47 protein-coding genes (2 of these 47 cut by a window edge) are annotated in these 57671 nt (G+C 70.8%); 18 read left to right on the plus strand and 29 right to left on the minus strand.

What is annotated here, in order from left to right; translation table 11 throughout:
* On the plus strand, positions 1 to 402 hold the end of the coding sequence (locus ACIBJH_RS39615; RefSeq protein ID WP_399121782.1) for an MFS transporter. It extends 903 nt beyond the left edge of the window; only the last 402 of its 1305 coding nucleotides appear in the window; its start codon lies beyond the left edge, outside the window; the stop codon is at positions 400 to 402.
* Entirely contained in the window at positions 399 to 986 is a 588-nt protein-coding gene (locus ACIBJH_RS39620; protein WP_399121783.1) for an AAA family ATPase, read from the plus strand. Before ACIBJH_RS39615 ends, ACIBJH_RS39620 begins: the two co-directional genes overlap by 4 nt.
* Before the next feature lie 8 nt (positions 987 to 994).
* Here the strand turns inward: ACIBJH_RS39620 and ACIBJH_RS39625 are convergent, their stop codons facing one another.
* Genes ACIBJH_RS39625 through ACIBJH_RS39650 form a run of 6 tightly spaced genes read right to left on the minus strand, consistent with a single transcriptional unit; the run spans position 995 to position 15710 of the window.
* Positions 995 to 2077 carry a class I SAM-dependent methyltransferase gene (locus ACIBJH_RS39625; protein WP_399121784.1) on the minus strand — a complete coding sequence of 361 codons (1083 nt, stop codon included), beginning with the start codon at positions 2075 to 2077 and terminating at the stop codon, positions 995 to 997.
* On the minus strand, positions 2074 to 3273 hold the full coding sequence (locus ACIBJH_RS39630; RefSeq protein WP_399121785.1) for a glycosyltransferase: 1200 nt from the start codon (positions 3271 to 3273) through the stop codon (positions 2074 to 2076). Before ACIBJH_RS39630 ends, ACIBJH_RS39625 begins: the two co-directional genes overlap by 4 nt.
* Complete coding sequence (locus tag ACIBJH_RS39635; protein WP_399121786.1) at positions 3270 to 4082, minus strand: alpha/beta fold hydrolase; 813 nt, start codon at positions 4080 to 4082, stop codon at positions 3270 to 3272. The genes ACIBJH_RS39630 and ACIBJH_RS39635 overlap by 4 nt, the downstream gene beginning before the upstream one ends.
* Positions 4083 to 4085: 3 nt before the next feature.
* Positions 4086 to 4388: an acyl carrier protein gene (locus tag ACIBJH_RS39640; protein ID WP_019071397.1), complete on the minus strand. Its 303-nt coding sequence runs from the start codon at positions 4386 to 4388 to the stop codon at positions 4086 to 4088.
* Positions 4385 to 8854 (minus strand): beta-ketoacyl synthase N-terminal-like domain-containing protein, encoded by a 4470-nt coding sequence (locus tag ACIBJH_RS39645; RefSeq protein ID WP_399121787.1) that lies wholly within the window; start codon positions 8852 to 8854, stop codon positions 4385 to 4387. Before ACIBJH_RS39645 ends, ACIBJH_RS39640 begins: the two co-directional genes overlap by 4 nt.
* 1 nt (position 8855) lies before the next feature.
* On the minus strand, positions 8856 to 15710 hold the full coding sequence (locus tag ACIBJH_RS39650; protein WP_399121788.1) for an SDR family oxidoreductase: 6855 nt from the start codon (positions 15708 to 15710) through the stop codon (positions 8856 to 8858).
* A gap of 369 nt (positions 15711 to 16079) precedes the next feature.
* Here ACIBJH_RS39650 and ACIBJH_RS39655 point away from each other — a divergent pair, with 369 nt between their 5' ends.
* Positions 16080 to 16685 carry a GPP34 family phosphoprotein gene (locus tag ACIBJH_RS39655; protein WP_399121789.1) on the plus strand — a complete coding sequence of 202 codons (606 nt, stop codon included), beginning with the start codon at positions 16080 to 16082 and terminating at the stop codon, positions 16683 to 16685.
* A gap of 115 nt (positions 16686 to 16800) precedes the next feature.
* On the opposite strand, the gene ACIBJH_RS39660 is transcribed toward ACIBJH_RS39655, so the two are convergent.
* Both ACIBJH_RS39660 and ACIBJH_RS39665 read right to left on the minus strand, forming a co-directional pair.
* Complete coding sequence (locus ACIBJH_RS39660; RefSeq protein ID WP_399121790.1) at positions 16801 to 18249, minus strand: sensor histidine kinase; 1449 nt, start codon at positions 18247 to 18249, stop codon at positions 16801 to 16803.
* Positions 18246 to 18935, minus strand: coding sequence for a response regulator transcription factor (locus ACIBJH_RS39665; protein WP_262062724.1), 690 nt, complete (start codon positions 18933 to 18935; stop codon positions 18246 to 18248). The genes ACIBJH_RS39660 and ACIBJH_RS39665 overlap by 4 nt, the downstream gene beginning before the upstream one ends.
* Before the next feature lie 150 nt (positions 18936 to 19085).
* Between ACIBJH_RS39665 and ACIBJH_RS39670 the strand changes: the two genes are divergently transcribed.
* From ACIBJH_RS39670 to ACIBJH_RS39680, 3 genes are read left to right on the plus strand one after another with little or no spacing between them, the layout of a single operon-like run.
* The gene (locus ACIBJH_RS39670; RefSeq protein WP_399121791.1) at positions 19086 to 20423 is read left to right on the plus strand and encodes a ferric reductase-like transmembrane domain-containing protein; all 1338 of its coding nucleotides are present in this window, start codon (positions 19086 to 19088) and stop codon (positions 20421 to 20423) included.
* Between the two features lie 10 nt (positions 20424 to 20433).
* Positions 20434 to 20874, plus strand: a complete 441-nt coding sequence (locus ACIBJH_RS39675; protein ID WP_399121792.1) for an FMN-binding protein — start codon at positions 20434 to 20436, stop codon at positions 20872 to 20874.
* A gap of 1 nt (position 20875) precedes the next feature.
* On the plus strand, positions 20876 to 21616 hold the full coding sequence (locus ACIBJH_RS39680) for an FAD:protein FMN transferase (protein WP_399121793.1): 741 nt from the start codon (positions 20876 to 20878) through the stop codon (positions 21614 to 21616).
* 90 nt (positions 21617 to 21706) lie between these two features.
* Here the strand turns inward: ACIBJH_RS39680 and ACIBJH_RS39685 are convergent, their stop codons facing one another.
* Positions 21707 to 23791, minus strand: coding sequence for an ArnT family glycosyltransferase (locus ACIBJH_RS39685; RefSeq protein WP_399121794.1), 2085 nt, complete (start codon positions 23789 to 23791; stop codon positions 21707 to 21709).
* Positions 23788 to 24630 carry a dolichyl-phosphate beta-glucosyltransferase gene (locus tag ACIBJH_RS39690; RefSeq protein ID WP_399121795.1) on the minus strand — a complete coding sequence of 281 codons (843 nt, stop codon included), beginning with the start codon at positions 24628 to 24630 and terminating at the stop codon, positions 23788 to 23790. The genes ACIBJH_RS39685 and ACIBJH_RS39690 overlap by 4 nt, the downstream gene beginning before the upstream one ends.
* A gap of 244 nt (positions 24631 to 24874) precedes the next feature.
* Here ACIBJH_RS39690 and ACIBJH_RS39695 point away from each other — a divergent pair, with 244 nt between their 5' ends.
* Genes ACIBJH_RS39695 through ACIBJH_RS39705 form a run of 3 tightly spaced genes read left to right on the plus strand, consistent with a single transcriptional unit; the run spans position 24875 to position 27362 of the window.
* Complete coding sequence (locus tag ACIBJH_RS39695) at positions 24875 to 26005, plus strand: ABC transporter ATP-binding protein (protein WP_399121796.1); 1131 nt, start codon at positions 24875 to 24877, stop codon at positions 26003 to 26005.
* Positions 26002 to 26697 carry an ABC transporter permease gene (locus ACIBJH_RS39700; protein WP_399121797.1) on the plus strand — a complete coding sequence of 232 codons (696 nt, stop codon included), beginning with the start codon at positions 26002 to 26004 and terminating at the stop codon, positions 26695 to 26697. Before ACIBJH_RS39695 ends, ACIBJH_RS39700 begins: the two co-directional genes overlap by 4 nt.
* Positions 26694 to 27362: an ABC transporter permease gene (locus ACIBJH_RS39705; RefSeq protein ID WP_399121798.1), complete on the plus strand. Its 669-nt coding sequence runs from the start codon at positions 26694 to 26696 to the stop codon at positions 27360 to 27362. The genes ACIBJH_RS39700 and ACIBJH_RS39705 overlap by 4 nt, the downstream gene beginning before the upstream one ends.
* Before the next feature lie 52 nt (positions 27363 to 27414).
* Here the strand turns inward: ACIBJH_RS39705 and ACIBJH_RS39710 are convergent, their stop codons facing one another.
* The 4 genes from ACIBJH_RS39710 to ACIBJH_RS39725 are packed head-to-tail and all read right to left on the minus strand — an operon-like array spanning position 27415 to position 31452.
* Positions 27415 to 28014 (minus strand): ATP/GTP-binding protein, encoded by a 600-nt coding sequence (locus ACIBJH_RS39710; protein WP_362974339.1) that lies wholly within the window; start codon positions 28012 to 28014, stop codon positions 27415 to 27417.
* Positions 28001 to 28456, minus strand: a complete 456-nt coding sequence (locus tag ACIBJH_RS39715; protein ID WP_399121799.1) for a DUF742 domain-containing protein — start codon at positions 28454 to 28456, stop codon at positions 28001 to 28003. The genes ACIBJH_RS39710 and ACIBJH_RS39715 overlap by 14 nt, the downstream gene beginning before the upstream one ends.
* 36 nt (positions 28457 to 28492) lie before the next feature.
* Positions 28493 to 28969: a roadblock/LC7 domain-containing protein gene (locus ACIBJH_RS39720; RefSeq protein ID WP_019071413.1), complete on the minus strand. Its 477-nt coding sequence runs from the start codon at positions 28967 to 28969 to the stop codon at positions 28493 to 28495.
* Positions 28966 to 31452 (minus strand): ATP-binding protein, encoded by a 2487-nt coding sequence (locus ACIBJH_RS39725; protein ID WP_399121800.1) that lies wholly within the window; start codon positions 31450 to 31452, stop codon positions 28966 to 28968. The genes ACIBJH_RS39720 and ACIBJH_RS39725 overlap by 4 nt, the downstream gene beginning before the upstream one ends.
* 364 nt (positions 31453 to 31816) lie before the next feature.
* On the opposite strand from ACIBJH_RS39725, the gene ACIBJH_RS39730 reads away from it, so the two are divergent.
* Complete coding sequence (locus ACIBJH_RS39730) at positions 31817 to 32779, plus strand: ABC transporter substrate-binding protein (RefSeq protein WP_399121801.1); 963 nt, start codon at positions 31817 to 31819, stop codon at positions 32777 to 32779.
* 67 nt (positions 32780 to 32846) lie between these two features.
* Here ACIBJH_RS39730 and ACIBJH_RS39735 read toward each other — a convergent pair whose 3' ends face one another.
* From ACIBJH_RS39735 to ACIBJH_RS39760, 6 genes are all read right to left on the minus strand, one after another.
* Positions 32847 to 34244, minus strand: a complete 1398-nt coding sequence (locus tag ACIBJH_RS39735; protein WP_399121802.1) for a glycoside hydrolase family 43 protein — start codon at positions 34242 to 34244, stop codon at positions 32847 to 32849.
* Between the two features lie 164 nt (positions 34245 to 34408).
* Positions 34409 to 35344, minus strand: coding sequence for an ROK family protein (locus ACIBJH_RS39740; RefSeq protein ID WP_399121803.1), 936 nt, complete (start codon positions 35342 to 35344; stop codon positions 34409 to 34411).
* Positions 35341 to 36993 carry a dipeptide ABC transporter ATP-binding protein gene (locus ACIBJH_RS39745; RefSeq protein WP_399121804.1) on the minus strand — a complete coding sequence of 551 codons (1653 nt, stop codon included), beginning with the start codon at positions 36991 to 36993 and terminating at the stop codon, positions 35341 to 35343. The genes ACIBJH_RS39740 and ACIBJH_RS39745 overlap by 4 nt, the downstream gene beginning before the upstream one ends.
* Positions 36990 to 37838 (minus strand): ABC transporter permease, encoded by an 849-nt coding sequence (locus tag ACIBJH_RS39750; RefSeq protein ID WP_399121864.1) that lies wholly within the window; start codon positions 37836 to 37838, stop codon positions 36990 to 36992. The genes ACIBJH_RS39745 and ACIBJH_RS39750 overlap by 4 nt, the downstream gene beginning before the upstream one ends.
* Positions 37839 to 37864: 26 nt before the next feature.
* Positions 37865 to 38824, minus strand: coding sequence for an ABC transporter permease (locus ACIBJH_RS39755; RefSeq protein ID WP_399121805.1), 960 nt, complete (start codon positions 38822 to 38824; stop codon positions 37865 to 37867).
* A 3-nt stretch (positions 38825 to 38827) separates the two neighbouring features.
* On the minus strand, positions 38828 to 40585 hold the full coding sequence (locus ACIBJH_RS39760; protein ID WP_399121806.1) for a peptide ABC transporter substrate-binding protein: 1758 nt from the start codon (positions 40583 to 40585) through the stop codon (positions 38828 to 38830).
* A 180-nt stretch (positions 40586 to 40765) separates the two neighbouring features.
* Between ACIBJH_RS39760 and ACIBJH_RS39765 the strand changes: the two genes are divergently transcribed.
* Positions 40766 to 41959 (plus strand): ROK family protein, encoded by a 1194-nt coding sequence (locus ACIBJH_RS39765; protein WP_399121807.1) that lies wholly within the window; start codon positions 40766 to 40768, stop codon positions 41957 to 41959.
* Positions 41960 to 42037: 78 nt separating this feature from the next.
* On the plus strand, positions 42038 to 43546 hold the full coding sequence (locus ACIBJH_RS39770) for a M81 family metallopeptidase (RefSeq protein ID WP_399121808.1): 1509 nt from the start codon (positions 42038 to 42040) through the stop codon (positions 43544 to 43546).
* Here the strand turns inward: ACIBJH_RS39770 and ACIBJH_RS39775 are convergent.
* The 5 genes from ACIBJH_RS39775 to ACIBJH_RS39795 are packed head-to-tail and all read right to left on the minus strand — an operon-like array spanning position 43527 to position 48342.
* A complete protein-coding gene (locus ACIBJH_RS39775) occupies positions 43527 to 44144 on the minus strand; it encodes a GTP-binding protein (RefSeq protein ID WP_399121809.1) in 618 nt (205 codons plus the stop codon). The two genes, ACIBJH_RS39770 and ACIBJH_RS39775, sit on opposite strands and share 20 nt — an antisense overlap.
* Complete coding sequence (locus ACIBJH_RS39780) at positions 44131 to 44490, minus strand: DUF742 domain-containing protein (RefSeq protein ID WP_200715061.1); 360 nt, start codon at positions 44488 to 44490, stop codon at positions 44131 to 44133. The genes ACIBJH_RS39775 and ACIBJH_RS39780 overlap by 14 nt, the downstream gene beginning before the upstream one ends.
* Position 44491: 1 nt before the next feature.
* Positions 44492 to 44923 carry a roadblock/LC7 domain-containing protein gene (locus ACIBJH_RS39785; protein ID WP_019071426.1) on the minus strand — a complete coding sequence of 144 codons (432 nt, stop codon included), beginning with the start codon at positions 44921 to 44923 and terminating at the stop codon, positions 44492 to 44494.
* An 11-nt stretch (positions 44924 to 44934) separates the two neighbouring features.
* The gene (locus ACIBJH_RS39790; RefSeq protein ID WP_399121810.1) at positions 44935 to 47283 is read right to left on the minus strand and encodes a nitrate- and nitrite sensing domain-containing protein; all 2349 of its coding nucleotides are present in this window, start codon (positions 47281 to 47283) and stop codon (positions 44935 to 44937) included.
* A 39-nt stretch (positions 47284 to 47322) separates the two neighbouring features.
* Positions 47323 to 48342, minus strand: coding sequence for a substrate-binding domain-containing protein (locus ACIBJH_RS39795; RefSeq protein WP_399121811.1), 1020 nt, complete (start codon positions 48340 to 48342; stop codon positions 47323 to 47325).
* Between the two features lie 348 nt (positions 48343 to 48690).
* On the opposite strand from ACIBJH_RS39795, the gene ACIBJH_RS39800 reads away from it, so the two are divergent.
* Positions 48691 to 49620, plus strand: coding sequence for an MFS transporter (locus tag ACIBJH_RS39800; protein ID WP_399121812.1), 930 nt, complete (start codon positions 48691 to 48693; stop codon positions 49618 to 49620).
* Here the strand turns inward: ACIBJH_RS39800 and ACIBJH_RS39805 are convergent.
* On the minus strand, positions 49583 to 50038 hold the full coding sequence (locus tag ACIBJH_RS39805) for a tellurite resistance TerB family protein (protein ID WP_399121813.1): 456 nt from the start codon (positions 50036 to 50038) through the stop codon (positions 49583 to 49585). The two genes, ACIBJH_RS39800 and ACIBJH_RS39805, sit on opposite strands and share 38 nt — an antisense overlap.
* Before the next feature lie 151 nt (positions 50039 to 50189).
* On the opposite strand from ACIBJH_RS39805, the gene ACIBJH_RS39810 reads away from it, so the two are divergent.
* From ACIBJH_RS39810 to tatA, 3 genes are read left to right on the plus strand one after another with little or no spacing between them, the layout of a single operon-like run.
* A complete protein-coding gene (locus ACIBJH_RS39810) occupies positions 50190 to 50543 on the plus strand; it encodes a metalloregulator ArsR/SmtB family transcription factor (protein ID WP_201054316.1) in 354 nt (117 codons plus the stop codon).
* Entirely contained in the window at positions 50512 to 53025 is a 2514-nt protein-coding gene (gene mgtA, locus ACIBJH_RS39815) for a magnesium-translocating P-type ATPase (RefSeq protein ID WP_399121814.1), read from the plus strand. The genes ACIBJH_RS39810 and mgtA overlap by 32 nt, the downstream gene beginning before the upstream one ends.
* A gap of 31 nt (positions 53026 to 53056) precedes the next feature.
* Positions 53057 to 53323, plus strand: a complete 267-nt coding sequence (tatA, locus tag ACIBJH_RS39820) for a Sec-independent protein translocase subunit TatA (RefSeq protein WP_399121815.1) — start codon at positions 53057 to 53059, stop codon at positions 53321 to 53323.
* Between the two features lie 65 nt (positions 53324 to 53388).
* Here the strand turns inward: tatA and ACIBJH_RS39825 are convergent, their stop codons facing one another.
* Together ACIBJH_RS39825 and ACIBJH_RS39830 are read right to left on the minus strand one after the other, a co-directional pair.
* Complete coding sequence (locus tag ACIBJH_RS39825) at positions 53389 to 53832, minus strand: DUF6114 domain-containing protein (RefSeq protein WP_399121816.1); 444 nt, start codon at positions 53830 to 53832, stop codon at positions 53389 to 53391.
* Positions 53832 to 54515, minus strand: a complete 684-nt coding sequence (locus tag ACIBJH_RS39830; RefSeq protein ID WP_399121817.1) for a DUF6230 family protein — start codon at positions 54513 to 54515, stop codon at positions 53832 to 53834. The genes ACIBJH_RS39825 and ACIBJH_RS39830 overlap by 1 nt, the downstream gene beginning before the upstream one ends.
* A 699-nt stretch (positions 54516 to 55214) precedes the next feature.
* On the opposite strand from ACIBJH_RS39830, the gene ACIBJH_RS39835 reads away from it, so the two are divergent.
* Positions 55215 to 55865, plus strand: coding sequence for a Tat pathway signal sequence domain protein (locus tag ACIBJH_RS39835; protein WP_399121818.1), 651 nt, complete (start codon positions 55215 to 55217; stop codon positions 55863 to 55865).
* Between the two features lie 34 nt (positions 55866 to 55899).
* On the opposite strand, the gene ACIBJH_RS39840 is transcribed toward ACIBJH_RS39835, so the two are convergent.
* Positions 55900 to 56844, minus strand: coding sequence for a lytic polysaccharide monooxygenase (locus tag ACIBJH_RS39840; RefSeq protein ID WP_399121819.1), 945 nt, complete (start codon positions 56842 to 56844; stop codon positions 55900 to 55902).
* A gap of 367 nt (positions 56845 to 57211) precedes the next feature.
* Between ACIBJH_RS39840 and ACIBJH_RS39845 the strand changes: the two genes are divergently transcribed.
* Positions 57212 to 57671 carry the beginning of a S8 family peptidase gene (locus ACIBJH_RS39845; RefSeq protein WP_399121820.1) on the plus strand. It continues 1355 nt past the right edge of the window, so 460 of the gene's 1815 nt are visible here — the first part of the coding sequence; its start codon is at positions 57212 to 57214; its stop codon lies beyond the right edge, outside the window.

Consider the following 57671-nt stretch of genomic DNA (forward strand, 5'->3'; position numbering starts at 1 on the left):
TCCGGCCGGCTGATCCGCCGGGGCGTCCCCGCCGTCGTCTCCCGCAAGGTCCCCATCGTCGGCGGCTCCGTGCTCGCCGCGGCCGCGGTCCTGCCCGTGGCGTACGTCCACAGCACCCCGCTCGCCCTCACCCTGCTGTCCCTCGGCTACTTCGCCGCCCAGGTCCCGATGGGCTGCCTGTGGACGCTCGCCTCCGACATCGCCGAGTCCCACCAGGTCGCCTCGCTGGGCGCGATCCAGAACTTCGGCGGCTTCCTCGGCGCGGCCATGGCGCCCATCGTCACCGGTGCGATCCTGGACGCGACCGGCAACAACTACACGGACGTCTTCCTCGTCGGCGGAGCACTGCTGCTGCTCGGCGGGATGTCGTACCTGTTCTTCGTGAAGGACCGCCGCGCATGACCCTCGTTCCACGGGTGTACTTCGTGATCGGCCCGGCCGGGTCGGGCAAGACCGGCGTGGCCCGGCTGATCGCCGAGCTGAGCGGTGCCGCGTACATCGACAAGGACACCGCCTGCACCCGCCTCACCGAAGCGCTCCTCGAACTGGCCGGCACGGACCCGTCGGAGCGTGACCTCAACCCGTACTACCAGTCGGTGGTGATGGACCTCGAATACGCGACGATCCTCGACCTGGCCGCCGACAACCTGCGGGTCGGCCGCCCCGTCGTACTGGACGCCCCGTTCGGCCGCTACTTCTCCCGGCCGGACCACCTCGCGGACGTGACATACCGTCACGACTGGCCGGCGGACGTCGAGTTGGTCGTCGTCCAGGTGCAGGTCGACTCGGACACGGCCCGCGAACGCGTGCACGCCCGCGGCTGTGCCCGGGACCGGTCCAAACTCGCCGACTGGGACACGTTCTGGAAGGCGGCCGAGGCCAACGAGTGCCGCTGGAACGACGGCCGCCGACTGGTCTTCGACAACCGGGCCGCCGGCATCACGGCGGACGAGGTCGCCCGCGCGCTGGCGGGCCTGACCACATAGGAGACGGCTCAGTCCCGCCGAGCCACCAGCCGGTAAGCGTTCGACACCCCCAGCCGGTGCGAAAGCCGCTTCACCACGAACCGGTCCAGCAGCGTGCCCAGGATCAGCGCCGGGATCCCCGCGATCAGCACGGCCGCGCGGCCCGTACGGGCCAGGCCGGACGGGGGTTCCGGCAGCCACGGGAGGTTGTCGCGGGGCGCGGCCGTGTCCAGGGCCAGCCAGGTGCCGGCGAGGAGGTCGACCGGGTCGTGCGGCTCCGCGTGCTGCTCCGCCACGACCGTGAAGCCGAGGTCCGTGAGCCGGGCGCGCAGGTTTTGGACCGGGACAAAGTGCAGGTGCTGCGGCTGGAGCCACGGCAGCCACCAGCGGCCCAGCAGCCGGGAGTAGCGGCTGTCGGGGTCCGGGACCTCGATCAGCAGATGCCCGCCGGGACGAACGGCCGTGTGCGCGGCGGCCAGTTCGCGCTCGGGCTCCGTGCTGTGCTCCAGGTAGTGGAACATGCTGACGACGTCGTAGTGGCCCGCGAGATTCGGGGCCAGTTCAGGGAAGCTGCCGCGGTAGCCGCGCTCCACCCGCCCCGCCTGCTCGGCGAGTTCGGCGCCGTCCGTGAAGTCGAGACCGTCGAAGGTGGTGTCGGGATACACCGCGCGGGCCGACTCGCAGAAGTGCCCGTGACCGGTGCCGACGTCCAGCCAGTTCTTGGGAGTCGGCGAATGCGGGAGCAGTGACTCCGCGCGCTGCTCGTACATCTTGGTACGGGCCGCGAACGTGTTGCCCAACTGCTTCTCGCCCAGGCCGTCGTAGAAGTCCCGGTAGTAGAACTCCAGCCCCGCCGGGCTCAGTCGGGGATTCTGGAACGTGTGCCGGCAGTCCTCGCAGCGGTCCAGGACGAACGTGCCCGGCTTGTGCTGGATCAGATCCCTCGTGCGCAGCCGGGTCTTGAGCCGCGACGAGTCGCACCAGGGGCAGGTCTCGCGCCGGGGCTCGAAGAAGCGGTCGAGACCGTCGGCCAAGTCGGCCTGGTAGACGGGCCGCAGCGCCGCCACCTGGTCGTTGCGGCTGGGAGCCTTGGGTTCGTCCTCGGTGCTCACGGGGTCTCCTTCGGGGACGCGCCGGTGGCCAGCAGTTCCAGATGGGTGGCCGCCGCGCGGCTGCCTCCGGCCGCGCGGAACGCTGTACGGATGCGGTCGGCCGCGGCGCGGTGTTCGGGTTCGTGGAGTACGGCGTCGATCGCCGCGCCCAGCTTCGGTGCGGTGACCCGGCCGAAGCGGACCCGGATGCCCGCGCCCGCGCCGGTGACCTGCCCGGCGATCACCGGCTGGTCGTCGCGGATGGGCGCCACGACCAGCGGGACGCCGTGCCACAGCGCCTCGCACACCGTGTTGTGCCCGGCATGCGAGACCACCGCGTCTGCCCTTTCGAGGAGCGGGAGTTGGGGGATGGAGGGCAGGACGAGGAGGTCCTTGTCCTCTTCGTCGGACCGGTCCAATGCGCCGCCCGGGTCGGCGATCACCGCCTGGACGCGGTCCGTTCGCGCCCGCAGTGCCGTGACGCACTCGGTGAGGAAGCGGGCGCCCACATCGGTGTTGGCGGTGCCGAGACTGACCAGGACCAGGGAGCGGGACCGGTCCAGCCAGTCCCAGGGGAAGTCCGGCGCGGCCGGGCGGGGCGCGATCGACGGGCCCACCCAGCGGATCTGCTCGCCCTGCCGCGCCTCGGGACCGACCAGTTCCGGGGTGCTGAACGCGAGCACCAGATGCGGCGAGAAGCGCGGGTCGCCGGTGCCGGACGGGTCGCCGAGGTCGGCGCGGAGCCCCTGCAACAACTCGTCCAGCCAGAGGCCCACTTTGGGGATGCCCGCGAACACATCGGTGAACTCGGCCGAGGTGGTCGCCGAGGTCGCCCACGGCACCCCGAGGCGCTCCGCCACCAGGCCGCCGGCCAGGGCCTGTTGGTCGGTGACGACCACGTCGGGCCCGAACTCCTCGACAGCGGTGGCGACTCCGGGCGCCATCTGCTCGGCGAGCGGCGCGAGGAACGCCTCCCACAGGAACTTCAGCGCCTCCGGACCGCGGATGTCGGGCGGCCGTACGCCCTCGCCCGTGCCCGGGACCGGTCCTGCGCACGGGAACACCCGCGCCGACTCGCCCGCGAGCCGCCGTACGAGGGCGGGGTCGGCGCAGGCCCAGGCCAACTCGTGGCCGCGCGAGGCGAGTTCGGCCGCCACGCCCGTCGCCGGGTTGATGTGGCCGACCAACGGCGGTACGACGAACAGGAACCGGCTCACCGGACGGCCACCTCGGTCGCGCTCGCCTCCTGGATCAGGGAGAGGATGTGGCCGCCGACCGTGCCCGCCGCCTCCACCAGCACCGAGTGCTCGTGGCCGGGGACGACGACGGTCCGGCAGTCCGGCAGCACGGACTCCAGCCAGGGGGCGAGCAGGGCGAGATCGGAGTCGCCGCCGTAGACGCCGAGCACCGGGCAGCGCACCGCGCGGATCTGCTCCTCCGTCAACACCCTGCTGGCCGGGATGTCCTGGGAGAGGGAGGTCTCCCGGGCGAGTTTGGCCGCGCCCTTCGCGAGACGGGCCGTGTTGTGGCCGCGGTTCGCGCTGATCCAGGCGATCGCGTCGTCCTCGTTGTGCGCCAGCTCGTGCAGCACACGGTCCAGGATGTTGCCGAGCTTCGGCGCCCAGGCGTCGGTCGCCGGTTCCGACTCGATGAGGGAGACACTGGCGGCCCGCTCCGGATGGCGGGCCGCGTAGCCGAACGCGACTGTCCCGCCGTAGGAGTTGCCGACCAGATGGACCGGTCCCGTCACCTCCAGGCGGTCGAGCAGCGCCTCCAGGTCGTCGATGTTGTCGTCCAGGGTGTAACCGGTCGCTGGGCGCGCGCTGCGGCCGTGACCGCGCAGGTCGTACATGACGACGTCGACGCCGGCCAGCGCGAACGGCGGGGCGAGGGTGAAGTAGTAGCTGGCCAGGCTGTCGGTGAGCAGACCGTGCACGAGCACCGCCGTGGCGGTCACCGGGCGACCGTCGGGCGGGCTCATTCGCTGTACGTGCAGCCGGAGTTGACCGGTGTCGACCATTGCCATGGCTCAGCCCGCCTCGGCTGCCTTGAGGCTCTGCACGACGTACTCGACGAGCCGCCCGACGGTGAGTTCGATGATCTCGTCGAACTCCATCCCGGCCAGGAACTCGGCGAAGTTGACCTTCGTGCCGTAGTGCTCCTGGAGCAGCCCGGCCAGGGTCACCAGGTCGATGCTCTCCAGCTCCAGGTCGCGGTTGAAGGTCGTCGTCATGGTGATCTCGACGTCGTCGACGCCGTACTCGTCCTCCAGGAGCGCGGTCAGCATGCCGGTGAGGTCGGCGAGGACGGTGTCCTCGGTGGTGGGGGTCATCGGTCGTACTCCTCTTCGTGCGCGGGTCCCGTCGTCCAGGCCACGACATAGGTCCTGTCCGGCAGATTGGGGGGATTGCCGGCCGGCTCGCAGTGCACGGTGTAGGCGCGTTCCAGTCGCCCGGACACCAACAGCCGTGATCCGGAGACCACTTGGAAGACGGCGAAATCGCGCGGCCGGCCACCGAAGCCGGTGCCCTCCGCCTTGGCGACCGACTCCTTCGCCGCCCAGAAGCGGGTGAACCACAGCGCCTCCGACTCGCCGGACGCCGTCAACTGGGCCCGCAGGAGCGCGAGTTCCTCCTCGCCGAGAGCGGCGGCGAGGGTGGCGGGGTCGCGTTCGACGACTTCCTCGATGTCGATTCCGGGCCCGGGTTCGGGGGAGTGCGGCCGTACGATCGCGACGGCGGCCTCGGCGGTGTGGGCCAGTGAGACGTCCAGCGGGGGCAGGGTGCGGCCGTGCAGGCCGGTGACGTAGGGGCGGCCCGCCTCGTCGTTGTGGACCCGGATCTCGGCCGGGAAGACGGGACCCTCGCCTTGACCCCAGAGCCACTGCCGTACCGCGTCCTTCAACGCGATCCGGCCCAGCAGCCACTGCCGGCGACCGCGCGGCGGATGCTCCGCGTACTGCGAACGCTCCACGCTGCTCAGGGAGTTGCGCATGATGAGGTCACGGGAGGCGAGGTCGGGCCAGCGCTCGTGCAGCAGGGTCCGGCCGCCGGGGCGGGCCTCGGAGAGCGTGTTGCGTTCGGGGAAGCGCTCGACCGGCCTGGTCTGCGGGTCGTTGTCGAAACGCCGGTCCTGCCAGCCGGTCAGCTCCGCCCACACCGCGCCGTCGGCCGTGAGCTGTACGTCGCATTCGAGCGCGGTGTCGGTGAGCGAGGTGATCCGCACCAGGCACCCAACTTCCGTGCCGGGGCGCGGATGGGGGCCGTAGAAGCGCATCTCGCGCATGCCGACCGGGAAGACGACGGTGCGTTCGGTGCGGGTCGACATGATCCAGTAGCCGAGGATCTGGCCCACGTTGTCGAGCAGGGAGCCCGGGGCGGGCGGGGTGGTGATCACGCCGCGTACATGGCGGTCGCCGATCGCGGTGAGTTCGGTGACGCCCTGGAACGCCGGGCCGTGGAACATCCAGCGCTCGTCGTAGAGATGGGACGCGGTGTGGTCGGGGACGCGCTCGGTGGTCGGATCCGGGCGGGGGTGGGGAGGAGGCGCGGTCGCGTACGCGGGGGCCAGTTCGACCGCGCCGCGGGCGTGCGGGCCGAAGGAGACGGCGAGCCGGCCGGAGGCCTCGGTGACCACCCGCACCGGTACGTCGAGCGCCGGTGTCGCCGTCAGCCAGCGGTCGAAGCGCGCGTCGTGCACGGCGACCGCCCGCATGCCGGGCGCGGTCCGCTCCGCCGCCTCGATGATGTGCTGCACGATCGTGGTGGCCGGTACCACCGGCCAACGGTCCGCCACATCCGGCCAGTTGGGGCGCTGCGGGAAGAAGCAGTGGTCCATGAGGTAGGGCATGGACTCGGGGGAGACATGGACCGTGGTCTGCCATTCCCTGGGCGGAGCGGGCGGCTGCTGCCGGGGTGGCGCGGGGATGGTCGCCACTGTACGGCGGCTGCCCGCGGTGAGGAGTTGGGCGGCCGTGTCGGCGGTCTCCCGCATCAGGGCGTACAGTTCGGCGGCTGCCGGGAAGCGGTCGGTGAGTGCGTCCAGGGGGGATGTGGCGGCGCTCGTCGGGAGCGGTGTGCGCAGTTCCGCCCGCAGCTTCACCAGGCTCGGGCCGTCGAGGGACACCAGCGACCCGTCCAGGTCGAGCCGCACGGGCGGGCGTTCCCGCCGTAGCGGCTTCTTCGCCGACGTGAGTGCCGCCGGGGCGACCGCTCCGCCCGCCGCCCACAACGCCACTGCCACCCGCCGGAGTTGGGCGAGCCCTGAGCGGTGGGGCGAGTTGGCGGCGATCACCAGATGGTCGCGTCCGCTCAGTGTCGCGTCGATCAGGGAACCGAGTTGGCCGGTGCCGACCTGGACGAACGCGCGATGACCGGCGTCGTACATGGCCTCGACGAGCTGCCGGAAGCGCACGGGCTCCAGCAGATGCCGGATGAAGAGTTCGCGGACCGCCTTCTCGTCCGTGGGGAACGGCGAGGAGGTCGTCCCCGACCACAGGGGGACCGTCGGCGGATGCAGGCGGAAGCGGTTCGTGGCTTCCTCGATCGGCGCGAGGTAGGGCCTCAACATCGGTGTGTGGAAGCCGGATTGGAACGGCAGCACCTGGCTCAGGACACCCTGCGCGCGGAACGACCGCACGAACGCGTCCACCGCCTGGTCCGGCCCGCACACCATCGACTGGCCCGGCGCGTTGTCGTGGGAGAGGACGATCCCGGAGTCCGGCCACTCGTCGGCGAGCGCCGACAGCACGCGCTCGGCGGGAGCGCCGATCGCGCCGAAGGCCAGCCCCGGCACGGTCACCGAGTCCGGGTCGAACGACTCCATGAAATCGCTCACCTCGTCCGGCGAGTACACCCCGGCGGCCGTCATCGCCGTCCACTCGCCGACACTGTGCCCGGCGACCGCGTCGGGCACGACGCCCATCCGGCGCAGCGCGGCGTCCAACAGCCGTCCCACGCCCACCACATCGAAGCCGTGGCGGCCGACATCCCCCACCTGTGCGGGAGTTGAGGACTTGTTCTCGCGGAGTCCGAAGTGCGCGGCCACGTCCTCGACCCGGGGCGTGAAGTCGCCCTCCAGGCCCGGGAAGACGAACGCCAGCTTGCCGCCACCCGCGCCGAGCAGCGGGCTCGGCGTGAACCACACATCGCTACGACCCTGCCACGCCCGCCCCTTGGCGACCGCGCGCCGGGCGAGCGCGAGCCGTTTGGCGTCCGGGGCGACGATGCCGAGGCGGGAGCGGCCGGAGAGGGAGTTGGCTGTGGCTGCTGCCAGTAGTGCGGAGTCGTCCGCGTCCAGCAGCGCGGCCAGCGCCTCGGGGCTGTCGGCGGCGAGGGTCAGCACGCGTTCCGGCTCGTCGACGACCGCCGTCGCCGAACGTGGTGCGCGCGCCCCCGGTGCCTCCTCCAGCACGACATGCGCGTTGATGCCGCCGAACCCGAACGCGTTCACCGCCGCCCGCCGTACCGGCTGTTCGGGCGTCGTCTCCCAGAGCGCCGCCTTCTCCAGCGGACGGAACCGGGTGGCCGCGAGCGCCGGATGCGGGTCGTCGCAGTGCAGGGTCGGCAGCAGTGTCCCGTGGTGCACGGCGAGGGCGGCCTTGATCAGACCGGCCACTCCGGCGGCCGGCATCGTGTGGCCGATCATCGACTTCACGGAGCCGATGACCGCATCGCCGTCGGGTCCGAACACCTCGGCCAGCGTGGCCAGTTCGGCCCCGTCACCGGCGGGCGTCGCCGTGCCGTGCGCCTCCAGCAGCCCGATCGAATGGGGCAGCGCCGGATCCAGCCCGGCCGCCTCCCAGGCCTGTCGTACGGCGTGGGTCTGACCGGTCGAGTCGGGGTTGACGAGACTCGCGGCGCGGCCGTCGCTGGAGACACCGGTGCCCCGGATGACGGCGTAGATCCGGTCGCCGTCGCGTTCGGCGTCGGCGAGGCGCTTGAGGACGACGACTCCTGTGCCCTCGCCGATCAGGATGCCGTCGGCGTCCCGGTGGAAGGGGCGGATCCGCTGGCTCGGGGAGAGGGCGCGGAGTTGGGAGAACACGCTCCACAGGGTGATGTCGTGGCAGTGGTGGACGCCTCCGGCGAGCATCAAGTCGCAGCGCCCGGCGGCGAGTTCGGTGACCGCCTGGTCGACGGCGATCAGTGAGGACGCGCAGGCCGCGTCCACCGTGTATGCCGGGCCGCGCAGGTCGAGACGGTTGGCGACGCGGGACGCCGCGAGGTTCGGCACGAGGCCGATGACCGACTCGGGGCTGTCGGGACCGAGGCTGTCGGTGAACGCCGAGCGGATCCGGTCGAGTTGACCGGCGTCCAGATCGGGCAGCAACTCGCCCAGGGTGCGGACGAGTTGGCCCGCCGTACGGACCCGCTGGTCGAGTCGGACCAGGCCGGGGGTGAGATAGCCGCCCCGGCCGAGCACCACGCCGACGCGATGCCGGTCGGGCAGCCGGGACTCACCGCCCGCGTCGGCGAGGGCGGCGGCGGCCACGTGGAGGGCGATGAGCTGGTCGGGTTCGGTGCCGGGCACCGAGTTCGGCATGATGCCGAATCGGGTGACCTCGACCTCGGCCAGCTCGTCGACGAAGCCGCCGCGCCGGCAGTACACCTGGTCGGCCACGGCCGGACCGCTCGCGGAGTCCGGCCGGTAGTAGTCGGCGTCCCAACGCCCGTCCGGCACCTCGCTGATGGCATCGGCGCCCGCGAGCAGATTCCGCCAGTACGCGTCGAGGTCGGCGGCGCCGGGCAGCAGCACCGCCATTCCCACGATCGCGACCGGCACTTGACGGTCGGTCATGTCACCAGCCCGAAGCGGTGTAGACGACGGCTCCGGCCGACTCGTCGCCGAAGGCGAGTTCGCGCAGCAGGGCCGCGGTGCCCTCCTCGGGATCGATCAGCGAGATACCGCGCCGCGCGTACTCGCGTCCCAACTCCGGGGTGACCATGCCGTGATGACCGCCGGTGGGCGCCCACGGACCCCAGTGCACGGTCAGCGCCCGGTGCCCGGTGCGCGCGGACCAGGCGGTGCCGAGGCTCTCCAGGGCGTCGTTGGCCGCCGCGTAGTCGACCTGCCCGCGGTTGCCGAGCACGGCCGAGATGGAGCCGAACAGGACGGCGAAAGCAGGGCCGTTGGGCAGTTCCTCCAGCGCCGACAGCAGGGTCTCGGCGCCGTGCGTCTTCGTGCCGTAGACCCGCTGGAAGGACTCGGTGGTCTTCTCGGCGATCAGCCGGTCCTCGATGACCCCGGCCGCGTAGACGACACCGTCGAGGCGGCCGTGTTCGGCGTGGATCTCCTTGACCGCCTGGAGTGCCGCGTCCGGCTCGCGGAAGTCGACGGAGTGGTAGCGGGCCTGGCTGCCGAGGGCCGCGAGTTCGTCCAGGGTCGCGGTGATCTCCCGCTGGGCGAGCAGGAGTTCGGCGGTGCGGTTGATCTCGGCCGGCGTGCGTCCACCCTGTCCTGCGAGGGCCGCGCGCAGTTCCGCCGGGGTGCGGGCACCCGCGGTCGCCGGGTCCTCGGGTCCGGCCGGTGCGGCCGTCCTGCCGAGGAGTTCGATACGGCACCGGGAGGCCGCGGCGAGCGCGACCGCGAACTTCGCGGTGATGCCCCGCGCGCCACCCACCAGCAGCACCACCGCGTCACGGTCGAGACCGATGGCGGCGGCCTCGGCGACCCCGTCGCCGGCCGGACCGGCACCGTTGGTCGCGAGTGCGCCGAGCGGTGTCTCGGTCAGCTCAAGTCCGTGCCGTCCGGCGGCGGTTCGGAGCACGACCGGCTCATCGCCGGGTGCGAGAAGTTCGGCGAGCACCGCGTCGGCGACGGCGGCCGGTGCCGTGTCCGTCACCTCGACGACCCGGGCGACGGTGTCCGGGTACTCGCGCGCCACCGTACGGAACAGCCCGTGCAGGCCGGCCGATCCGCCCTCCGCCCCTTGTACGGCGATCAGTTGGCGCGGATTCCGGGCGAGCGCGGCCTGGAACACGGGGAACGCCTCGGGCAGCACCGGTGCCGCCGCGGTGAGCGGCGTCAGATACAGGACGCCGTCCACCTGGCCGTCCGCTGCGGCGAGTTGGTGCTCGGGGTCGACGACCAGTGCCTCGGCGCCGTACGAGGAGAGCCGGGCTACTACGGCCTCTGCACTGTCTCCGTCGCCGTAGAGGACGAACCGCCGCCCGCCTAGTACGGAGGTTGGGTCCGCCGGGTTGTCGCCGTCCTGGTGCGCGAGCAGCATCGGCCGCAGCTGGAGCCGCTTGGGTGCGGTGCCGGTGACCTCGTCCTGCGGGGAGGTGTCGGCTGCCGGGGCGGCGGGCTCGGTCAGGCGTGCCGCCAGCCAGCCCGTGACGGACGCCGCCGTGCGGGCCTTCGCCAGGTCCTCCAGCTCGGCGTCGTCGAGCGAGGCGATGTCCGCGCCGCCGCCGATGCCCAGCCGCTGCGCCAACTCACCGGCGATCTCAGCCCGTTTGATGGAGTCGATGCTGAGGTCCGCCTCCAGGTCGAGGTCGGGCTCGATCATGTCGACGGGATAGCCGGTGCGTTCGCTGATGATCTCCAGCACGACCCGCAGCACGTCGTCCTCGGTGACGGCCTCGGGCGCCGACTCCGGCTGTGTGGTGGGCTGTTGGGCCACCGGGGCCGCGACGGCGGCCGGCAGGGCGGGCAGCTGCGGGAGCGCCTCGACCACGGCGGGTGCAGGCGCGGGAATCCAGGTTCCCTGAGGCACCGCCGCCTGCGTGGCGCCGAAGTAGGTCAGCAGCACGTCCCGTTGGGCGGCCACCATCTCCCGGCTGGTGCGCAGGAATTCGGAGATGAGCGCGTCCCTGTTCGCCTCGACGGGGGCGCCGCCCTGAGGGTTCGTCGTCACAGTCGTCTCCACAACGCGTCGGGCCGGTGCGAGGGCACCGGGGAGAAGGTCTCCGGCGGCGGTGCGGACCAGCTGTCCGTCGACCGTCCAGCCGGGCCGCTTGGGCACAGGAGTCCGGGCCGCGTCGACGGCGTCGCGCCCGTTGAACAGCCATCCGGTGCGCACCGGCAGCCCCGCGACGGCGAGTTGGGCCAGCGCGTCGAGCCAGCCGCGCAGTCCGCTGTCCTGCCGGGGCTCGCACGCGACCGTGCGGTGCGGACGCTCCCCGAGGATCTGGGCCACCAGCCGGGTCAGCACCGACCCGGGGCCCGCCTCGACGAAGACCCGCGCACCCGCCTCGTACATCGCCTCGATCTGCGCGACGAAGCCGACCGGCGCCCCGATCTGCGCGGCGAGTTCGGCCCGGACCGCGTCGGCACCCTCGCCGTACGGGGCCGCCGTGCGGTTGGACCACACGGGGAACTCCGGTGTGAGCACGGCCTGTTGGGCGAGGGCCTGGGCGAACCGTTCGCCCGCCCCCGCCACCAGCGGGCTGTGGAAGGCGCAGGCGACGGGGATGCGCTTGGCGCCGAGACCGGCCTCACGCAGCAGCCGCACGGCTTCCGCGACCGCCTCCGTGGGGCCCGAAATCACCGTCTGGCGAGGCGAGTTGTGGTTGGCGAGGACGACCGAGTCCGGTGCGCCCGCCGTTTTCAGGGCCTGCTCGACCTCCTCGGCGCCGGCGGCGACCGCGGCCATGGTGCCCGGGTCGTCGGCGCCGGTGGCTTCGAGGATCGCCGCCGCGCGCTCGGCGCTCAGCTCCAGCAGCGCCTCCGGAGCGATGGCGCCCGCCGCGCACAGGGCGACCAGCTCGCCGTAGCTGTGCCCGGCCGCCATGTCGGGCCGTACGCCCGCCTCGGTGAGCAGCGCGTGGGCGGCGAGCCCGGCGATGCCGAGCGCGGGCTGCGCGACCCGGGTGTCGGTGAGGCCGGCCTGCTGGCGGTCGCGGGCGGTGTCGTCGAAGGCGGTGGGCGGGTAGAGCGCGTCGGCGTGGTCGCGGCCGAGGTGCAGATAGTGCTGCAGCTCGGGGAAGGCGATGAACACGTCGGCGAGCATCCCGGGCCGCTGACTACCCTGACCGGGGAAGAGGAAGGCGACCTGGCCGGTCTCCTCCTGGAGGTCGGCCGCGTGGATGCCCGCGCCGGGATCGCGCTCACCGGCCAGCGCCCGCCGCAACTGCCCGGCCAGTCCCTCGACATCCGTGGCCACGACGGCCACTTGGACCGGTTCGTGCCGGGCGTCGGAGCGGCGGGACGCGCTGAGGGCGAGGTCGCGCAGCTTCCAGGAACCCGACTCGGCGAGTTTGAGGGTCTCCTCGATGCCCCGGCGCGCCGCCGCCCGGTCCGCTCCCCGGAAGGTGAACAGCTCGGCGGGCCACGCGTCCAGACCGTGCGCGGGCGGTACGGCGTCGCCGTAGGCCTGGATCACCGTGTGGAAGTTGGTGCCGCCGAAGCCGAACGCGCTGAGTCCCGCGACGCGTTCCTCGGCGGGAGCGGCCCAGGGCCGGGGCCGGGCGTGGAAGACGAACGGGCTGTCGTCCTCCTTCCAGGCCGAGTTGGGCTGCTTCATGTGCAGGGTGGGGGGCTTGACCCCGGTGTACAGCGACAGCACGGTCTTGATCAGGCCGGCCAGTCCGGCGGCGCACTTGGTGTGCCCGATCTGCGACTTGACCGAGCCGAGCGCACAACTGCCCGTCTCCGCACCGGACTCGGTGAACACCTCGCTGAGGATGGAGAGTTCGGTCCGGTCGCCGACGACCGTGCCGGTGCCGTGCGCCTCGACCAGGCCGACGGCGGCGGGGGAGACGCCCGCGTTGCGGTACGCCCGCTCCAGCGCGGCCCGTTGCCCTTCCGGTCGGGGTGCCGTCAGGCCCAGTGAGCGGCCGTCGCTGGAACTGCCGACTCCCTTGATGACGCCGTAGATCCGGTCGCCGTCCCGCTCCGCGTCCGCGAGCCGCTTGAGGACCACGCAGGCGACACCCTCGCCGAGCGCGATGCCGTCCGCCGAGTTGTCGAAGGCGCGGGAGCGGCCGGTCGGGGACAGGGCGTGCACGGAGGAGAAGAGGACGTAGTCGTTGATGCCGTTGTGGAGGTCGGCGCCCCCGCACAGCACGATGTCGCTGGTGCCGCCCACGAGTTCCTTGCAGGCGACGTCGACGGCGGCCAGCGAGGACGCGCAGGCCGCGTCGACCGTGAAGTTGGCCCCGCCGAGGTCGAGCCGGTTGGCGATCCGGCCCGAGATGACGTTGGAGAGCATCCCGGGGAAGGAGTCCTCGGTGAGGGTGGGGAGTTGCTCCTCGATGCCCTGCGGGATCTTCCCGTAGTAGGAGGGGAGTACGGCGCGCAGCGTGGTCGCGTTGGACAGGTCGCTGCCCGCCTCCGCGCCGAACACCACGGAGGTGCGCGCGCGGTCGAACTGCCGTCCCCGGTCGCCGTATCCGGCGTCCTCCAGGGAGCGCCGGGCGGCTTCGAGGGCCAGCAGTTGGACCGGTTCGATGCTGCCGAGGGAGGTCGGCGGGATGCCGTAGCGCAGCGGGTCGAAGGGGATGCGGGGCAGGAAGCCGCCCCACTTCGACGGGGTGGCGCCGCTCTTGTCGTCCGCGTAGTGCACGGCGGGGTCCCAGCGGTCGGCCGGGACCTCGGTCACCGCGTCGCGTCCGCCGAGGATGTTCGCCCAGAAGGTGGGCAGGTCAGGGGCCTCGGGGAACATGCAGGCCATGCCGATGACAGCGATGTCCAGCGGGGCGGGCGGCTCCGGTTCGGCCTGCTCCTCAATTCCCAGGAGGGCACGGGCGGTTCGCGCGCTGTCGTCCAGGAAGTCGGCGGCCTCCTCGGTCACCGAGCGGTGCAGGGCGTCGATCGTGGTGGTCGCCGAACGCAGCACGGCGACCTCGCCGGCCATGAACATCCCCTCGGCGAGCTGGCGTTCTTCGTCCACGGAGGTCAGCGCACCGGCCGCGTCCCGCTCCACGCCCTTGCTGGCGATGCGGAGCCGGCCGACGTTGAGCCGTTCCAACTTCTCCCAGATCTGCCGGTCCGGGACGCCCTGCTCGCGCAACTCGGCTTCGAAGTGCAGGTAGTTGTCGCTGAACGGGCTGGGTACGCAGCGGGTGGCGTGACCGGGCGCGGTCTCCAGCAACGCGGTCCGGGTGGCCCGGACCACCTGCTCCTGGAAGAGGGGTTGGACCGCTCCACGCGTCACCGCCTCCTCCGTGAAGAGGTAGGCGGTACCCATCAGCACGCCGACAGCGGCGCCGCGCGCGGTGAGCGGCGCGGCGAGGGCGGCCACCATCGCCGCCGAGCGCTCGTCGTGGACGCCGCCCGCGAAGAAGACCTCGACGTGTTCGGCCGTGCCCGCTGCCGCTGTCTCCAAGAAGTCGTCCAGGACGGCGAGTTGGGCCTCCCACAGCGGGAAGCTGCCGCGCGGTCCGACGTGGCCGCCGCACTCGGAGCCCTCGAACACGAACCTGCGGACACCGGCGTCCAGGAACTGCCGCAGCAGTCCCGGCGACGGCACGTGGAGGAAGGTGGCGATCCCGGACCGTTCCAACGCCTCGGCCTGGGAGGGGCGGCCGCCCGCGATGATCGCGTGGGTGGGCCTCAACTCCCGTACCGCTTCGAGCTGGGCGGTGCGCATCTCCTCGGGCGCGAAGCCGAGCACCCCGACACCCCAGGGCCGGTCGCCCACGGCGGCGCGCGTCTCGGCCAGGACCGTCCGCGACTGCTCGCCGCTCGCCAGCGCCAGCGCCACGAACGGCAGGGCACCGCCCCCGGCGACGGCCGCGGCGAACTCCGCCTGGTCGCTGACACGGGTCATCGGGCCCTGGGCGAGAGGGAGTTGGGTGCCGAGCCGCCGGCTCATCGGTGAGCCGGCGCGCAGTGCTCCGGCCGGTGCCTCGTCGCGTATCGACTCCCGTACGGCGGCGGTCAGTTCACGCACGGTCCGGCCCACGTCGCCCCAGCGCTCGGCGAACCGCGCGGCGAGGAAGCCGTCCTGGCCGACCGGCAGCAGCTGGGTGCGCGGGTCGCGGGCGCCGAGCAGTTCGGAGACCCGCTCGGCGGGTACCTGGGGGGCGTCCGGGCCGCGGCGCAGCAGCACCCGGTGACCGGCGATCACCGTGGTCTCGGAGCCGTCCATCGAGCGCAGCGCCGCTGCCGCCGTCTCCGGCAGTGCCGACTCGGCGAGCAGCGCCAGCTGGCTGTCGAGCACGACCCCGGCCGCGCCACCGGCCACCGCAGCGGCGGCCGTACGCGGGCCGATGCCGCCGCAGGCCCAGACCGGGACGGTGACACCGGGTTCGGCGAGCAGCCGTTGGAGTAACACGAACGTGCTCAACTCGCCGATGCGGCCGCCGCTTTCGGCGCCCCGGGCGATGAGCCCGTGCGCACCGGAGCTGATTGCCGTCAGCGCCTGGTCGGGATCGATGACCTCGACCAGCACCCGGAACGAGCCGGCGACCTCCTCGACCCGCCACGGGGCGTCCGCGGCGAGGACGACGGTGCCCGGGCCGCCGTCGGCGGCCGCGGCGAGTTCCGAGGGGGCGATCCGGCAGTGGGCCCCGACGCGTACCCCGAAGGGGCCAGGGGACCAGCGTCGGATTCGCGCCAGGGCCTCTCTGGATCTTCGGTCGCCAATTCCGAGGTCCAGTACACCGAGCCCGCCGGCGCGGCTCACTGCCGCCGCGAGTCGGGCATCCGGTTCATGGAACGGCGTGATTCCAATGATCATTTCTGCGGCGCGCGCGACAGACGTCATGATTCTCCGAATAAACGGTGAAACTGCACGGTGGGGGGTTTCGGCCTGTAGGCGCCGAACGGAATCGCAGAGACGCGAGTTGGCTGGTTGAAAGCTAGCGTCACTGTTACTCGGCGGTCAACAACGGAAAGGTAAGCGCCACACCCAGGGAAATGATCCGGCCAGCGCGAACGAGCCCCCAAACGACCGGAAACCCCGCCAATTTCCTTCAGAGGGCACGCCATTCGGACCGCAGTGGCGCAAGCGGTCCAAAAGCCCCTGGTATTCATCCGAGGCTCATGGTCCCGAAACATGACGGACTGCGGAACGGAATTATGTAAACGTTGGGTGTCGGTGCCTCCTCGCACGAGCCGCGCTAGGTTGGCACCCATGAGCACACCCCGGGACCTGCTGATCGTCGCCATGGATGTCGCCCCCGACCGCCCCGTCGAGTCGGGTGAGCTTTCGCTCGCGCTCGCGGGAGCCGAGGTGGTCGACCTCCTCGCCGCCGAAGCCGTCGCGCTGGACGGCGAACTGATCGTGCCGAACCTCCAAGTCCCCCTGCCGGACGGACTTTTGGACGAGGCCGCGACCGCCGTCGTACGGGAGACGCCGTACGAGTCGGTCGAGGACTGGCTGTGGCGGCGGGGGCAGGGTCTGGTCTCGGCCTATCTCGCCGCGCTGGAGAAGGAGGGTCTGATCGCCCGGCAGCGCGGTCGCTGGAACCTGGTCCGCGGCGGCAGGGCGGCCCTGGTCGACTCCCAGGCCCGCAGCCGGGCGGCGGACCGCTGGGCCACGGGCGAACCCGTCCTCGCCCAGCTCGCCGCGGCCGTCGGCATCCACGAGGTGCCGGACGAGGACTCCGCGAAGGTCGCCGACGAGGCCCTGGACACCGTCCTCGCCGCCGTGCACGGCGCGGTGACGGAACTGGAGGCCGTCCGGCAGCGCAAGAGCGTCGAGGACGCGGCCTATGACAACGTGTGGCGCGGTATGTGACGGTCGTTCAGTTGCCGCGCAGTGCGGCAACTGCCGAAAAGGCAGAGCCAGTTGATGGTCCTGAGCCCCAAGTGACGCCACGTTACCCATGGTAGTCACAAGGTGTGCGCCGAGCCTAGGACGCGGTCGCCCCCAGCGGAATCGTCACCGTGAACACCGTCGCCCCCGGCTCCGACGTCAGCTCGACCGTGCCGCCGTGGGCCATCGCCAGCGAGCGCGCCACCGCGAGCCCGAGGCCGCTGCCGCCGCGGTCCCGGCTGCGGGCCTTGTCGACACGGTAGAAGCGGTCGAAGACCTGGGCCCGGTCGGCGTCCGGGATACCGGGACCCGCGTCGGCGATCCGTACCGAAGCCGTGCCCGCGGCGACCGTCACCGTCACCGACACCCGCGTGCCGGGCGGGGTGTGCACGGCCGCGTTGGTCAGGAGGTTGTCCAGCACCTGCCGGATCCGGACCGGGTCGACCCGCAGCGGGACCGGGGCCTGCGGCACCGACACCGTCAGCGGGCGGTCCGGATGCCCGGCCCGGAACGCGTCCGCCGCCTGCGCCACGAGTTCCACCAGCTCCGCGTCCTGCAGCCGGATCGGAGTCTCCACGTCCGCCGCGTCCAGACGGGCCAGCAGGAGCAGGTCGTCGAGGAGGATGCCCATACGGGCCGCCTCGGCACGCAGCCGGGCCAGGTGCTTGTCCCGCTCCTCGGGCACGTTCGCCGCCGCGTACTGGAACAGGTCCGCGTAACCGCGCACCGACATCAACGGCGTCCGCAGCTCGTGCGAGGCGTCCGCGACGAACCGGCGCAGCCGCTGCTCCGCCTCCGCGCGCACCGCGAGCGAGTCGTCGATGTGCTCCAGCATCGTGTTGAACGCGGTGCGCAGCTCCTCGACCTCCGGGCCGCCGCCCCGCTCGTCCGCGCGCAACGGCAGCCTGGCCGCCGACTCGGACAGGTCGTGCGAGGCGATGCCGTGCGCGGTGTGCGCCATGTCGCTCAGCGGCTGCAGCCCGCGCCGCAGCAGCCTGCGGCCGAGCACCACCAGCGCGAGCAGGGCGAGACCGAAGGCGACCACCTGGATGAGCACGAGCTGTCGTACCGTGTCGTCGATGTCGTCCATCGGCGCACCGCTGACCAGCACCACACCGGGTTCGACCGCGCAGCCGCGCAGCCGGTACTCGCCCTCGCCCGTGATGTCGCTGGTGCGCAGCACCTCGGTGCCCTTGGCGATCTGGGCCTGTGCCACTGCGGTGAGATCGCCGATGTCCGTCGGCAGGTCCGAGCTCTCCTCGGGCTTGCGGAGCACCGGCTTGCCGTCCTTGACGTCGTACACGGCGTAGTACCAGCGGTAGTACTTCTTGCCCTGGAGCGTGCCGCTCGCCGCGATGGACTTGGACTGGGCGCCCTGGGCGAGCCCGAGCTGGTCGTCGAGCTGGGCCGACAGGTAGTCCCGCATGTATGTCGTCAGCGCCGTGCCCACGACGGCGAACACCACCAGAGCCAGCGCACCCAGCCCCAGCGCGAGCCGCGTGCCCAGCCGCAGCCTGCGCCAGTTGTGGCGCAGTCGTCCGATCATTCGGCGGCCTGCCGGATCACATAGCCGAAGCCGCGCACGGTGTGGATCAGCGGATCGTGCCCCTCGTCGAGCTTCCGGCGCAGCCGGCTGACCACCAGTTCCACCACATTGGAGCGGCCGCCGAAGCCGTACTCCCACACATGGTCGAGGATCTGCGCCTTGGTGAGCACGGTCGGCGACTTGCGCAGCAGATAGCGCAGCACCTCGTACTCGGTCGGGGTGAGCGTGATGAGGTGGTCGCCGCGCCGCACCTCCCGGGTGTCCTCGTCCATCGTGAGGTCCGCGACCCGCAGCACCGAGCGCGGGAAACCGGGCCCGGCGCTGCGCCGCAGCACGGTCCGCAGCCGGGCCATCAGCTCCTCCACCGCGAACGGCTTGACCAGGTAGTCGTCACCCCCGCGCGTCAGCCCCGCGACCCGGTCGGCGACCGCGTCCCGCGCCGTGAGGAACACCACGGGCACCATCGTCCCCGAGTGCCGCAGCCGGTCCAGCACGCCGAAGCCGTCCAGGCCGGGCAGCATCAGGTCGAGCACCACGATGTCGGGCTGGAACTCGGCGGCGACGGTCAGCGCCTCCTCGCCGGAGTACGCGCACGCGGCCTCCCAGCCCTCGTAGCGGGCGACCGTCGCGACGAGGTCGGCGATCGGCGGGTCGTCGTCCACGACGAGGAGTCGAACTTTGTCCACCCGCTCATACTGCGCCACCCGCCGATCAGCGCCAGACCCACGGCACCGCCGCACCCACATCGATAAGTACCTGAAAGTTGTTCGACAGGAAAACGACAGCGCCCCGAGGTCAAGCTCGTCTCCCAGGACCCGATCAAGGAGCTGCCGTCCGTGACGACCGTCCAATCACCCCCTGCGCCCCCCACGGCGATACGCCCCAGGGTGGTGGCCCGCACCGGCCTGTACGCCGTGCTGGCCGCGAACGTCGCCGTGGTGACCGTCTTCTTCGCCCAGGCCGGATTCGCCTCCAACTCGCTGATCGTCATCGGCCGCCTCCTCGGCCTCTACGGCGCGCTCGTGATGGCCTTCCAGCTGCTGCTCGTGGCCCGCCTGCCCTGGCTGGACCGCCGCATCGGCATGGACCGGATGACCTCCTGGCACCGCTGGACCGGCTTCGCCCTGCTCTGGACGCTGCTCGGGCACCTCGTCTTCATCGCCTTCGGCTACGCGGAGGGCACCGACACCGGCCCGGTCGGCGAGGTCGTCGACCTCGCCGAGACCACCGAGGGCATCCTGCGCGCGCTCGTCGCCTTCGCCCTGATCCTCGTCATCGGCGCGACCTCCGCCCGCTACGCCCGCCGCCGCCTCGCCTATGAGACCTGGCACTTCATCCACCTCTACACCTACGTCGCGGTGGTCCTCGCCTTCACCCACCAGGTCGCGGTCGGTACGACCTTCACCGCGTCCTCGGCCGCCACGACGTACTGGTACACGGTCTGGGGCGTGGCCCTCGGCTCGGTCGCCCTCGGCCGCCTGGTCCTGCCCCTGTGGCGCAACCTCCGCCACCAGTTCCGGGTCTCCGCGGTCGTCCCCGAGTCCGACAACGTCGTCTCGATCTACATCACCGGCCGCGACCTCCACCAACTCCCCGCCCAGGCAGGCCAGTTCTTCCTCTGGCGCTTCCTCACCAAGGACCGCTGGTGGCAGGCCAACCCCTTCTCCCTCTCGGCCGCCCCCGACGGCACCGGCCTCCGCCTCACCGCCAAGACCGCCGGCGACGGCACGGCTGCCCTGCGCCACCTCAAGGTCGGCACCCGCGTCTTCGCCGAGGGCCCCTACGGCGCCTTCACCACCCTGCACCGCAGGAGGACCGAGTCCCTGCTCATCGCCGGCGGCGTCGGCGTCACCCCCATCCGCGCCCTGCTGGAGGACCTGGAGGGCCACGCGGTCGTCATCTACCGCGTCTCCGCAGAACGCGACGCGGTCCTCTACGGCGAGCTGGCCGAGTTGGCCCGGTCCAAGGGCGCCGAACTGCACCTGCTCACCGGCCCGCCCGTCCCCGACAAGCTGTCCTCGCGCGAACTCGCCCGCCTGGTACCGGACATCGGCGACCGGGACGTCTTCCTCTGCGGACCCCCGCCGATGATGAACGCGGTACTGCGCACCCTCGGCGACATGGGCGTGCCCAAGCAGCAGATCCACTTCGAACGCTTCAGCCTGGCGGGATGAGAGACATATCGTGAAGCGAGTCATACCTGTCCTGGTGTTGTCCGTCGCGGGTCTGATCCCCGTGTGGCGCTATGAGCCGTCCATCGGGACGACGACCACCACGACCACCGAGGCAGTCGCCCCCACTCCGACTCCGTCGGCGACCTCGTCGTCCTCGGGCTCGTCCTCGTCGACACCCTCCACATCGTCGAAGAAGGTCGTCCAGGGCACCGCGATCAACACCTCCAAGGGCACCGTGCAGGTGCAGGTGACCTTCGAGGGCGACAAGATCAGTGCCGTCAGCATGCTCCAGCAGCCGAATCACCCGCAGACCACCGCGGCCGTCCCGGTGCTGATCGAGGAGACCCTCAAGGCGCAGAGCTCGAAGATCGACACGGTCTCCGGCGCCACGATCACCAGCGACGCCTACGTCCAGTCGCTCCAGGCCGCCATCGACGCCAAGGGCGCCTGAGATGAACCGCGTTGAGCATGTGATGGGGTTCCCGGTGTCGTTGCGGATCGACGACGAGGGCGGCGGTCCCCGCATGGACGAGACGGCGGACGCGCTGTTCGCCTGGCTGCGCGAGGTCGACGCCCGCTTCAGCCCGTTCCGCCCGGACAGCGAGGTCTGCCGCTACGACCGGGGCGAACTCCGACTCCCGGACCTCAGTGCGGACTTGACCGAGGTCCTCGGCCTCTGCGAGCAGTACCGGCTCGCCACCGGCGGTGCCTTCGACGTCCGGCTGCCCGGCCGGCCCCTCGACCCCTGCGCGGTCGTCAAGGGCTGGTCGGTGCAGCGGGCGGCCGAACTGCTCACCGCCGCCGGCGCCCGGCGCTTCATCCTCAACGCCGGTGGAGACGTGGTCGTGGCAGGCGGACCGTGGCGAGTGGGTGTACGGCACCCCGAGCACGCCGACCAGCTGTGCACGGTCCTGGAGTTGACCGGCGGGGCGGTGGCGACCTCCGCGCGCTACGAACGCGGCGACCACATCGTCGACGGTCGCACCGGCCGCCCGGCGACCGGGCTGCTCAGCATCTCCGTCGTCGCCGCGTCGCTGACGGAGGCGGACGCCACGGCCACCGCGGCCTTCGCCATGGGCCCGGAGGGCGTCGACTGGGCCGCCGCCCGGCCCGGCTGCGAGGTCTTCGCGGTGGACGCGGAGCGCCGGGTCCGCCGTACACCGGGATTCCCGGTCGCGACGGTGGCGGCGTAGGGATACGACCGAAGTACCCACGACAAGCGGAAGGGCCGCCGGGGTTACCGGCGGCCCTTCCTGTCGGGAAATGTGGTTCGGGGGAGTGGATCAGCTGACGTCGGAGGCGTCCAGGCGGTACAGGCCGCTGTAGGCGGAGACCGCCGTGCCGTGTGCCTTGACCCAGGTCGCGATCTCCGAGTTGGTGCCCTGGCCGCCGTCGCTGCTGACCATGATGTAGTGCAACTCGCCCGACTTCACCAGGGACTTGAGCTTCGCGAGGGTCATCGCGTTGTCGCTGCCGGACCAGCCGCCCATGGAGATCACGGGCTGTCCCGACTCCAGGATGATCGAGGAAGCCGTCTGGTCGGTGGACACCGCCAGCAGCCAAGTCGCCCCGTCCTGGTGCTTCTTGAGGTACGTGATCATCGCGGACGAGACCTGCGTGCCGCCGCCCATGCCGCCGCCACCGGTGGACTGCGTACCGGAGTCGGAGGAGGACGAGGACGTCGAGCCGCTGCCCGAGGGCATGGTGCCGGACGGGGCCGAACCACTGGGCTTCGTACCCGAGGGGGCCGAACCGCTGGGCTTCGTACCGGACTTGGTGCCGCTCGGCGCGCCGCCCATGCCGCCGCCACCGCCGCCCATGCCGCCACCGGTGCTCGGACCGGCCGTCGGGTTGGTGCCGTTGGTCGAGGAGGTCGCCGCCGAGACCGAGTAGGCCGCGGGACCGGCGAGGAGGGCGACGATCGCCGCGAGGGCCGCGAAGCCCATCAGACGGTGGCGCCGGGTGAACCGGCCGACCAGCAGGCCGAGTACGGAGGCGATGCCCGCGACCGCGACCACGATCTCCGCGACCGTGTACACCGTGCCGGAGCCGGAGACCCGCTGGAGCAGGACGACCGCCCAGACCGTGCTGGCCGCGATCGCGACCGGCAGCACCCAGGCCCACTTGGCCACGGCGCCCTCACGGAAGGCGCGGTACAGGAGCACCCCGCCCGCACCGGCCAGGGCCGCGATACCGGGCGCCATGGCGGTGACGTAGTACGGGTGGAAGGTGCCCTCGGCCAGCGAGAAGGTCAGGAAGTGGAGGACGAACCAGCCGCCCCAGAGCATGAGCGCAGCCCGCTTGGCGTCGGTGCGGGGAGCGCGTCCGCGCAGCACCAGACCGGCGACGAGCGCGATCGCCGCGAAGGGGATCAGCCAGGAGATCTGGCCGCCCATGATCTCGTTGAACATCCGGTACAGGCCCGAACTGCCGCCGAACGAGGCCCCGTTGCCCTGCGAGCCGACGGAGGAGCTGGCGCCGAAGATCCGGCCGAAGCCGTTGTAACCGATGACCAGGTCCCACACCGTGTTGTCGGTGGAGCCGCCGATGTAGGGGCGGGAGGAGGCCGGGATCAGGTCGACGATCACCATCCACCAGGCGCTGGAGACGACCAGCGCGACGGTGGCGACGGCGAGGTTGCGGATGCGCTTGCCGAGGGAGACGTTCGTGGCCCAGAGGTAGACGAGGAAGAAGGCGGGCAGGACGACGTACGCCTGCATCATCTTGGTGTTGAACGCGAAGCCGATCGCGACGGCCGACCAGACCAGCGGCATCAACTTGCCGTTGCGGACGGCCTTCAGGAGGGCCACCGCGCCGAGCATCATCAGCAGGACGAGGATCGGGTCCGGGTTGGTGTCACGGGTGATGGCGACCGTGATCGGGGTGAGGGCGAGGACGAGCGCCGAGATGGTGCCCGCGATCGCGCCGAAGTCCCGCTTGACGCTGCGGTACAGGATGGCCACCGAGCCGGTGCCGGCCGCGACCATCGGAAGCATCAACTGCCAGGTGCCGTAACCGAATACGCGGGCGGAGAGGCCCATCACCCAGAGGGCGAACGGTGGTTTGTCGACCGTGATGAAGCTGCCGGAGTCCAGCGCGCCGAAGAAGAACGCCTTCCAGCTCTTGGTGCCGCTGTAGACGGCCGCGTCGTAGAAGGTGTTTCCGGTGATCGAGGTCAGATTCCAGGCATAGAGCGCGGTGGCCAGCAGGAGGATCGCCCAGAGGGCCGGGCGGGCCCAGCGCGGGTCGTCCTCCGGGCCCGTGAAGAGCCTTCTGGCACGGGAGTTGAGGCCGCCGTCGGCGGGCGGGCCGGCCCGGTGCGAGCGGCGGGTGCTCTCCTGACCGGGGGGCGGGGCGAGGGTCGTCATGACGCGTACTCCAGGTGTTCCGCGGAAGTGGCGGGCGCCCCAGCGGGCAGGACAGGGGTGGTGGTGCGGGTGCGGTGGGGTACGGCGGCGATGCGGGCGCGGCCGGTGAGCGTCTGCTTGAACATGCGGCGCATGCCCTTGAGGTCGTCGAGGGCGGTGCGGACGATGTCGACGCGGCTGTCGGGGTCGTCGATCCAGTCGACCGGGACCTCGTGGATACGGAGCTTGTTGCGCTGGGCGAGGACGAGGAGTTCGGTGTCGAAGAACCAGGCGGTGTCCTCGATGTGCGGGGCGAGCGCCCGGAACACCTCGGTGCGCACGGCCTTGAAGCCGCACTGCGCGTCCGAGAAGCGGGCCGCGAGGCCTGCCTTGAGGAGGAGGTTGTAGGAGCGGGAGATGAACTCCCGCTTCGCGCCGCGCTGTACGGCCGACTGCCGGTGCAGCCGGCTGCCGATCGCCACGTCGCTGTGGCCGGACAGGAGCGGGGCGACCAGGGGGAGGAAGCCTTCGAGGCCGGTGGACAGGTCGACGTCCATGTACGCGACCACGTCCGCCTCGGAGCGGCTCCACACGTGCTTGAGCGCGCGGCCCCGGCCCTTGGCGTCGAGGTGCACGGCGTGCACGTGCGGCAGCCGCTCGGTGAGGTCGAGCGCCGCCTGCCAGGTGGCGTCGGTGCTCGCGTTGTCCGCCACGGTGATCGTGAACGGGAACGGGAAGGACGATTCGAGGTATGCGTGGAGACGGCCGACACTGCCGGCGAGGACGTGCGCCTCGTTGTAGACCGGCACCACGATCTCGACCGACCGCTGCCGGGCGCCTCCCGCGTTCTGTTCGTTCATGACGGTGACGATCCGGGCGCTGTCTAGGGCGTTGCTGTGCCTTCGCTGAACGGTCGATGAGAATCAGCGGACTCACAGGAAGGGCACAGTCGATCCGCGACGAACCCCCAGGAAGCGGCACCCAAAACCCCTCAGGTGCCCGCCAAGTTCCCGCAACACAAGCCGTCTAGACTCTCCCCTCGACGGCCGGAGACAGCGGCCAGGAACGGGCAGTTTCTGCCACATCCGAAGGGTATTCGGCGCTTTGATACGGATAGATTCAGTCACCAAGCGGTACCCGGACGGCACGGTGGCGGTCGACCGGTTGTCCTTGGACATACCGGACCGCTCGATCACCGTCCTCGTCGGCCCTTCGGGCTGTGGCAAGACGACGACCCTGCGCATGATCAACCGGATGGTCGACCTCAGCGAGGGCACGATCTCCCTGGACGGCGCGGACATCACCAAGCAGCCGGTCAACACCCTGCGCCGGTCCATGGGTTACGTCATCCAGAACGCCGGGCTCTTCCAGCACCGCACGATCGTCGACAACATCGCCACCGTGCCCCGCATGCTCGGCTGGGGCAAGGAGAAGGCCAGGGCGCGGGCCACCGAACTCATGGAGCGGGTGGGGCTCGACGGCTCGCTCGCCAGGCGGTACCCGTACCAGCTCTCCGGCGGCCAGCAGCAGCGCGTCGGCGTCGCCCGCGCCCTGGCCGCGGACCCGCCGGTGCTGCTGATGGACGAGCCGTTCTCGGCCGTCGACCCCGTGGTCCGCAAGGGCCTCCAGGACGAACTCCTGCGTCTCCAGGAGGAGTTGGGCAAGACGATCGTCTTCGTCACCCATGACATCGACGAGGCGATCAAGCTCGGCACGATGGTCGCGGTGCTGCGCACCGGCGGCAAGCTGGCCCAGTTCGCGCCGCCCGCCGAGCTGTTGTCCGACCCGGCGGACGCCTTCGTCGAGGACTTCCTCGGCGCCGACCGCGGCATCCGCCGCCTGTCCTTCTTCTCCTCCGCGGGCCTCGACCTCAAGACCTCCCCGATCGTCGCCGTCGACTCCACCGCCGAGCAGATCGCCGAACGCACCACGCCCGGTGTGCCGTACCTCCTCGTCACCGACCTGGACGGCCGGCCGCTCGGCTGGAGCGAGCCCGGCGCGCTCACCGCCGGAAGCATCGACACGGCTCAGCTCCTCGCGTACGGCCGCCCGTTCGCCGCCGGCAAGGACTCGCTGCGCGCCGCGCTCGACGGCTCCGTGCTGTCGCCCACCGGCTGGGCGGTCGGCGTGGACGACACCGGCCGGGTCGTGGGCGTCGTGTCGCAGCAGGCCGTGGGCGAGGCGATCCGCAGCGCGCACGCGGCCGTGCGGCCGGACACGAAGGTCCTCGGATGAACGACTGGTTCCGCATCCCCAGCGACCTCCAGAACAGCTACTTCGGTCTGATCGGGCTGCATCTGCGCGAGGCTGTGATCCCGGTCCTCGTCGGCCTGGTGGTCGCGCTGCCCATCGCCCAACTCTGCGTGCGGCTGCGCTGGTTGTACCCGCCGGTGCTGTGGGTGACGACCGTGCTCTACGCGATCCCCTCGCTGGCCTTCTTCGTCGTCCTCATCGACTACACCGGCCAGACCGAGACCACCGTGATGATCCCGCTCGGCGTCTACAGCCTGGTGGTGTTCGTCCCGGCGATCGTCGACGGCGTCCGCTCGGTACCGCAGGAGACCCTGGACGCGGCGACCGCGATGGGCCTCGGGCCCGTGCGCCGGTACCTCCAGGTCCAGTTGCCGATCGCCGTGCCCGCGATCATCGCCGGCCTGCGGGTGGCGACCGTGTCCAGCATCTCCCTCGTCAGCGTCGGCATGCTGATCGGCAACCAGGGCGCGCTGGGCAACCTGCTCAACGACGGCCAGATCTACCACCAGCCGCGGCTGATCTGGCTCTCCGTGATCACCACCGCCGTCCTCGCCATCGTCGTCGACGCCGTCCTGGTCGTAGTACGCCTGCTCCTCACGCCCTGGATGCCGCGCGGCACCCGCAAGGCCCGGCCCGCACCGGCCGAACCCGCAACGGAGGACGCAGCCCGGTGAACGTACTCCACTACATCAACCTGTTCTTCAGCGACAGCACCCACTGGCACGGCTACGACGGCATCCCCACCCGGCTGCGCGAGCACGTCCAGTACTCGCTGATCGCGCTGGCCATCGCCGCCGCCATCGGCCTCCCCGTCGGTCTGCTCACGGGGCACACCGGACGCGGCGGCAACGCCCTCTCGCTGATCGCCACCGCCGCCCGCGCGCTGCCCAGCTTCGGCCTGCTGGTGCTGATGTTCGTGCTGATCGGCTTCGGTCTGGTCCCGGTGATGATCCCGCTGGTCGTCCTCGCCGTACCGCCGATCCTGGTGACCACGTACGAGGCGATGCGCTCCGTCGACCCGTCCCCGGTCGACGCGGCCCGCGGCATGGGCATGAACGAGACGAACATCCTCTTCCAGGTGGAACTGCCGGTCGCGCTCCCGCTGATCCTCAGCGGCCTGCGCTCGGCCGCCATCCAGATCGTCTCCACGGCCACCATCGCGGCCTACGTCAGCCTCGGCGGCCTCGGCCGCTACATCATCGACGGCCTCTACCAGAAGAACTACGAGAAGGTCGTCGGCGGCGCCACCCTGGTCGCCGGGATGGCCCTGGTGACACTGGGGGTCTTCTGGGGCATCGCACGGCTCGCGGTGTCGCCGGGGGTGCGCCGGAGCAACTGAGCGCAGAGAGAAGGGGGGAGGGCTCAGGCCCTCCCCCCTTCTTCTGTGTTCGTCAGCCCTGGGTGCGCGCCAGCGCCAGCTCCAGGACGACCAGCAGCGCGTCCCGCACCGAGCCGCGCTCCCGCGCGTCGAAGGCGATCACCGGGACGCGTTCGTTGACGTCGAGCGCCCAGCGGACCTCGTCGAGGGAGTGCTCGATCTTCCCGTCGAAGGCGTTCAGGGCGACAGCGAACGGGATCTGCTTGTGCTCGAAGTAGTCGACGGCCGCGTAGCAGTCGTCGAGGCGGCGGGTGTCGACGATGACGAGACCGCCGACCGCGCCCTCCACGATGTCGTCCCACATGAAGCCGAACCGGTCCTGCCCGGGCGTACCGAACAGATACAGCTTCAGGGTCGGGTCGATGGTGATGCAGCCGAAGTCCATCGCCACCGTGGTCGTGGTCTTGCGCGGGGTGTGGGACAGGTCGTCCACGCCCGCCGCGACCTCGGTGATCGCGGCCTCGGTGGTCAGCGGCTCGATCTCGGAGATCGCGCCCACGGTGGTGGTCTTGCCCACGCCGAAGCCGCCCGCGACGACCATCTTCACCGGGAGCGGCGGTCGTACGACGGTCTGCGCAGCCGCACCGCGGGCGACCGGTTCAGTCGGTGTCACGGAGTACTCCCCGGGAGTTGGGGATGGCGCGGAGGCCATCGATGACCCTTCGCAGGACGGTTGCGTCATGGGTGATGTCGGTGTTCGGCACATGCACCGTCAGCTGTCCGGCGGCCCGCAGGTCCTCGGCGAGGACCCGCACCACGTTCAGGTGCAGCCGCAGCCGGGCCGCGATCTCGGCGAGGGACTGCGGCTGCCGGCAGGCGGCGACGATGTCGTGCTGCTCGAAGGAGAGCCGGTCGAGCATGTCGAGCCCGGCGGCCGTGGCCACCACCTGGGTCTCGACGGGGATCGGCCGTCCGGAGTCGGCCGCGCCCGCGCCCGCCACCCGGCCGGCGGTCACCAGGAACGGCCGTACGGCGGAGGGGGCGCGCACCGGATCGCGACCCGGGGGCGTGTCCCCGTCCGCGCCGGCACCGCTCGGAGTGCGGCCGTCGGGCATGTGTGGCTGTTCCTCTCTCGACCGGTCGGGGACCGGTCACCGAGCCGAAGCGGCGCCGACGCTGTTCTTCAGCTGGAGCACCAGCTGCGGGTTGAGCGCGGAACCGGCACGGTTGGCGAACAGCGTCATCTCGTAGGCGATGTTGCCGAGCTTGGCCTCCTTGTCGGTGACGACGCCGAGGACTGCGCCGCTGCCGATCGCGGAGACGAGGACGTGGCCGCCCTCCAGGTCGATGATGACCTTGTTCAGGCCGCCGAGACCGTAGTTGCCGGAGGCGCCCGCGGCCAGGCTGGTGATGCCGGAGACGATGGCCCCGAGCCGCTCCGAGTGGGCGTGCTCGCGCAGTTCCGCCACGGCGATCAGCAGACCGTCGGAGGACACCGCGATGGCGTCGACGACACCCGCGGTCTCCGTCGCGAAACGGTTGAGCAGCCAGTTGAAATCGGCCGCTGCTGCCTGCAGTTCGGCCGGCGTGGTGCCTCCCCTGGGAGTTTCACCTGTCGACGTACTCACTGCTCCGCTCCTTTCGGGAGATTGTTCCGGTCGTGCGGGTGGTGCGCGTCCGTGAGGCGCAGGCCCGAGAGGGTGTCGCTGTCCCGGTTGGCCTGCTCCACGGCTGCCTCGAACTCTTCGAGGGCTGAGCGGACGGCATCCGCGTCGGCGGGCCGGGGGGCCTGCCTGGCGGCTTGCTGGGCGGCGTCGTCGGCGCCCGTACGAAGGGTGGCGCCCTTGACCCGCCGGCGCAGGGGGCGGGAGCCCCCGGGGGCGGTGTCGAGGGCGGCGGAGTCGTCCGCCGGGGCGTGGTGGGTGACGGGCGGGGGAGCCGCGGCGGCCGTCACCGTCTCGTACCGGGAGACCCGGCGCGGGAGCGGGGCGGGCTCGTCCTCGGCGCGCATGTGCTCGGACACGGCCGGCTCGGGTCTGCTCAGGGTGATCGACGGGCGCGGTCCGGAGTCCGAGGCGGCCCAGGAGGGAGCCGGACGGCGTTGCTCCTCACCGGAGTCGAGCCCCGACCCGGCGGGCGCGAGCGCCTTGTCGGGCCCCGCGTGTCCTTCCGCCGAACCGCCGGAGGACAGCGCGCTCATACGCAGCAGCAGCGTCGCCGGGATGGTCACCTCGGCCGTCACACCGCCGCCCGGGGTACGAGCCAGGGTGACGTCGATGTCCCAGCGGCGGGCCAGCGTACCGACCACGAATAGACCGAGCACCTTCGTCGGCACCAGGTCGAGGCGCTCACGGCGGATCAGCCGGGCGTTCTCCTCGGCGATGCGGTCGGCGCTCATCCCGAGACCGTGGTCGGCCACGACGATCAGCGCGTCGTCGCCGTCGGTGCGGACGACCACCTCGACGGGGCTGCCCGCGGGGGAGAACGAGACCGCGTTCTCCAGGAGTTCGGCCACCATCAGCGTCAGGTCGCCGATGATGTCGGGCTCCACCATGATCTCGGTGTCGGCCCGCAGGCCCACCCGCTGGAAGCCCTCGATCTGGCCGAGCGCGGCCCGTACGACGTTGGTGAGTTCGGTGGGTCCACCGTCGAGGACGGTCTCGCGGATGCCGGCGAGCAGCATCAGACTGTCCGCGTTGCGGCGCAGGCGTACGGCGATGTGGTCGATGGAGTAGAGGCGTTCGAGGAGCGCCGGGTCGGTCTCGCCGCGCTCCACCGCGTCGATCAGGGCGAGTTGACGGGTCGTCAGGTTGCTGACGCGGCGGCCGACGTTGCCGAACATCTCGGCGACGTTGCGGCGGCTGACGACCTGGCGGGCCAGCAGCGCGGCGGCAGTGGTCTGCACATGGTTGAAGGCCTCGGCGAGGTCGCCGATCTCGTCCTTCGCGGTGACCGGCATGTCCCGCAGCATCGGCGGGCCGTCGTCCTCGGCGTCGTCGTCGGCCACGCGGGCCAGTTCCCGGCCGGCGACCTCGGCGACCTGCTTGGCGGCACCGGTCAGGGCCTGCACCGGGCGGACCACCGAGCGGCGCACGATCACCACGAAGAAGAGCCACAGGACGAAGCCGAGCGCCGAGAGGTTCAGCAGGATCCCGGCGCGCCAGGAGGCGGAACTCGACGCGTCGTCGGCGCGGGTGGCGATCTGGCCGATCAGCGAGTTGGTGATCTTCAGCCGGGCCTCGGCCTGCTTCGGGTAGGCGGGGTAGTCGCTCATGGCGTCCGCGAACGCCTTGCGGACCGCGCCGGGCGACTCGGCCTGCAGCCCGCTGGGGTCGATCTGCAGCTCGGCGTAGGCCTCGGCGATCTCCCGCTGCGGGGTGGTGTGCTCGATGCCGGACAGCTCGTCGGCCTGCTCCTCGGTGGCGAACCGGGCGAAGCGGGAGGCCTGGTAGGTGTACAGGTCGTAGGAGCCGACGGCGTTGGTGAACTCGATGAGCGCGTTGCTGTCACCGGTCGTCGCCGAGAACACGCTGGTCTCGAACGAGCTGTGGGCGGCATCGGCCCGCAGCACGGAGTCCAGCAGGTTGCCGGTGAAGGTGGTGGCGAGGTTCGCGTTGTGCTCCAGGTCGAGCCCGTCGATCAGACCGTCCGAGGCGCTGGTGTACGCGGGGTCGATGTTGTCGGCGGGCAGATAGCTCTGGGCGACCGTGTTGCGCAGTGTCTGCAGGCCGTTGATCTCCCTGAGCGCCTGGGCCTCGCCGGCCGGCAGCCGGTCACCGAAGGTGTCGCGCACCTTCTCGACCTGCTGGTCCACGGCCTGCTGGGACTTGCGGTAGGCGCTCTGCGAGGGGGTGCCGCCGTCCTTGGTGGCCTCGAAGCGGACGGAGAGCAGGATGGCCTGCTGGTGCTCCGCCTCCACGAGGTTCACCAGCTCGGCGACCTGGCCGCTGTCCCGCACCAGTTGGGCCGCGTCGCTCGCGTCCGTCGACTGCCCGATCTCATCGGTGATGAGATACGTCAGCAGCACCGCGACCACCGCGAGCGGTACGCCGACGAGCAGATTGAGCTTGCGCCTGAAGGGCCAACGGTCTGCGAAGCCCCGTATGGACACCAGGCCTCCTTCGTGGGGTGTTGTCACGGTACGCGCAGCGACACACGTGACTGTTTTTGATCGAAGCGGCCCCCGCACACCGCTGTGACCGACGCCAACTCCGGGGAGACTACCGTCTCTTTGAACGATCAAGTGCGTCGCCCTACGTCAAGAATCAATCACAAAGCGCCCGTGTTCGCGACCGGTCCGTTTACGTTCCCTTCACAACTGGGCACTCATTGAGGCCAATCGGTGACCAGAGTTCTCTTGACTGACCAAGAACCGGCTGGATTGGATCAGCGGAGTGCGGCATTCACGCCCCGCGCGTGGACGCCACAGCCATGCCTGCACGCCTGTGTCAACATCCAACCCCGGAACGGGAATTGTGACTTCTAAAGCGAAGAACAGCTGGTCCAGCACTAGGTACCCCGGCGCGGCGGCCATCGCCCTCGCCGCTACGGCTGCGCTTGTCACGGGATGTGGATCGTCCTCCGACAGCAAGTCCGACAACCCCCTCTCGGACGGCAAGGCCAGTGGCGACACGGTCGTCGTCGGCTCGAACAACTTCGCCGAGAGCATCCTGATCGCCGACATCTACGGCGAGGCCCTCAAGGCCAAGGGCGTCAAGGTCACTTACAAGCCGAACATCGGCAGTCGCGAGACGACGTACGGCCTGCTCAAGAACGGCTCCATCACGGTGCTGCCCGAGTACAACGGCGCCCTGCTGGCCTACCTCGACCCGAAGGCCGCCCCGGCGACCCTCGCCGCGACCACGGCCGCGATCAACGCCAAGCTGGACTCCAAGCTGACGCTGCTGGACCCGGCCGCCGCGGAGGACAAGGACACGGTCACCCTCAACGCGGAGACCGCGAAGAAGTACAACCTCACGTCCGAGTCCAGCATCGGCGACCTCAAGTCCATCGCCAAGGACCTGGTCATCGGCGCCTCGCCGGAGTTCCAGACCCGGCAGCAGGGCCTGGTGGGCCTGAAGTCCGTCTACGGCCTGGAGTTCAAGTCCTTCAAGGCGCTGGACGCGGGCGGCCCGCTGACGGCCGCCGCGCTGAAGAAGAACACCGTGCAGGCGGCGGACCTCTTCAGCACGGACCCGACCATCACCAAGGAGAAGCACGTCACGCTCCAGGACCCGAAGCGCCTCTTCGGCTTCGAGAACGTGCAGCCCCTGGTCTACAAGAGCGGCCTCTCCGCCGCCGGTGTCGCCGCCCTCAACGCGGTCTCCGCGAAGCTCGACACGGCGACCCTGCTGGACCTCGACACCCAGGTCGGGTCGCAGAACAAGGACCCGCTGGACGTCGCGAAGGCCTGGCTGAAGACGGCCGGCCTGAGCTGACCCGTTCCGCCGCCGACGCGGGTGCCTCCGTTCTCCGGGAGGCACCCGCGTCGCCGTGCTCGGCGGTTCAGTAACCGACGTAGAAGGTCGCGTCCTGCTGGTCCGTGGCGGTCGAGATCGGGTCGATGCGCAGCACGTAGTTGGAGTGCCGGATGTAGCGGGTCGGGTTGTTGTACGACCGGAACGACGCCCAACCGGAGTCCGCGAGGCCGGCCGTCCGGTAGAACGTGGCGTCCCCGGCGAACGTCGACGTGCCGTCGTTCACGTCGAGTTGGAGCGCGTAGTTGTAGTGCCGCAGATACCGGGTCGGGTAGTTGACCGACTGGAAGGACACTCCCGCGCTGTCCGCGAGCCCCGGCACCAGCGTCCACTGCGAGTCGGTGTACGGGTCGAAGGCGTACTCGTCGATCCGCCCGACGAAGTTGGAGTGCCGGACGTAACGCGCCGGGTAGTTGTAGGACTTGAGCCGGTTCCAGGCGGGCGTGCCCCACTTCGCCACGAGGTTGTTGTACTCGGTGGCGGTGATCGGCTGGATGCCGCAGTGCTTGGAGTTGAGCGGCTGCGTGTAGAGCTTCTGGTCGACGGCCGTCCAGGTGCCGGCGGCGAGGCTGTTGGTCTGCCAGGCGTAGAAGACACCGTTGGGGTCCCAGGTGTCTCCCCACAGGTACCAAGTGGAGCTGGAGGCAAGGGACTTGACCAGGGTCGGGGCCTCGGTGCCGTTGTGCGAGACCGCCGTGCTGAACTCGGTGAAGCTGCCCGGGTCCAGTGACGTGGACTTGGCGCCGACCAGCGTCGAATTCTTCTTGAAGTAGAGGTAGTTGACCCCGTTCACGCCCACGGCGAGATCGCCGTCGATGACGTCGTAACCGGGGTCGAAGAACACCTGCGGATCCCCGGCGGTCACGAAGTCGCTCGTGTAGTTGACCATGATGACGTTGTGGCCGCTGTCGTTGACGGCCGAGTAGATCACCCCGTACTGCCCGCGCCCCGCGTCCCAGTACGACTCCGGCGCCCAGGCGTGGGTGTCCAGGTCGTGCACCTTCATCCGCCGGTAGCCGGTGAAGGTGCGCAGATCGGTGGAGTCCCAGACGTGGATGTACTGGCTGACGTACGACCAGTCGGTGCCGTTGAGGTCCGTCGCGAGGACCACGAACGTGCCGTCCTGCTTGCGCAGGATGAAGGGGTCGCGCAGGCCGAGGGAGCCCGCGGTCGGGGTGGCGACGGGGGCGTTCTGGTTCAGCGGGGTCCACTGCAGGCCGTCGAGGCTGACGGCCAGGTGCAGGCCGTAGTTGGCGCCCAGGAACGTCGGCGACTCGGTGAAGTAGCACATGACATAAGCCGAGTTGGTCGCCGCCGCCGCGCTGCCGGCGCCGAGGGTCAGTGCGCCGGTGGCCGCGAGGGGGAGGGTCGCGGCCATGCCGAGGAACAGGCGGCGGGAGGGGTGGGGGAGAGGGGGGACGGCCATGTGTTCTCCAGGGTGCGAGTGGGGTGCGAGCGGCCCATCGTTCTAAAAGGAGTTCGATATCCCGAACGGGGTTCGGTAAGTCGATCAGAAGGTAGAGATGGGGCGCGTGCGCGTCAATCACACGGTCGTGCTTGGCCGGTTCTCGTCGTTCACGTAGGTGTCCGCTACGAGCCCCCTGTGTGGATCAGCAGTTCCGTCCGCGCCCGGGCCGCCGCCCCGACCGCCACCGCGTCACCGCCCAGCCGGGCCGGCAGCACCCGCACCGGATGCCCGCTCACCGGCGGCTCCAGCGCCAGCGTCTCCCGTACGGCCGCCCCGACCAGCTCCCACGAGCGGCTGACACCCCCGCCGATCACACACGTCGTGACATCCAGCAGCCCCGCCGTGATCAGCAGCGCACGGGCCACACCACGGCCCGCGTCCCGGTACACGGCGAGCGCGTCCGGGTCGCCGCCGAGGGCCGCCCCGGAGACCTCGCGGGCGGTACGGTCCACACCGGTCCGCTCCCGGTACCGCGCCGCGATCGACCGCCCCGACGCCAGCGTCTCCAGATGCCCCCGCCCGCCACACGTGCACGGCAGCTCGCCGAACCCCGGCACATGACCGATCTCGCCGGCCGCCCCGCGCGGCCCGTCGTACAGGGCGCCATTCAGCCACAGCGCGCCACCCACCCCGGTGCCGAGCGTCATCGCGAGCACGTTCTCCTCACCCACGACGGCTCCCTTCGCGACCTCCCCGCGCAGAAACGCGTTGACGTCGTTGTCGAGGAACGCCGGTACATCCAGGGCCCGTTCGACAGCGGCCGTCACCTCGAACCCGGCCCAGTCGCGGAACGAGTCGCTCGCCACGAGGATCCGCCCGGCCCGTACGTCCACGAGCCCGGCCGCGCCGACCCCGACCCCGAGCAACCGGGCGGGCGTACGGCCCAGCAGCAGCCGCAGCGCGGAGAGCGCGGCGCCGAGCATCGCGGCCCCGCCCTCGCTCGCCGGGGTCGGCACCTCCACCCGGTCCAGCACATCGAGCCGGTCCGTGCACAGCACGACCTGAGTGGTGGTCCCGCCGATGTCGACACCGGCGATCACCTGGTGAGCCTCGCTCACGCGCCGGCCTCCGTCCCCGACGCCACCCGGCGTTCTCTGCGCTCCCGTTGGACCACCGGATCGGGCACGGGCACGGCGGCGATGAGCCGACGCGTGTACGCGCTCTCCGGATGCAGCAAGGTGCTCATGGTCGCCCCCTGTTCCTCGACCCGCCCGCCCCGCATCACGACAACCCGCCCCGCGAACCGCTGCACCACGGCCAGGTCGTGCGACACGAAGAGACACGCGAACCCGAGCTCCGCCTGCAACTCGGCGATCACCTCCAGCACGGTCCGCTGCACACTCACGTCCAGCGCGCTCGTGGGTTCGTCCGCGACCAGCAGTCGGGGTGCGAGCACGAGGGCCCGGGCAAGACTCACGCGCTGCCGCTGCCCACCGGACAGCTCACGCGGCCCACGCCGCGCCAACTCCCTGGGCAGCCGCACCAGTTCGAGCACCTCGGCGACCCGCTCGCGCCGCTCGGCGGCACCCATGCCACGCCGGTGCACCCGCAACGGCTCGGCCACACACTCCGCGACACTCATCCGCGCGTCCAGCGAGGCCACCGGATCCTGCAGCACCACACCGACCCCGGCCAGCAGGGCCCGCCGCGCCCGCCCCCGCGCCCTGCGCAGATCGGTCCCGAAGAGCGAGACGTCCCCGGACTCCGGCGCCACCAACCCCAGGGCCACCCGCGCGGCGGTCGACTTCCCGGACCCGGACTCACCGACGAGCCCCACGGTCTCCCCGGCCCGCACGGTCAGCGACACGTCGTCCAGCGCCCGCACGGCACGCGGCCCCCGCCCGAACCGCACACCCACACCCCGGAGTTCGACGACGGGCGCCCCCTCGCTCTTTCGCTGTACGGCACCCACCGGCTCACTCACGGCCAGCCGGGGCACGGCCGCCAACAGCTTCCGCGTGTACTCATGAGTGGGCCGCAACAGCACGTCCTCCACCGCCCCCGTCTCCACGATCTCCCCCTCCAGCATCACGGCGACCCGGTCGGCGAAGTCGGCGACGACCCCCATGTTGTGCGTGACCAGCAGCACGCCCGTCCCCGAGCCGACGGCCAACGCCCGCAGCAGATCGAGGATCTCGGCCTGCACGGTCACATCCAGCGCGGTGGTCGGCTCGTCCGCGACAAGCAGCCCGGGCGAGTTGGCGATGGCCATCGCGATGACAACCCGCTGTCGCTGTCCGCCCGACAACTGGAACGGAAACGCGGAGGCCCGCCGTTCGGGATCGGGAATACCGACCCTGCGCAACAACGCGACGGCCTCGGCAGCCGCCTCCGGCCGCGACACGTCCCGATGATTCCGCACAACTTCCGCTATCTGCCTGCCGATTCGGGTCAGCGGATCAAGAGCGGTGGCAGGCTCCTGGAACACCATCGAGGCCGTACGCCCACGCAGGCGCGAGAGTTCGGCCTCACCGGCGCCGACCACATCCGTGCCGCCGACCGAAACACCCCCGGACGCACGGGCGTTGCCGGGCAGCAGCCCGAGTGCGGCGAGCGCCACGGTCGACTTCCCGGACCCGGACTCACCCACCAGGGCCAGCGTCTCGCCGGGCGCGACCCGCAACGAAACCCCGCGCACGGCGGGCACGTCACCGCTCTCCGTGGCGAAGGTGACGCCCAGATTCTCCATCTCCAGGATGTTGTTCATCCGCGTCCCTTTACGTCGAAGGCGTCCCGCAGTCCGTCACCGATCGCGTTGAACGCGCACACGACGAGGATGATCGCGAGGCCCGGCGGCACGATCAGCCACCAGCGTCCCGAGTAGGCGGCCGTCAGCCCGGCCGAGAGCATGCCGCCCCAGTCGGTCGCCGGCGGCTGGACTCCCAGCCCCAGATAGGACACATAGGCGACGAGCAGGATCGCGTCGGCGACCTGGAAGGTGGCCGCGACGACGATCGTCGACACCGAGTTGGGCAGGATGTGCCGGGCGATGGCCCGCCCGTGGGTACCGCCGATGGCCCGCAGGGTCAGCACATAGTCGCGCCGCTTCAGGGTCAGCGTCTCGGCCCGCACGAGCCGCGAGGGCACCAGCCAGGACATCAGCCCCAGAATGACGATCAGCCCCGGCACGCCGGGCGTGGTGATGGCGGACACGACCAGCAGGATGAACAGCGCGGGGATCGCGATCCCGGCATCCACGACCCGCATCATGACGGCGTCGACCCACCCACCGGCATACCCCGCGATCGACCCCCAGAGCGTCCCGATGACAGTGGCGAGCACCCCGGCGGCAAGCCCGACGAGCAGCGAGACCTTCCCGCCGTACATGAGCCGCCCCAACTCGTCGTGCCCAACGGCATCGGTACCGAGCCAATGGGCCCCGCTGGGCGCGAGGTTGACCTGAGAGAGATCGGTATGGGTCTGATCGGTGGAGTAGAGAAGAGGCCCCACGAAACAGAACAGGAAGAAGAGGACCACCACTAGGAGTCCGGCGACCGCGAGCTTATTGCGCGCGAAGCGCGCTTTTAGGGGCGCGGGGAACTGCGCGACCAGCCCCCACCGACCGGCACTTTGAACACTCACGTTGTGCCCCCTTTCACGCGAGGATCCACAACCCGCTGAACGACATCGGCGAGCAGCGTCCCCACCACAGTCGCCACAGAGATCACCAACACACACCCCAGCAGCACCGGATAGTCGGACGACTGCGCCGCACTCCAGAACAACAGCCCCATCCCGGGGTAGTTGAAGAGCTGCTCGACAACCAGCGCACCCCCGAACAGCACCGGCACGTAGTACCCGAGCATCGCGATCACCGGAGTCAACGAGTTCCGGAACACATGCTTGAAGAGGATCGCCCGCTGCCGAGAACCCCCCGCCCGAGCCGTCCGGACGTAGTCCTCGGACAGGTTCTCCAAGGTCGCAGCCCGCATGTACCGACTGAACACGGCGACCATCGAGGCCGCCCCGGTCACCACAGGCAGCACCAACGCCACGGGATCCGCGAAGACTTGAGCAACCGTGTCCCCCTGCGGCGCCTGCGAAGGAAACCACCGCACGACCTGCGTGAAGACCATCACCAGCACAAGTCCCAGGAAATACACGGGAGTCGAGTACGCGACGAAGCTCAACGTGGTGATGACATAGTCGGCCGGCTTGTTCCGCCGCACGGCCTGCCACATGCCCAGCGGAAGAGCGAGCAGCAGCCCCACAACCGCCGACAGCACGGTCAACACCAGTGTCTTCGGCAGCCGTTGCTCGATGAGCTGGGACACCGCCTCGTTGAGGGTGTACGACGTGCCGAGGTCCCCGTGCAGCAACTGCCGCAGGTAGTACAGGTACTGCACGGGCAGCGGCCGGTCGAGCCCCTGGTCGTGGTTGAAGAGCGTGATCTGCTGGGGCGTGGCCTGCGGCCCGAGGATCCCGCGTGCGGGACCCCCGGGCAGCGCGTGCAGCAGACCGAAGACCACGACCGTCACGATGAGGATGACGACCAGCGCCTGGGCGATCCGCCGGGTCAGATACAGGAGGGTGTCCATGCCTCAGCTGGTCCACTTCCACTGTGCCGGGTGGAAGTTGGCGAGCGGGTCCTGCGAGAAGCCGCCGAGACCGTTCTTGACGACGGAGATCTGGTAGTCGGGCTCCGGCAGCCAGATCACCGGCAGGTCCTTCGCGAGGGCCGCGCTGTAGTCCTGGACCGCCTGGGTCGAACTCGACGTCGTGGAAGCGGAGATGAGCTTGTCGACGTCGGCGTTGGAGTAGTTGCCGAAGTTCGCGCCGCCCTTCGTCTGGAAGAGCGAGTCACCCGTCGGGAAGGCCGGGAAGTACCAGCTGCCGGCCGTACCGAAGTAGGACAGCTGCCACTTGCAGATCGACTGCGAGGCCGTGCACTGCGGGGTCTGCGACAGCACGGAGTTGACCGGCGCGGTCTTGATGGAGAACTTGATGCCGGTCTTCGCGAGCGAGGACTGGATCGCGCTCATCATGTTGTCCGTCACCGTCGAACCGGACTGCGACAGCACCTGCATCTGGAACTTCGTCCCCTTGGCGACCCCCGCACCGCACTGGGCGGCGCCGGTACCGGGGCTGGTACAGGTCATGACCCCGCCCTGCTCGCTCCAACCATGGCTGCTGAGCAGCGACTTGGCGGCCGAGGTCGAGAACGGATACGGGTCGCTCTTCTGCGTGGCCGACAGGAACGACGAGGTCTGCGCCTGCGGAATCGGCCCGTACCCGGGCACCGCCGTGCCGTTGAAGATGACCTTCGCCAGACTGCTCTGGTCGATCGACCGCTGCACGGCCTGCCGGGCGTAGAGCTGCTTGAACACGGCACCCATGGAAGGGTTGTTGAAGTTGTACGGCATGTAGGTGATCGCCCAGCCCGACCACGGCTTCACGGTGTAACCCTGCGCGGTGAAGCTGTCCTTCTGGTCGAGGTCCGTCGCCTCGATGTAGCCGTAGTCGACGCTCCCCGAGCGCAGCGCGTTCTTCTCCGCGTCCGCCGTCGTGAACGGGAGGAGGTTCACGGTGGGGATACCGGCCTTCTCACCGCCGTCGTACTTCGCGTTGGCGGCCAGGACGACCTTGCCGGCCGTGGAGAAGGACTTCACGGTGTACGGGCCGCTGACCGTCTTCCACAGGGCGTCGGTGGCGTACCCGTTGATGTTCTTCGCCGCGCTGTTGAGGTACGTCCAGTCCTTCTTGGCGTCCCCGGCCTTGTCCCACACGTGCTGGGGGAGCGGGTTGATCAGGGCCAGCTCGTTGGCCAGCATCCACTGCGGGTTGTAGGCCTTGTCGAAGGTGATCGTGAAGTGGCGGGTGTCCACCGTCTTGAAGGACGTCCAGTTGTCCGGCGCCTTGCCCGGGTTGTAGCTCGCCCACTGCGCCTTGTTGGCCTTGATCAGGTCGAACCAGAACTTCACGTCGGCGGAGGTGACCGGCTTCCCGTCGCTCCAGTGCCGGTCGCCGAGGGTGATCGTGACGCTCTTGTTGTCGGCCGCGAAGTCCGCCGCGGTCGCCACCGAGCCCTTCTTGTTCCAGCCCATGGCCCCGGTCGAGCCGTCATAGGCGATCAGCGGCTCCCACAGCGCGTTCGCGATGGAGATGTTGTTGGTGTTGAGGTGCGCCGCGGTGCCGATCGGCAGGATCCAGTTCGGGGTGAAGTTCGCGGGCAGCGCGTAGTCGATGGCGTCGCGCGACCCGGAGGACGACGTACCGCTCGACCCGGAACAGCCCGCGAGCAGCAGCGAGGCCGTGGTCAGGGAGGCACCGGCGAGGAGTCTCTTGCGGACAGGGGACATGGTTCTCCTCGGAAAAAGAGGGGCGGAGGCGGGAGTGAGGACAGTCAACGACCCCTGTGGTCGAAGAAACAGGCGTGCCGCTGTAAAAAGCCTGTTACTGCCGTTCTGGAAAAAGCGCACAGGGCATGTGGGTGACTTACGCTCGTCGCTTCGATCGCCGATCCGGAAGTAACTTCCTTCATGCCTGAAAAAAGTGCGCATCGCCGGAAGGGCACCTCGGGCGTCTCCTCACTGGCCGAGCACGTCCTCGAACTCCTCGCCTCCGGGCAGGCCGCCACCCGCACCGATCTCGCCGCACTGCTCGGCGCCGCGCCCTCGACGATCTCCCTGGCGGTGGGCCAGCTGGTGTCCCTGGGCCTGGTCGCCGAGCACGGCACGCGCTCCTCGACCGGCGGCAGGCCGCGCAAGGTGCTGCGGCTGGGCGGCAGCGACGGTTTCGCGGTCGCGGCCGAACTCGGCGGCAAGCACGCGCACGTGGGCGTCGTCCTGCCCGGCGGCGGCCTCACCGACGTATCGACCGTGCCCTTCCCCACGGCGGACGGTCCCGAGGCGGCGCTGCCGGGCCTCGCCGACACCCTCCAGGGCCTCGCCGAGCGGCGCGGGCCGGAGCTGCTGCGCGGGGTCGGCCTCTCGCTGCCGGGCCCGGTCGACATCGCGGGCGGTGTCGTGACCCTCCCGTCCCGGATGCCCGGCTGGAACCGGTTCCCGGTCCGGGCCTGGCTGGAGGACCGGTTCGGCGTCCCGGCGGCCATCGAGAACGACGCCAACTGCATGGCCGTCGGCGAGCACACCGTGCAGCCCGCCGAACGCCGTCAGTCGATCATGGTCAAGACGGGCACCGCGATCGGCGCCGGCGTCATCGCCGACGGCCGCCTCTACCGCGGCGGCACCGGCGCGGCGGGCGAGATCACCCATGTCCGCGTCGAGGCCGCCCACGACATCCCCTGCTCCTGCGGCAACACCGGCTGCCTCGAAACCGTCGCCTCGGGCGCCGCCCTCGTCCGCATCCTGCGCGGCCACGGCCTCGACGTGACGACCACGGAGGACGTCGTACGCCTCGCCACCGACTCCCACCCCGAAGCGACCCGAGCGGTCCGCCAGGCCGGCCGCTACCTCGGCCAAGTCCTCGCCGCCAACGTCAACTTCTTCAACCCGGACGCCGTGTATCTGGGCGGCATCCTCTCCACCCTGGAGCCCTTCGTCGCGGCGGTCCGCAGCCAACTCTACGAAGGCTGCCACCCGTTGGTGACGGAACACCTGGTGATCGACCGCGCCAGCCTGGGAGCGGATGCGGGGCTGGTGGGCGCAGGCCAGTTCGCACTGCAACGGGCGCTGGCGCAGGCATTGCAGACGGTCACGGACAAGCCCCGTTGACTTGTGCTTTTAGGGGCGCGGGGAACTGCGCGACCAGCCCCCACGCACCCGCAGCCGACACACAACCTGGAGCCCCCATTGCCTACTTCTCGTCCTGTCATCGCCATCGCAGGCCTAGGAATCGAATCCTCGACCTTCTCCCCGGCCCGCACAGAAGCCCCCGCCTTCCACCCCCAACGCGGCCCCGAAGTCCTCACCCGCTACCCCTTCCTCGCCCCCAACACACCGTTGAGAGAAGCCGCAGACTGGCGCGGAGCCCTGGTCGGCAAGGCCCTCCCCGGCGGCACCGTAACGGCCGCCGCCTTCACCGCCCTCTCCGACGAACTCATCGCCAGGCTCGGCGAGTTGGGCCCCCTGGACGGCCTCTGGTACGACATCCACGGCGCGATGACAGTGGAGGACCTGGACGACGCCGAGGCCCAACTCCTCACCCGCATAAGGGAAACCATCGGCCCGGACACCCTCGTGTCGACCTCCATGGACCTCCACGGCAACGTCTCCCGAGAACTGGTCCACGCCACCGACCTGATCACCTGCTACCGCACGGCCCCGCACGAGGACGCCATGGACACCAAGGAACGCGCCGCCCGCAACCTCGTCGACCTCCTGGCGAGCGGCGCCCCCCGCCCGGTCAAGGCGTGGATCCCGGTCCCCGTACTCCTCGCGGGCGAGCAGACCTCCACCCGTATCGAACCGGCGAAGAGCGTCTACGCGGCCGTAGAGGACGTAGAAGCGAAAGAAGGGGTCATCGACGCGGCGATCTGGGTCGGCTACGCCTGGGCCGACGAGCCCCGCAACCGGGCCGCGGTGGTCGTCACCGGCCAGTCCGCGCCACAAGTCACCGCAGGCGCCGAGCAGTTGGCGCGCAACTTCTGGGAGGCCCGGCACGACTTCGCATTCGTCGCGCCCACCGGCACCCTGACCGAGTGCCTCGACGAGGCCCTCGCCTCCACCGCCCGGCCGTACTTCATCAGCGACACCGGCGACAACCCGACCGCCGGCGGCGCGGGCGATGTCACCTGGGGCCTCCAACAGGTCCTGGAACGCCCCGAGTTCAAGGACCAGGACGGCCCTACGGTCATCTACGCGTCACTGCCCGGACCGGCCGCGGTGGACGCGGCCGTAAAAGCCGGAGTCGGCGCCACCGTCACCGTCACGGCCGGCGCTGAGGTCGACGACCGTCACGCGCCCCCGCTGACCCTCACCGGTGTCGTGCACTCGGTCCGGCACGGCGACCGGGACGCCGAGACCGAGGTGGTCCTGCGGGTCGGCGGCGTGTACGTGGTCCTGACCCGGCTGCGGAAGCCGTACCACCACGAACACGACTTCACCGACCTGGAGTTGGAGCCGCGCTCCGCGGACCTCGTGCTCGTGAAGATCGGCTATCTCGAACCCGAACTCTTCGCCATGGCCGCCGACTGGAAGATGGCCCTCACCCCCGGCGGGGTCGACCAGGACCTGGTCCGGCTCGGTCATCACCGCATCCGGCGGCCGATGTTCCCCTTCGACCGGGACATGCGCGACCCGGACCTCACGGCCCGGGTCGTCAGCCCCTCGGACGAGCCGCTCAGCGGGGCGGACGAGTGAGCCTGCCGCCCCCGCCGTCCTCGATGGCCGCCTCGATCAACTGGTCCAGCAGCGCGATCAGTACGTTCCGGCACGAGTCGCGCTCGCGGGCGTCGCACAGCAGCACCCGGACGTCCTCCGGGAGTGCCAGCGCGTCGCGGACCGCCTCCGCCGGATACGGGTGCTCGCCGTAGAAGCCGTTCACGCCCACCACGAACGGGATGCCCCGGCGTTCGAAGAAGTCGACGGCCGCGAAACTGGACTTCGGGCGGCGTACGTCGATCAGGACCACCGCGCCGAGCGCGCCGAGCGCCAGGTCGTTCCACATGAACCAGAAGCGCTGCTGGCCCGGGGTGCCGAACAGGTACAGCACCAGGTCCTGGCCTATGGTGATGCGGCCGAAGTCCAGGGCCACGGTGGTGGCCCGTTTCTCCTCGATGCCGTCGAGGTCGTCGACGGCGAGGCTCGCCGCGGTGAGCGGTTCCTCGGTGCGCAGCGGGGCGATCTCGCTCACCGAACCGACCATGGTGGTCTTGCCGACGCCGAAGCCCCCCGCGATCAGGATCTTGACCGTCTCGGGCGGCGCGGGTGCCGGAGCGATGGTGTCAGAGCCGGCCAAGGCCCTCCCTCACTTTCTGCAGCAGGTCCATGTCCGGGCTGGTACGGGAGACCGGGTGCGGCGGACGGGCCGTGATCAGGCCCGCCTCCAGCAGGTCGCAGAGCATGATCACTACCACGCTCACCGGAAGGTCGACAAGGGCCGCGACCTCCGCCACCGCCAGCGGCTCCGCGCACAGCCGCAGGATGCGGGCCTGCTCCGGCTGCGGCCGGGGCGCCCGCGCGGGCGCCGGGTCGACCGCGGTCACCGTGGTGATGAGGGTGAAATCGGCGCGGCTGGGCCGGGTTCTGCCACCGGTCAGCGTGAACGGTCGTACCAGCCGTCCCGCCGCGTCGCCACCGCTCACCTCACTCGCCGGAGCCGGCCGCGGGGCCGACGTTGGCCCTCGGCGCGGCGCTGAGATGCTCGCCTATCTTCTTCACCAGCATGTTCATCTGGTAGGCCACGACCCCGACGTCCGCGCCCGGACCGGTCAGGACGACCAGATGGGCGCCGGGGCCCGCGGAGGTGAGGATCAGATAGCTGTTCGCCATCTCGATCAGCGCCTGGCGCACCGGACCGCCGCGGAAGTCCATGCTGACCCCCTTGCTGAGGCTCATCAGCCCGGACGCGGTGGCCGCGAGCCGCTCGGCGTCGTCGCGCAGGAACCCGGTGGACTTGCTGACGACGAGGCCGTCCTCGGACAGCACGACGGCCTGGTTCACCTCGGCCACCCGGTCCACGAGTCCGGTGAGCAACTGGTCGAGTTGGGTGTGCGTGGCGGGCACGGGACGTGTCATGGCGGAGTCCTTCATGAGCGATCGGCGGGCGGATTCGAGGAGGCGGCTGCTTCCTCCCGGTCGTACTGCGACGGCGCGTCGTCGTCGAGGGAGTCTCGCGCCTGGAACGTGCCGCGCTGGAACCCGGCCAGCGAGGAAGCCGCACGTTCCGCGGTGAAGTCTTCCAGCTCCCCGTCCTCCTCGGCCGGTCCTGCCTCCTCCCGCAACTCACTTGCCAGACTGGTCTGCGGCACCCGCCGTGGCAACGGGGCGAGCCCGCCGAGATCGGTGGTCTCCGGGGGCTCGGCGGACCGGGCCGGGGGAATGGCGGGCAGCGCCCTGGGCGCGGGGCCCGGTAGCTCGGCCGCCTTCTCGGCCGCGGCGGCGACCCGCTCCACCGTGACGGCCTCGTCGGCGCCCTTCGCGGCGACCGGCGCCGGATCGTCCAACGGCTCGGGTACGACGATCTCGTGCGGGATCAGCACGATCGCGGTGGTGCCGCCGTACGGCGAGGAGCGCAGCGTCACCGCGATGCCGTGCCGGACGGCGAGCCGGGCGATCACGAACATGCCCAGCCGCAGGTCGTCGGCGAGGGCGACGACGTCGAACTGCGGGGCCACCGCAAGCTGTTCGTTGAGCGAGGCGTAGTCCTCCTCCGACATGCCGAGCCCGCGGTCCTCGACCTCGATCACCAGGCCCTTGGCGACCATCGCGGCCCGCACACCGACCGGGCTGGGCGCGGGGGAGTACACCGTCGCGTTGTCGATCAGCTCGGCCAGCAGGTGGATCACGTCGGCGACCGCGGGCGGCGCGAGACACACCTCCTCCTCGGTGTGCACCTCCACCCGCTGGTACTCGGCGACTTCACCGACGGCACTGCGCAGGATGTCGATCAGCGCGACCGGCTCGGTCCAGCTGCGGCGCGGCTGCTCACCGCTGATGACGACGAGGTTCTCCTCGTAGCGGCGCAACTGGCTTGCCGTGGAGTCCAGTTCGTACAGGCCGCGCAGCACCTCGGGGTCGTCGTGCCGGCGTTCCAGCTGGTCCAGCTTGGTGAGCTGGAGGTTGACCAGGTTCTGGCTCTGCCGGGCGATGCCGAGGATGACCTTCTGGAACCCCCGCCGGGTGTCGGCGAGTTCGATCGCGGTGTGCACTGCGGTGCGCTGCGCGGTGTTGAACGCCTGTGCCACCTGGCCGAGTTCGTCGCCGCCGTAGTCCAGCGGCGGGGTCGCCGACTCCACGTCGATCTTCTCGCCGCGGTTCAACCGGGCGACCACGTCCGGGAGTCGGTCCTCGGCCAGACTCAGCGTGGCCATCTTCAGGCCGCGCAGCCGGCGGGACAGCGAGCGGGTGATCCGCCAGGACATGCCGACGCACAGCAGCAGGGCGGCGAGTCCGCCCGCGCTCAGCACCGCGGCGGTGGTGAGCAGGCTGTGCGCCTTGTCGGAGCTGCGGTCGAGAAGTCCGGCCGTCTGCTGCCTGATCATGATCGTGTACTGGTCGCCGACCTCGGTCAGCGCGGCGTTCCACTGCTTCTGCAGGTCGGGCAGGGCGACTTGGCCTGCCTTGCCGCCGCTCGCGGTGCCGGCCGCCAGCACCCGGTTCTCCACCGACTCCAGGGTGTTCCACTGCGAACTCTGCAGGACCCGCTCGACCTGCGTCTTCGCGCTGCCGGTGAACAGGCCGACGATCTGGGTCTCGACCAGCCAGCGCCGGGCGTGCACCTGCTCCGCGAACTCCTCCCAGGTCTTGTCGTCGAGATACCCCGAGGGCCAGGCCAGCGTCAGCTGCGCGTCCTCCACGGAGACCATCTCGGCGCCGCGCTCCAGCGTGATGAGCGGCCCGGCCTGCGAGGTGAGGTCGCCGTCGTCGACCTGGGAGAGCGCCTGGAACGCCTGCATCTGGTCGTTGATGATCGCGGTGTACTGGTCCAGCGCCTGCTGGGCCGTGATGTCACTGGGCTTGTCCACCTGGTCGCGGTAGTACTCCAGGCTGTCCACCGACGCGACGACCGAGTACATCCGGTCCCTGATGCGGGCCGGCGCCTTCTTGATCGCGCCGGACCGGCCCACGAGTTGGGCCACCGCCTTGTCCGTCTTCACCCGCTGCGCGTCCAGCGCGGCGCGGGAGCCGTGCGGCGAGGCCATCCAGGCCGCCGACAGACTGCGTTCCTGCTGGAGCGCGAGCGCGGCCTCGGTGCCCATGGCGCCGGTCGACATGCTCAACTCGGTCTGCGAGCGCAGCCGTAGCCCCTCCGCGAACATCTGGGTCGTCGTCACGCCCCACATCGCGGCCAGCGTGACGCTGGGGACCAGGGCGAGCATGATCAGGGAAATGCGTATGGAACCGACGTGGCGCCGGGCACCTGTCCGTGGAGACATCGTGGTCGTCCTCGCTACATCCTCGTACGAAGTGTCCGGTCAGCGCGTTCCGTTGGCCGCGTACTTCGCGACCGCGCCGACGTTCGTCTTCGTCACGAACGCCGGGCCGGTGAGCACGGGAGCCACCCCGCCGCCACTGATGTTGCCGTTGGTCTTGTACAGCCACAACGAGTCCACGGCCAGATAGCCCTGCAGATACGGTTGTTGATCGACCGCGAACTGTACGGCCCCGCTCTGCACGGCCTTGACCAGGTCCTGGTTGAGGTCGAAGGTCGCGACCTTGGCCTTGCTGCCCGCCGCCTTCACGGACTTGACCGCGGACAGCGCGAAGTCGGCGCCCATCATGACCACTTCGTCGATGCTGGGGTCCTGCTTGAGCCGCTCGGTGACACCGGCGGCCACGGCGTTCATGTCGGTGCCGTCCACATAGAGCATGTCGGTCTCGCCGGTGAACGCCTTCTTCACGCCCGCGCAGCGCGCCTCCAGGGCGACATTGCCCCGCTCGTGGATCACGCACAGGGCGTGCTTGGCCTGGAGGGCGTCCAGTTTCTCGCCGACGGCGCGGCCCGCGACGCTCTCGTCCTGCCCGAAGAACTCCAGGACGCCGTCCGACTGCCAGGAGTCGATACCGGAGTTGAGGCCGACCACGGGAATGTCCGAGGCCTTGGCCTGGGCGATCGGCGCCTTCATGGCGTCCGGCTTGGCGAGCGTCAGCGCGACGCCGTCGACCCCGTCCCGGATCGCGTCCCGCACCAGCTCGGCCTGCCCGGTGGCGTCCGGGTCGCTCGTGTACGTCAGCTCGACGCCGTCCTTGGCGGCGGCTGCCTCGGCCCCCTTCTGCACCAGCACCCAGAAGGCGTCGCCCTTGCTCGCGTGGGTGACCATGGCGATCTTGAGATGGCCGGTGCCCGCGGCACCGGCCGCGCCCGTGCCCGAACCGGACGCGGAATCACCGGTTCCGGAGCAGCCGGCGAGCAGCAGACAGACGGCGACGGCGCCGGTCAGCGCCGTGCCGCGGATGCGACGGAAGGGGGCGTGAGGTGAGGGAGGAGTGGTCATGGGGGGTGCGGCACCTCGCTGTGCGGCCGAGCTCGGGGACGGGGAGAGTGCGCCCGGAGCCGTATGAGGTGCGCCGACCGGGTGACTCCCGCTGGGCCGGAGCCAATCGTGTGTGACCGCTGGTAGTCAAGTGAGCAGCGACCCGGAGTGAGTTGTTGCTGCCGCATTGTGATCATCTCGACGCCGCAAGGAGGTTGAGAAGGTTACGTACGGGGGGACGGACGGTTACGTCGGCAACTCGGGCTCCAAGTGTGGGACTTCACGGTCCTGAGGGCCGCGGATGGAAGAAATCCGAGATCCCGTGGACCGCGATGGAGGGGACCGCCCCCACGATCCCACGCTTCGGCCATGAGACAACTCAGCACACAGACACGGTCGTCCGCCCCCGAGGGGGCCCACCCCCGGCGCTGGTCGGCACTGGCCGCCCTGCTCCTGGCCGAGGCGATGAACCTGCTGGACGCGACCGTGGTGCAGGTGGCCGCGCCCGCGATCCACGCCGGACTGGGCGGATCGGTCTCCGACATCCAGTGGTTCACCACCGCCTACACCCTGCCGTTCGCGGTACTGCTGATCACCGGGGGCCGGTTCGGTGACATCGCGGGCCGACGACGGCTGTTCGTCCTGGGCGTCATCGGCTTCACCGTCGCCTCCCTCGCGTGCGCGCTCGCACCGGGCGTGGGCTTCCTGATCGCGTTCCGTGCCGTGCAGGGCGCGTCGGCGGCCCTGGTGATCCCGCAGACCATCGGCCTCATCAAGGCGATGTTCGTGGGCGACGAGATGTCACGCGCCCTGGGCAGCATCGGTCCGGTGATGGGCCTGGCCGCGGTCTGCGGTCCGGTGCTCGGCGGCGTCCTCACCCACGCCGACCTGTTCGGCTCGTCCTGGCGCGCGGTCTTCCTGGTGAACATCCCGCCGGCTGTCGTCGTCCTCGCGCTGTCCCGCCGCCTGCCGGAGAACCGCGCCCCGAGGCGCCCCGCGCTCGACCTCACGGGCACGCTCCTCGCCATGTCCGGCACGGCACTTCTGGTCCTCCCGCTGATCGGAGCGGACATCTCGCGACTCTCCGCCCGGAGTCGGGGCTCGCTGGCCGCGGGCCTGCTGACCCTGGCGGGCTTCGCGCTGCACCAGCGCGCGGTCGCCGCGAGGGGCCGCAGCCCACTGGTGGAACCGAGCTTGTTCGCCCAACGGGGTTTCCCCGCCGCCCTGGTGGCGTCCACAACCTTCTTCGCGGTGACGACTGTCAGAGGTCGAACTCGTGCGGCGGCAGGTCCAGGGTGAAGCAGGCCTCGCGGACCACGGCCTGCTCGGTCTTGTCGAAGTCGCCGTCCGCGCCGCCGATCACGATGCCGATCTGGATCACGGCCCGTGCCTCGGCGGGCTTCTTCTTCGCCTTGGCGATCTCCTGCAACACGCTGACCTTGCCGAAGGCGAAGTCGGCCGTCAGCTTGTCCAGGTTGGCGTCGAAGCGGTGCTGGAGGTCCATCGCGTCGAAGTTCTGCAGCACCTCGTTGCTCGCGATGAGCTGGGCGACGCGCTGCCGCTCCGAGGGGTCCACCGTGCCGTCGGCGGCGGCCACGAGCGCGCACATCGCCATGCTCGCGTCGCGGAACGCCCCGCTCTTCAGATCGTTCTTCTTCGCCACCAGCTGGGTCTGCATCGTCGACGCGGACTCCTTGAAACGGTCCCACAGGGCCATGCGCACTCCATGTGTGTAGTCAGGCGTAGTCAGGCGTATACAAATCCGTGTCTGCGACACCGTGGAAACTCCCCGGATCGGGGAGAAGTTCCGGCCCCCTAGACTGGGGCGGTTCGTACGAAAGCAACGGCCAGGGCGGGAGGCGACGACGGTGCAGACAGCCGGCCGCGGCTTCGAGGACCCGTCCGCCGACGTGCTCGCGGAGGCCGCCGCGGCCTTCGGCCTCCTGGCCTCGCCCGCGCGGCTGCACATCGTGTGGGCGCTGTCCCAGGGCGAGAGCGATGTCACCGGGCTCGCCGAGCGGGTCGGCGGCGCGCTGCCCGCCGTCAGCCAGCACCTCACCAAACTGAAACTCGCCGGACTGGTCCGCTCCCGCCGCGAGGGCCGCCGCCAGGTGTACTTCGTCGACGACCCGGACGTGGTCGACGTGGTCCGGCTCGCGGTCGCCCGCCGCACCGACCGCGCCGACCGCGATGTGCCCGCCCCCCGCCTCCGTGGCCTCTGACGCCGCCGCCCACCGGCACACCCCGCTCCAGGCGCTACGGCACCTCGACACCGGCCCGCGCGGACTGACCGACCCGGAGGCCGCCGCCCGGCTCGCGGCGACCGGCGAGAACACCCTCCCGGAACGCCGTACGACCCCCTGGCACCGCCTGTTCCTGCGCGGCCTGCGCGACCCCTTCACCGCCGTCCTGCTCTGCCTCGGCCTGGTCTCCGCACTCGTCGCCTCCTGGGGCACCGCCGCCGTGATCCTCGCGCTCGTCGCGGTCAGCTGTGTGCTGCGGGCCGGCGGCGAGCACCGGGCCGACCGCTCCCTGCACGACCTGCGCGAACTGGTCGCCTCGACCGCCTGCGTGCTGCGCCGCGCGGACGCCGGGGCGCCGGTGCGGGCCCGCGAGATCCCGGTCGCCGAACTGGTCCCCGGCGACGTGGTCCGGCTCGGCCCCGGCGACCTCGTCCCGGCGGATCTACGACTCCTGCGCGCCAGCGGACTGACCGTGCACCAGGCCGCGCTCACCGGGGAGTCCGCGCCGGTCGCCAAGGCCGCCGTAGAACTGCCCGGTGGGGCCGACGAGGGGCCGTTCGCCCAGCCGCACCTGTGTTTCCAGGGCAGCGGGGTCGTCTCGGGCAGTGCCACGGCGGTCGTCCTGGAGACGGGCGCACGGACGAGGTTCGCCGCCGCCCACGGCGAGCCGGTGCGACGCGGGCCGAGCGCCTTCGACCGGTCCGTGCACGGCGTCTCCTGGGTGCTGATCCGGTTCATGCTGCTGACGCCCCCGCTGGTCCTGATGGCCAACGCGGCCCTGCGCGGCCGGGGCCTGGAGACACTGCCGTTCGCCGTCGCGGTGGCCGTCGGACTGACCCCCGAGATGCTTCCGGTGATCGTGACGACCTGCCTCGCGCGCGGGGCGGCGCTGCTCGCCCGTACGCACGGCGTCGTCGTCAGACGGCTCCCCGCCCTGCACGACCTGGGCGCCGTGGACGTCCTCTGCCTCGACAAGACCGGCACCCTCACCCAGGACCGCCCGGTCGTGGAACGCGCCCTCGGCCCGGACGGCCGCGACGACCCGGACGTCCTGAACCGGGCCGCCACCGCCGCCTGGTGGACCCTCCAACTCGCCGACGCACCGGTCCCGGACGCCCTCGACGAGGCACTGCTGGCCGCGGCCGGGCCGGTGGGGGAGGAGTACGACGGGATCGTGGCCGTGCCCTTCGACCCGGTGCGGCGGCTCGCCTCGGCCGTGGTGCGCGGCGACGCCCTCGGGACCCACACCCTCATCGTCAAGGGCGCGGTCGAGGACGTCGTGGAGCGCTGTCTGCTGGAGCCCGGCGAACGGGACCGGCTGCTCGCCCTGGCCACCCGCGAGGCCGAGTCCGGACTGCGGCTGCTGGCGGTCGCGACCGCCGAACTCCCGGCCCGCACGCGCGCGTACACCCCCGCCGACGAACGGGGCCTGACCTTCCGGGGCCTGCTCACCTTCCACGACGCCGTCGACCCGGCCGCGCCGGAGGCCCTGCGCGCCCTGGCCGAGCTGGGCATCGGCGTGCGCATCCTCACCGGCGACCATCCTGCTACGGCTGCCCGGGTGTGCCGGGAACTGGGACTGGACCCCGGGCAGGTGCGGGTCTCCGCCCGCTGCACGCCTCAGGACAAGGCCCGCGCGGTCGCCGCCCTGCGCGCGGCCGGACACACCGTCGGCTTCCTCGGAGACGGCCTCAACGACGTGCCCGCGCTGCGCGCCGCCGACGTCGGGATCGCGCCGCGGGCCGCCGTCGACGTGGCCCGTGAGGCCGCCGACGTGGTGCTCGCGGGGAAGGACCTCACCGCGATCCGGCACGCGGTCACGACCGGCCGGCACAGCAGCGCCAACATCGCCTCGTATCTGCGGGTCACGTTCTCCTCGAACCTCGGCAACGTCATCGCGATGCTCGCGGCCGGTCTGCTGCTGCCCTTCCTGCCGATGCTCCCGGCCCAGGTGCTCGCCCAGAACCTCTGCTTCGACCTGGCCCAACTCGCCTTCGCCCACGACCGGCCGGGCGCCGCCGCGCTGCGCCGGCCCACCGAGCTGCGGCCCCGGGCGTTCCTGCGGTTCATCACCGGGTTCGGGGTGCTCAACGCGGTCGCCGACCTCGCCACCTTCGCCGTGCTCGCGCTCGCGCTGCGCGGCCCCGACGCCGTGGACGACGAGGTGCTGTTCCACTCGGCCTGGTTCACCGAGAACCTGCTCACCCAGGCTCTGGTGATGCTGCTCCTGCGGACCGGCCGGAGCCTCGCGGAGGGCGGCGGACCGGGGCCGGTGGGGCGGGCCGCGGCCGTCCTGGCCGCCGTGGGACTGCTGCTGCCGCCGACTCCGCTGGGCGCGGCGCTCGGCATGACGGGGCTCGCGCTGCCCTACTACCTGCTGCTCGCGGCCGTGCTCGGTCTGTACGCCCTGGCCCTGATGGGTCTGCGATCCACTCGTGGGTTGTACAGTTGCGCAACATAGCAACTGTTGTCAGGGACGAAAGGGCGAGATCATGCTCCGCAACGGACTGGAACCATGGCACCTGCTGGTCGTAGCGATCATGGTCATCCTGCTGTTCGGCTCGAAGAAGCTCCCCGAGGCCGCGCGCGGGCTGGGCAAGTCGATGCGCATCCTCAAGAGCGAGGCGAAGGCGATGAAGGAGGAGAGCAACGTGGCGCAGTCGGTCCCCGTGGAGCCGACCGCCGTGCACACCTCGACCGAGGCCCCGGCGACCACTCCCACTCCCACGGTCACCGAACCGCCCGCCGCCGCACGCTGACGGCAGGCGGGCATGCGTCGAGCCCCGGCGGTTGCCGGGGCGTGACGCCTTCAGGGCCCTGAGGATCAGGCCTGGTGCTGGAGTTCCGTCTTCGTGGCCGACTTCGCCTCGCGCTTGCGGCGCCGGCGCTCCGACCGCGGCTCCTGGTCCGGCAGCCAGCCGAACGTGAGGCAGCTGCCGACGACTCCCAGCAGCAGCCCGACGAAGAAGCCGCCGAGGTTCGAGGTCAGCCAGGAGCCCAGCGTGCACAGGACCCCGACGATCGAGTAGAAGAGCCGCTGGCTCGGGCTGAACAGGATCAGCAGGCCGAGCAGCACCATCAGCACGGGGAGCAGATAGCCGGTCATGCCCTGCATCCCGATGTGCATCGCGACCTTCAGCGACACCTTCTCCGTGAGCAGGATCTCCGCCCCGCCCAGGGCGAGCAGCAGCCCGCCCCAGAACGGACGACTGGCCCGCCAACTTCTGAAGGCGGGCCGCATCCCCTGCCGTGACAGGTTGTCGGACATCAGCAACCCGAGTCGCTGAAGCTGAGCTTGAGGCCCGGCAGCTTGAACACACCCGCCGTGGTGGCGTAGTTGGTCTGCCGCAGGTTGTCGATGTGCACGGTGTCGGACTGCTGGCTGAAGACACCCTTCTTGCCCTGCACACCGGCCTTGGTGAGCGTGCTGGCGTCGTTGCCGATCTCGATGTTGCCGAACGCGGCGTCGCCCGAGAGCTCCGTCGAGTCCGTGGTGAGGTCGGTCGCCGTCACCTTCGTCGAGCCGCTGCCCGCCTTGATGAGCAGGTTGATGCCGCCGAGGTCGACGCTCTGGCAGAGGCTGTCGAGCGTGGCGCTCTTGATGGCGGAGGTCATGACCAGCACCTGCCCGCCGGTGTCACCCGCGTTCGGGCTGTTCGGGATCATGTTGTCGAGGTCGCCGAACTGCTCGAAGCCGGTGCCGTCGAGCGACTTGGCGGTGACCGTGAACGGCATGCCCGAGATGGAGAACTGCACCCCCAGGGCGCCCTGGGCGGTGAGTATCCCGAGGGCGGCGGCGGCCAGGGTGGCCGGCACCGCCATCACCGCGGCGCGGCGCAGTCGGACCTGACCGCGTCTTTCGGGAACCTCGGCGGTCTCAGGTGCGGAACCGGTTTCCGGGTTCTCGGGGGTGTTGCCTGCGGACGAGTTGGCGTCCGAGGGTGAAGCCATGTCTGCTCCCATGTGCTGCTCTAGTCAACGCGAGTCGGTATGCAATGTGGCGCGTTGTCCTGGCGCGGACAGCGAGTGCGGCGCAGCCGTCCTCACAACTCCCGGCGGGTGCAAGGGCTTTCAGGTTACGCAGCAGTAGCCGTCGAGGAAGTTACCGGGGGTTACATTCGAGGGTCAAGGGAGTTGTGGAAAAAGAGTGTTGATGATGTGCCACCTGTGAGGCAAGGCCTGTCGGCGATCTCCTGGAGCCCGGCGCCGCACACCGATCGGCGCACCAACTTGACTTGCACGTCTTGACGTTGACGGACACTCAGGTCTACAACTCTCCCTTGTTTGCCGGATCCGTGGCGCCGGATCCGGCACGTGGCAGGAGCCGCGTTCCCGGACTTTCCTTTCCACAAGGGCATTTCACGCCCGCAGAGTCCGAACCCCCGCGGCCCGGCACGGCCGCTTCCCCCCTGGTCCGTGCCGTCCGCCCCACCGCCCGGCCCGGCCGGAAGCCTTCAACCCCCGTGGGCCTCCGGCCGGTCCCCGGCCGCCGTCGCCGGCCCGTTGCGTACGGAGAAGGCGTCACGGGCCGGCGACGGCCAACTCGCGCGCCCCAAAACCCAGTTCACCCACCCTCGGAAACCCCCCAGTTCCCCACCCCCCAAAGAACCCCCCGGTTCGGCCCCACTTCGGAAGAAGAGGTACACCCGCATGCGCACTCGCACCGTCCTCACCCTCGTCGGCTCCGTCGCCGCGCTCACCCTCCCCTTCACCGTCCCGGCGTCGGCGGCCGACACGGTGCTCACCACCGGCAGCCTCGGCGGCAGTGCCGTCGCCGTCGGCGATGTGCTGACCGCGCCCCTGGCCACCGGCACCAGCGCCACCCTGTACTCCAGCGCGACCGGCACCAGCGGCATCAAGTGCACCACCTCGCAGTTCACGGCGACCGTCACCGCCAACCCGACCGCGCCGGGCACCGCCACCGAGTCCGTCTCCGGGCAGTCCTTCGACAGCAGCAGCTGCACCAGCAACGTCCTCGGCGTCCTCGGCGTCTCCAGCATCACGGTCGACAACCTGCCGTACACCACCGCCGCCGCCTCGGACGGCACCCTGACCGTCACCCCGGCCAGCGGCTCCACCATCCAGACCACGGTCAAGCTGACCACCCTGCTGGGCAGCATCACCTGTGTCTACCAGGCGCCCAGCCTGAGCGGCACGGCCAGCAACACCGACACCAGCATCAACTTCACCAACCAGGCCTTCACCAAGACCTCGGGCTCGTCCCTGTGCTTCAGCGCGGGCTACTTCACCGCGAAGTACGCCCCGGTGACCGATGGCGGCGCGCCGGTCTACACCAACTAAGGAGCAGAGCAAGCAGGGCCTGTACGCGCCGAGTTCAGCGTCGGCGCAGTCGCAGGGCCAGGGCGGCGCCCCCGGTGAGCACCAGCACCGCGGCGGCGCCGCCCGCCAGCACGGGCGCCGAAGGGCCGCCCGAAGAGGCGTCGACGTCGGACGCCACCGGACTGCTGCCCGGCGCGGTGGTCTCCTCGGCGGGGGAGGCCTTCTGCGCCGCGGCGGACGCCGTGGCCTCGGCCGAAGTGCTCGCGGCCGCAGGGGACTTGGCCGGAGACGATGACGGACTCGCCGTCTTCCCCTTCGAACCGGCCGTCCCCGTCGTGGACTTCGACGAAGAGGTGGCGCCGCCAGGGAACACCACGTCCGAGCACGAGTAGTACGTGTCCTCGGTGCTGCTGTTCTGCCAGATCGTGTAGATCAGTTGGCGCCCAGTGCGGCCCGTCGGCAGCGTCGCCTTGATGCGGTACGCGCCGCCCGTCAGCGGCGGGTCCTTCACCTCGGCGAACGGCTGCGTCGGCAGCTCGGACCAGGTGAGCGCCTTCGACGGGTCGTAACCGGCGTTCGTCAGATACAACTTGAACGTGCCGGTGTGCGCGATCGTCGACGCGTACGTCATCGTCAGCTTCGCCCCCGGCGTCAGCCGCGTCGACGGAAAGTCGGCACGGGCGAGGTCGAGCCCCTTGTAGTCGGACAGACCGCCGCTGCACAGCTTCCCGTCGGGGATCAGCTGCCGGTCCCGCCCGTTGACGTCCGGGACCCGGATGTTGTCCCAGAAGGTGAAGGGCTGTCCGTTCGCCGCCACGGCCGCCTTGCAGGCCGCCGTCCCGGCCGCGCTGCCGCCGTCCGGCGAGCAGGCGTACACCCGGCTGACCGGATACGTCGGCGCCCCGTGCGCCTGCGCCGGACCCGCCGCCCAGACGGTGAGCAGCAGCGGGGCCATGGCGGCGCCCGCCATGGCGGTGCGATGTGCGGTCATCCGGGACATCCGGAACGTCTCCTCGGCCGGGGCGGGAACGGTCTGTCCGTGTCATACGGCCATCGGGCCCCCCGCGTTCAGTCCGCCCCATGGCCCCCGTGCCCCACGCGTGCAGCCCGCTCCCGCCGCGTGAACCGGGGCAGATCGGTCAACCGGCCGATGTCGAGGGCGGTTTCCGGCCCGATCGAGGGTTTCCCCCGTATCTCTATGACCTTCTCTTTGCCTATCGTTTGGCCACAGCTGACCCACAGGCAACCCCTGGTGAGGCGGCTGCCCGCGTCCGGCGCTCTTCGGATCGACCCCCCGCCGCTTCGACGACGAAGCGAATCGACCGCGGCTCCGCCCTGCTCGGAGTCCGGCCACGAAAGGCAAGCCCTTGCGCACTCCCACGGCATTCCCCACCGGACGGACCCTGATATCCGTCGCCGCGGTCTCCGCGGCCCTCCTCGCCACGGTGGCCACCTCGGCCGCCGTCGCCCAGGAACCCACCGCCCAGGCCGCCGCACCGGCCCTGTCGGGCCAGACCGAGGCCGCCCCCGGCGCCCTCGCCCAGCGCCTCATCGTCGGCTACAAGTCCGGTGCGGCGGAGGCGAGTTCGAACCGGGCCGCCGAAGCCGACGCCACCGCCAAGGGCAAGGAGACCGGCGAGGACGTCGACTTCCAGCGCCGCCTCGGCACCGGCGCCGCCCTCGTCGGCCTCGGGGACGCGCACAGCACCACCGAAGTCGCCGACGTCATCGCCGAGTTCAAGTCCGACCCGCAGGTCTCCTACGTCGTACCGGATCGGCTGAACACCCCGCAGGCCGACCCGAACGACACCGAGTACGGCAAGCAGT

Source organism: Streptomyces sp. NPDC050548 (genome assembly GCF_044457385.1).
Lineage (GTDB): Bacteria > Actinomycetota > Actinomycetes > Streptomycetales > Streptomycetaceae > Streptomyces.

What these genes read in the sequence shown, in the direction of transcription:
- ACIBJH_RS39795 (WP_399121811.1), bottom strand. Translation starts at nt 48,342, where the DNA reads ATGACCACTCCTCCCTCACCTCACGCCCCCTTCCGTCGCATCCGCGGC.
- ACIBJH_RS39645 (WP_399121787.1), bottom strand. Translation starts at nt 8,854, where the DNA reads ATGACCGACCGTCAAGTGCCGGTCGCGATCGTGGGAATGGCGGTGCTG.
- ACIBJH_RS39825 (WP_399121816.1), bottom strand. Translation starts at nt 53,832, where the DNA reads ATGTCCGACAACCTGTCACGGCAGGGGATGCGGCCCGCCTTCAGAAGT.
- ACIBJH_RS39700 (WP_399121797.1), top strand. Translation starts at nt 26,002, where the DNA reads ATGAACGACTGGTTCCGCATCCCCAGCGACCTCCAGAACAGCTACTTC.
- tatA (WP_399121815.1), top strand. Translation starts at nt 53,057, where the DNA reads ATGCTCCGCAACGGACTGGAACCATGGCACCTGCTGGTCGTAGCGATC.
- ACIBJH_RS39830 (WP_399121817.1), bottom strand. Translation starts at nt 54,515, where the DNA reads ATGGCTTCACCCTCGGACGCCAACTCGTCCGCAGGCAACACCCCCGAG.
- ACIBJH_RS39650 (WP_399121788.1), bottom strand. Translation starts at nt 15,710, where the DNA reads ATGACGTCTGTCGCGCGCGCCGCAGAAATGATCATTGGAATCACGCCG.
- ACIBJH_RS39735 (WP_399121802.1), bottom strand. Translation starts at nt 34,244, where the DNA reads ATGGCCGTCCCCCCTCTCCCCCACCCCTCCCGCCGCCTGTTCCTCGGC.
- ACIBJH_RS39755 (WP_399121805.1), bottom strand. Translation starts at nt 38,824, where the DNA reads ATGGACACCCTCCTGTATCTGACCCGGCGGATCGCCCAGGCGCTGGTC.
- ACIBJH_RS39785 (WP_019071426.1), bottom strand. Translation starts at nt 44,923, where the DNA reads ATGACACGTCCCGTGCCCGCCACGCACACCCAACTCGACCAGTTGCTC.
- ACIBJH_RS39765 (WP_399121807.1), top strand. Translation starts at nt 40,766, where the DNA reads ATGCCTGAAAAAAGTGCGCATCGCCGGAAGGGCACCTCGGGCGTCTCC.
- ACIBJH_RS39640 (WP_019071397.1), bottom strand. Translation starts at nt 4,388, where the DNA reads ATGACCCCCACCACCGAGGACACCGTCCTCGCCGACCTCACCGGCATG.
- ACIBJH_RS39635 (WP_399121786.1), bottom strand. Translation starts at nt 4,082, where the DNA reads ATGGCAATGGTCGACACCGGTCAACTCCGGCTGCACGTACAGCGAATG.
- ACIBJH_RS39835 (WP_399121818.1), top strand. Translation starts at nt 55,215, where the DNA reads ATGCGCACTCGCACCGTCCTCACCCTCGTCGGCTCCGTCGCCGCGCTC.
- ACIBJH_RS39800 (WP_399121812.1), top strand. Translation starts at nt 48,691, where the DNA reads ATGAGACAACTCAGCACACAGACACGGTCGTCCGCCCCCGAGGGGGCC.
- ACIBJH_RS39760 (WP_399121806.1), bottom strand. Translation starts at nt 40,585, where the DNA reads ATGTCCCCTGTCCGCAAGAGACTCCTCGCCGGTGCCTCCCTGACCACG.
- ACIBJH_RS39680 (WP_399121793.1), top strand. Translation starts at nt 20,876, where the DNA reads ATGAACCGCGTTGAGCATGTGATGGGGTTCCCGGTGTCGTTGCGGATC.
- ACIBJH_RS39840 (WP_399121819.1), bottom strand. Translation starts at nt 56,844, where the DNA reads ATGTCCCGGATGACCGCACATCGCACCGCCATGGCGGGCGCCGCCATG.
- ACIBJH_RS39745 (WP_399121804.1), bottom strand. Translation starts at nt 36,993, where the DNA reads ATGAACAACATCCTGGAGATGGAGAATCTGGGCGTCACCTTCGCCACG.
- ACIBJH_RS39805 (WP_399121813.1), bottom strand. Translation starts at nt 50,038, where the DNA reads ATGGCCCTGTGGGACCGTTTCAAGGAGTCCGCGTCGACGATGCAGACC.
- ACIBJH_RS39620 (WP_399121783.1), top strand. Translation starts at nt 399, where the DNA reads ATGACCCTCGTTCCACGGGTGTACTTCGTGATCGGCCCGGCCGGGTCG.
- ACIBJH_RS39655 (WP_399121789.1), top strand. Translation starts at nt 16,080, where the DNA reads ATGAGCACACCCCGGGACCTGCTGATCGTCGCCATGGATGTCGCCCCC.
- ACIBJH_RS39660 (WP_399121790.1), bottom strand. Translation starts at nt 18,249, where the DNA reads ATGATCGGACGACTGCGCCACAACTGGCGCAGGCTGCGGCTGGGCACG.
- ACIBJH_RS39690 (WP_399121795.1), bottom strand. Translation starts at nt 24,630, where the DNA reads ATGAACGAACAGAACGCGGGAGGCGCCCGGCAGCGGTCGGTCGAGATC.
- ACIBJH_RS39685 (WP_399121794.1), bottom strand. Translation starts at nt 23,791, where the DNA reads ATGACGACCCTCGCCCCGCCCCCCGGTCAGGAGAGCACCCGCCGCTCG.
- mgtA (WP_399121814.1), top strand. Translation starts at nt 50,512, where the DNA reads ATGTGCCCGCCCCCCGCCTCCGTGGCCTCTGACGCCGCCGCCCACCGG.
- ACIBJH_RS39790 (WP_399121810.1), bottom strand. Translation starts at nt 47,283, where the DNA reads ATGTCTCCACGGACAGGTGCCCGGCGCCACGTCGGTTCCATACGCATT.
- ACIBJH_RS39715 (WP_399121799.1), bottom strand. Translation starts at nt 28,456, where the DNA reads ATGCCCGACGGCCGCACTCCGAGCGGTGCCGGCGCGGACGGGGACACG.